Here is a 55554-nt window from a genome sequence, read left to right as displayed (position 1 = left end):
TGGATTTTCTTCTATGAGAACAGCCTCTTGACATATGTTCTGTATGACAGAACACTATAGGACAACAGCAGACAACCCAAGCACTTTGACCCAGATCCCTAAGGAGAAGCCATGCACAGTCCGATCCCCGTGGAAGAATTCGACGCCAGCTGCGGCGACGTCAACGAGGTCGTCTCCCTCCCGCCGGCAGCGTTCACCACGCAGGAGTTCTACGATTTCGAGGTCGATGCAGTGTTCGGCCATGAGTGGCTCTGCATCGGCCGGGCCACCGATATCCCCAAGAAGGGCGACTATTTCACTGTCGATGCCCTGGGCGAGCAACTGCTGGTGGTCCGCCAAGCCGATGGCTCGATCCGGGTGCAGTCCAACGTCTGCCGGCACCGGGCCATGCGCCTGGCCGACGGCACCGGAAACGCCCGCCGGTTCAAGTGCGACTACCACTCGTGGGTCTACGGCCTGGATGGCGAGCTGCAGTCGGCACCGGACCTCAATGACAACCCCTGCTTCGTGAAGTCCTCGGTCAAGCTGCCCGAGATCCGCTCGGAAATCTGGGAGAACTTCGTTTTCATCACCTTTGATGCGGATATTCCGCCCCTGTCCGAGAGGCTCGGCAGCCTCTCTTCCTACCTGACCAACTGGGGCCTGTCCGATCTCAAGTCCGCCTCCCCGCTGAGCTTCTTCCCGGTGAACTGCAACTGGAAGATCTTCGGCGACGAGTGCTACCACTGCGCCCACCTGCATTCGAAGAGCTGGTGCCCGATGTACGACACGGCGTCCGAGCGCATCGACTACGACTCGCTGGCCAACGAGCCGGAAAAGGGCATCATCGCCTACGACCTGGTCAGCCTGGAGAAGGACCTCTCGCCCACCCGCACCGGCAAGAACCTGCAGCCGGTGCTGCCGGGGCTGACCGACGACCAGCGCCGCCGGCTGGTCTATGTCACCGTGGCGCCGAACCTATTGCTGATCGCCATGCCGGACAAGGTCAAGTACTTCATGTGGCTGCCGACCAGCCCGACCACCTCCGTGTTCGCGGCCACCTGGCTCTACCCGGACTCGACGCTGGAAAAGCCGGACTTTGAGGCGCAATGGAAGATGGAGGTCGAAGACCTCAAGGACGTCATGGTCGAGGACGTCTATGCCTGGGAATCGGTGCAGAAGGGCATGTTCTCCCGCAACGCCCCGCGCGGACGTTATGCCCCCAGCGAGGTCGTGCTCGTCCGGCTGAACGAATGGCTCATCGGCAAATACCGGACTGCGGACGCGAAGGCCCGCGGCATCGAAGCCGTCGCCGCTGCAGCGCCCGCTGGCGTCTGATCCGCAGGACCCCAACCAGAAGGAGGATTTGATGACCCGCAAGAAAGTTGTGGTGACGGGCGGCTCCGGCCGCGTTGGCCGCTACGTGCTCGAGGAACTCGCCAAGGCGCACGAGGTGCGCAACGCGGACCTGGCCCCCGCGTCCGAAGGCCCCAACGGCCGGCCGCCGGCAGAGGTGGAGTACGTGCCCGTCGATGTCATGGACCTCGATTCGGTGCGCTCCGCGCTCAAGGGCGCGGACGCCGTCGTGCATCTGGCGGCCATCGACTATGACTGGAAGGCCGCGCCGGAAAAGTACATCCGCGTCAACACCCTCGGCACCTGGAACGTGCTCCAGGCGGCCGAGGAGAACGGCCTGTCAAAGGTGGTGCTCTGCTCGAGCATCTCCGCCTGCGGGCTGTCCGAGATGCGCCCGGACTGGACGCCGCAGTACCTGCAGGTGGACGAGGAGCACGAACTGCGCCCCGTACAGGCCTACAGCCTGAGCAAGCAGATCATGGAGAACATGGGCCAGGCCGTCGCGCGCGGTTCGGGCATGTCGGTGATCTGCCTCCGTCCGCTGGCGGTGGTGCTGCCCGAGACGCTGGGCGAATTCACCGAGTTCATCGACAACCCGGAACTGCGCTGGCTGTTCTACTACATCGAGGCCTCCGACCTGGCCCGGGCCTTCCGCGCCGCGGTCGAAGCCGAAGGCGTCGGCTTCGACACGTTCTTCATCAGCGCCGACGACAGCTGCCACCCCGAGCCCACGCTGCAGTGGTACCCGCGCGTGGTGGGCGGGGACGTGCCGGAGCACGACGGCGCGGTCTTCGCGGCCAATCCGCGGGCCTCGATCTTCTCCTCCGCCCGCGCCAAGCAGAAGCTCGGCTGGGCCCCGACCAGCAACTTCCTTCAGCTCCGCGCCGCCAACGGGCACCCGCTGCCCGAGCCCGCCGCCAACTGACCGCCCGCGAAGAGGACAAGACATGACCCAAACCAGCACCGTGACCCTTCCCCCCGTCGTCCGCCCGGGCGCCGTCGCCTGGACGGGGGACAACCCATTCATCTACCTCAAGACCGATCCGGACGGCCAGTGGAGCTCGCTGTCGGTCTACTTCCGGATCGCCGCGTCGAAGTACGGCCCGGGCCGGGCCGCCGTCGTCGTCGAAAACCCCTACGACGCCGCCGCCGGCGGCGCCCGCGTGGTGCTGACCGACAACGAGGAACTGGCCCGGTTCCTGGTCCGCGACTTCGTTGCCAAGTTCGTCCTCTTCCGCCCGTCGCCGGTGATGGAGGAACTGGAATATGTCGGCGGCGCCGGCTTCGAGACGGTCCTCGAGGGCGACGACTGGACCGAGCTGGCGACCGCCGGGGCACGCAGCGTCACGATGACCTGGCGCGGCCTCGGGACGCCCTTCGCCGTCGACGTTCCCGGCCCCGACTCCGGTACCGGCCTGCACGAGATGTTCGCGGTCTTCCGCATTGCCGACGGTGCCGAGGTGACCGTTGACGGCCGGCGCCTCCCCGGTGCCACGATCGAGCGGGACTTCCTCAACGGCCGCGGCCAGTCCGCCGGCATGGCCATCTCCGAAACCTGGGTGGAGGACCAGTGAGCGCCAATGCCAGGGCTGCGTCCCGGATTGCCTCGGCCGAGCCGGTCTGGACGGGCATGGCGCCGCTGGCCCAGGTGCTCGCCGCCCAGGGGCGCCCGGAGCGGACCCTGCTGCATGCCGGCCCGCCGTTCAGCAGCCGGAGCGCGGTGCCGCAACCGGTGCGCAACTCCGCGGTCCAGTCCATCCTCTTCGAAGGCTGGGCGGACAGTGCGGCAGCCGCTGCGGAACTCTTCGACTCGCCGGCGGTGAATTTCGAGCCGGCCCAGGACAATGACTGCCTGGTGCCGCTGGCCGGCATCATCTCCCCGTCCATGCAGCTGCACGTGGTCACGGATCCGGCCAGCGGAGGCGTGCATTACGCCGTGCTCAACGAGGGCATGCGGCACTGCCTGCGCGTCGGCGTCCTCGAACCGGGGCTGCTGGAACACCAGCGCTGGCTGCACGGGCCGTTCGCGGGCTGGGTGGCGGAACGGCTGGCCGCGCGCGGGCCGATCCACCTGCTGCCGCTGCTGGCGCGTTCCCTGGCTGACGGCGATGACGGGCACAACCGCACGATCGCCGGCAGCGCACTGATTGCCGCCGAACTGCTCCGCGATGATTTATCCGTCTTCGGCCCGGAGGCCGGGACGTTCCTGGCCGAATGCCCGCCGTTCGCCCTGAACCTGTGGATGGCGGCTGCGGCACTGTCCCTGCGGGCGGCCGAGGGAGTGGACGGATCCGACGCCGTGACGCGCGCGGGCGGCAACGGTATCGACTTCGGGTTCCAGACCGCCGCGGAGCCCGGACGCTGGCGGACCGCCGCCGGGACGCCGCCGCGCGGTCCGATCGCCGATGAGTACCGGGGGCTGCCGGTCCTCGGTGCCATCGGGGACAGCGCCGTGGTCGATTTCTTCGGCCTGGGCGGCGCAGCGCTGCGGCACGCGCCGCTGACCCTGAAGGGGCTCGGCGGCTTCGCGCCCGAGGGTGTGCTGGACCGGCCGGGCATGCTGATGGAGGTCGAGCATCCGCGGCTGCCGATCCGGACCGGGGTCTCGGCGACACGGATCACCGAGGCCGGGGTGGCCCCGGTGGTGCTGCTCGGCATGATCGAAGGCCAGGGCCTGGAAGGCCGGATCGGCGGAGGCGCCTTCGAGCCGTCACTGGCGGCCTTCGGATATTCCCTCAGCGAACAGGCTTCGTAGCCGGAGCGCGCTGCTGACCGGTGCGGAAAGTCGCTACATGACTTCCCGCACCGGTCCATTCCGCTTTTTGCGATGGGCAGGCGTTATGGTAGAGCGAACACTACCGAACAGTACGCCGGGGAGGGAACGTGGCGGAAGCCCAGCCGAAAACTGCCGAATCGCACACTGGAACGGCTCCGGATGCCGGCCCCCAGCCGGAAGGCCATGGCGACGTCGGAGCCCGGATCCGTGCGGCCCGCACCGAGCGGGGCCTGACCCTGCGGGAGCTGGCCCGCCGCCTGGGCGTCTCGGCAGGGCACATCTCCCAGGTTGAACGCGGGCTGGTCAAGCCGTCGATCTCGCTGGTGTATTCGATTGCCGACGTTCTTTCGCTGGGTGTCGGCGAGTTGTTCAGCAACAATGCCGGACCCGGCACCCCTGACGTGGGAATCGCCCGGACCCCGGGCGAGGACCGCTACGTGACCCGGGCGGCGGAGCGGCGCAGTATCGACGTGGAGAGCGGTGTCCGCTGGGAACTGCTCACACCCACCACTCGCGAACCCGTCGACTTCCGGGAGATCGTCTACGCAGCGGGCAGCGGTTCCACCCAGCCGGGCAGCTTCGTTCGCCACAGCGGCCGTGAATACGGGCTGGTCCTCTCCGGACGCCTGCGCGTGCAACTGGAGTTCGACGAATACGAGCTCGGTCCCGGGGATAGCATTGCGTTCGAATCGGCGGTGCCGCACCGCTTCTGGAACGACGGAACGGAAACCGTCAAGGCGGTTTGGTGCACCGTGACGGCGCCCGAGGACGCGGGCACACACTAACGGCGCCGGTATTTTCGGTGTCGAGACGCAGATGAAGGGCGCGCCGGACCGGCTGCAGCGGGCGATGAACCACACCCTGGAGCGGATCGGGATCGGCGAAACGGTCAGCCGGCCGGGCCGGGCCTGAGGCAGTCCGCCGGCCGGTGCGTGTCTGGAACACCCACCGGCCGCACGACCTTCTCGGGGAGGCGGCTATTCGCAGGCGACGCCGTCGCCGTCGCGGTCCAGCTTGCTGCTGTAGCCGGCTTGTCCCGCGTAGAGCGGAGCAGCGCCGGCCGCCCGGGCCTCCGAACAGTTGGAATACCACGCCGGTGCCTGTTGCTGTGCCTGCTGGGCGGCCTCCTGCTGCGCCTGCCGGGCGGCCTCCTGCGCGGCCTTCTCGGCGGCCCGCTGCGCCGCTTCTTCCTGGGCGGCCTGTTCCGCCGCCTGCCGCGCGGCCTCGGCCCGGGCCTTATTCTCCGCCGCGGCCTTCTTCTTGGCGGCTGCTTCGCGGGCCTTCTTTTCCGCTGCCTTCTTCTTGGCAGCTTCCTCCTTGGCCTGCTTTTCGGCCGCTGCCTTCTTGGCCGCTTCTTCCTCCGCCTGCGCTGCCGCTATGGCCTCACGCTCGGCGGTGATGTCCGCATGGGCGGCGAGGGTCATCCACACCAACAGGCCGGTGTCAGTGGCGGTGCAGACGTACACCCCGGACCGGAGCAGCTTGCGCTGGTCCTCGACGTCGCAGAAGGCCAGGACCGTGCCGCTGGCACTCGGACTCGGTGAGGCGGCGGGCGAAGAGGAGGCCGCGGCGGATTCCTGTCCCTCTTCGGCTGCCGGCGCGCCGCAGCCGGTGAGCACCAGCCCCAGAGCCAGGGCCGGCACGCCCCAGGCAGCCGTCTTCGCGGCCGTGCCACGGCCCGTCCCTGCCCGGAATCGGAGCCTGCGGGCCAAGGCCAACAGCCCCTGCAGAAAATGGGCAGGACGAAACGACAGGTTGTTACGCATGATTCCCCCAACTGAAACACAAACGGCGGAGCGGCGCTCCGCGCAGGAAGTCTACACCGGCTTAACCGTTCAATCCGGCAGGCTGGCGTTTCGGGCTGGAAACACCAATTGAATGACCGGCAACCGGTGCTTTTCGGTCCGGCGTCCTGCACAATCGCAATGTCGGGAACCACGGAGGAACGCCATGATCGCCCCTGTCTATCTGGGCAGCAACCAGCCGCCGGACCGCTTTTACCGGGGCGGCGAAAAGATCCGCGCGCTGCGGGGCACAGCGGCGCCGGGCGACCGGGTGCCGGAGGATTGGATCGCGTCCACGACGACGCTGTTCGGCGAGCCGGAAACCGGCCTGAGCCGTCTGCCGGACGGCCGCCGGCTGGTCGATGCGGTCACCGCGGACCCGGGTGCCTGGCTCGGCCCGGAGCACGTCGCCGTCTGGGGTGCCGACACCAAGCTTCTGGTCAAGCTGCTGGACGCCGGCCAGCGGCTGCCGGTCCATCTCCACCCCGCGCGGCCGTTCGTGCAGGAGTACCTGGAACGCCGCCACGGCAAGGCGGAAGCCTGGTACATCCTGGACGGGGGAGAGGTCCACCTCGGCTTCAAGCGGGACGTGGACCGGGCCGAACTGGACGCGTGGGTGGCCGGCCAGGACGTGGAGGCGATGCTCGGTGCCATGCACCGGCTCGAGGTCGCACCGGGGGACAGCGTCTTCGTGCCGCCCGGGCTGCCCCATGCAATCGGGGCCGGGGTATTCATCGTCGAGGTGCAGGAGCCCGAAGACCTGTCGATCCTCCTCGAGTGGAAAGGCTTTGCCATCGACGGCGAAGCCGAGGGCCACCTGGGACTGGGGTTCGGTACCGCGCTGGTAGCAGCGGACCTGCGTGGCTGGCCGGCCGACGGGATCCGGCAACTGGTCATCCGGCAGGGTCTGGGCGCCGGCACGCTGGCGGACCTGAGCCGGAAATACTTCCGCGCCGAGCGCCTGGATGTGTCCGGATCGACGACCCTGGACGCCGGGTTCAGCGTCCTCGTGGTCGTTGACGGCGCCGGCACGCTCGAACCGGCCAACGCACCGGCATCGCCCCTGGCCAAGGGGGACACACTGGCGGTCCCGTTTACGGCCGGGAGCCTGGCGGTCACCGGCCAGCTGTCGTTGGTCTGCTGCCGGCCGCCGCTGCCGTCCGAGGGCGCCTAACGGACTGCCCGGCAACTGCCGATAGGGTAATTGGGCAGGTCTGGCCACATTCGGGGGCGGGGCGGGTCTGGAAGGACCCGGGGCCACGGCCGGGACCGCGGCCCCGGCCAGCAGGACTGTCCCAGCCATCGCTCGTACCAGGAGAGGAACACCATGTCAGACCAGCAGCAGGGGTACCCGTCGCAGCAGCCGGGCTTCCCGGCCGGGGCGCCGCAGCAGGATCTGTACCAGGCACAGCGGCAGGACCCGTACCAGCAGCAGGTCCCGCCGCCCGGCTACGCCCAGCCGTACCCGGCCTACCAGCTGCCCTCGGTCCAGAAGTCCAAGCTGGCCGCCGGCCTGCTCGGCATCTTCCTGGGCGGCCTGGGCATCCACCGGTTCTACCTGGGCCACACCACCATCGGTGTCATCCAGCTGCTGCTGACCCTGGTCCTCGGCGCCTTCACCTTCGGTCTGGTCGGCCTGTGGGGCTTTGTCGAAGGCATCATGATCCTCTGCGGGGCGCAGATGTTCCGCGTCGATGCCAAGGGCATCCCGCTGCGGGATTGAGCCGGCACCGGGGGACCGGGTCCGGCGGGCCCGGGGCCGCCGCGCTTCCGCCGCTGCCTGACTGCCGTGCCCGACGGCGCCGTCCGGAGCCCGACCGGCTGGCCGCCGGCCGGGGCCGGGCGTATACCTACACGGTATGAGGATCCCGCGGTGGTTGCTGGTCATGGCGGGTGCCGCCGCCGTCATCGCCGTCGCCGCCGCCCTGTTCGTGCTGTGGCGGATGGCCGCGGATACGGCCCTCCCGCCGGCCGGAACCTCGCTCCCGGGGCTGAAGGCGGTGGGGTCGCCGGGGAAGGTGGCCCAGGACGAGATGCTGGCCCCCGGAGAGTGCACGGTGCGGAGGGTTGACGCGGCGCGCGGGCTCTACCTGCCCGATCCGCTCTGTACGCCCGGGTCCATTGATCCGGCCGTGACCCAGGCCAACATCGGCGCCACGATCTGCCGTCCCGGCTACACCAGGCGGGTCCGTCCCCCGGCCGGCGCGATCCGCGCCTTCAAGGCCGCCAGCCTGAAGGCCTACGGCCTGCGGTCCTCGGTATCGACCGAATACGACCATCTGGTCTCGCTGGAGCTCGGAGGGGCCAACGCGGTGTCCAACCTGTGGCCCGAGCCCAACCGGAAAGGGGCTTCGGGCACCAGCAATCCGAAGGATGCTCTGGAGGACCGGCTGAGGACGGCCGTCTGCGCCGGGAAGGTGCCGCTGGCCGCCGCACAGACGGCTATTGCCCGCAACTGGGTGACAGCCGAGCAGGATCTGGGGCTGAAGCCGGGCGCGGCCGGCCCCGGAATTCAGCGGATCCGGATGATCCAGTCCGCCCGTGCCGCGGAGGCTTCGATCAGCTCGGCGTTGCGCTGGTCGCTGCCCAGCGCCCAGCGGCGTGCCTCCGCGGCGGACTTGCCGTACCGTTCGTGCCGCTCGATCAGCCGTGCGTGGCGCAGCGGCTCGTCCGGCGCGATGAACCAGGCCTCGTCCAGGCAGGCGCGCACGCGCGGCCAGGCCCCGCTGTCCTGGAGCAGGTAGTTGCCCTCGGTGATGACCAGGGGAATGTGCCCGGGGACCGGCTGCGCGGAGCCGATGGGTTCCTCGAGGTCGCGCCGGAAGTGAGGGGCGTAGATGATTTCGACGGCGTCCGGACGCTGGGCGTGGAGCCGTTCCAGCAGGGACGCGAAGCCGGCGTCGTCGAAGGTGTCAACGGCGCCCTTGCGGTCCCGCCGGCCCAGGTCCTCCAGCACAGTGTTGGCCAGGTGGTAGCCGTCCATCGGCACGAGCACGGCGCGCTCGCTGCCCAGCGCCCGGACCAGCTGTTCGGCCAGCGTGGACTTGCCCGCCCCGGGCGCTCCGACGATGCCCAGGATGCGGCGCCTGCCGGGCACGGCGAGACAGGCCGCGCGGGCGATGGCCTCGTCCAGGCCCACCTCCACCGGTTCGGTTGTTGCCACTGTGTCCCTTCGGTTTGAGGGACCGGACATGCCGCCGGTCCCGGTTCCCGCAAGCCATTCAACCAGTTCCGCGGCCCGAACGGCGCGTCGGCGGAACCTGCGGACCATCGGTGAGAATGGAGGGATGCCGCGCAGCGACCGAATCCGACTCCAGCTTGCCGAAGCCATCGCCCGGGACGCCCGGCACGCGGGGTTCGAGCTCGGCGGGCCGCAGCTGGTGGTCCGGGACCGGATGCTGCAGCTGGGAGCGGAGCTGGTTGGCCGCCGGGCAGCGCCGCCCCGGAGCCTGTATGTCTGGGGAAAGGCCGGCCGGGGCAAGTCCTGGCTGCTGGATGCCTTCTTCCGCGCGCTGCCGGTCGAGCAGAAGCGCCGCGTCCACTTCCACGGTTTCTTCGAGGCCCTGCACCGGCGCATCCACGAACACCGCACGCGGCCCGACGCCGTGAACCGGGCCGTGGACGGACTGGTCGGCGGGGCGCGGGTGCTCTGCTTCGACGAATTCCACGTGCATGACCCGGCCGATGCCGCGCTGCTGGCCCGGCTGCTGCGCCGGCTGTTCGATTCCGGCGTGGTGCTGCTGGCCAGCTCGAACTACGCCCCGTCCGCGCTGCTGCCGGACCCGATGTGGCACCATCTGTTCGAGCCCGGGATCGAGTTGATCACCCGCAACATGGACGTGCTGGAGCTGGCCGGGGAGACCGACTACCGCACGGCGGCCGGCGGCGCGGAGACGGGGTTTGCCGGCGGTGCGTGGCTCGCCGCCGGCGACGAGGCAGACCTGCCGGACGGACCGTTCCGGCGTCCGGGGGCCACCGAGGCCCGGACCCTGGCCGTGGGTTCGCGGGATTTCGCCGTGTCCGCGGTCCGGGGCAGCGAGCTGTGGATCAGCTTCGGCCAGCTGTGCCAGGCCCCGACGTCCCGGGCCGAATACCTGGCCTGGGCCCGGCGGTTCAGCCGCTGGTTCATCACGGACGTGCCGGGCTTCGCGGACGTGGGCCGCGAGGCCCGGCAGCGGTTCATCGGCGTGCTGGACATCCTCTGCGACGCGGACATCCAGGTGTTCCTGTTCTCGGACCTGGACCGGCAGGCCTTCTGCGATTCGGCGGCGGATGGCCGCCCGGATGCCTTCCGGATGGTCAGCCGGCTTCGGCTGCTGCGCGAACCCGCGCGGCGGTAGCGTGGCTGTCGGACCCGGCACCTAGGCTTGCCCGGTGAAGCTTCTGGGAAAAACCACCGCCGGCCTGGCCGCTGCGGCGGTAATGGGAGCCGCGGCCTCCGCCGCCAATGCCGCGGCGGCGCCCCGGGGGCTGCTGGCCGGACTGGCGGCGGACGCGGGAGGGCAGTGGCTGCAGGCCGCCGCGGCGGCCAGCGTGGTGCTGAACGCCGGCTGCTGCTGGGCGGCAGCGGCGGTGCTGGCGGGCCGGTTCGCGGGCACGCGCTTCGCCGGGGCGGTGGCCGGGGTGCTGGCGCTCGCGGCGGCCACGGTGGCGTACTCCGGCATGGATGCGGTACTGCGCCAGACGGCATTCCTCGGGTTCTGGCATGAGCTGCGCTTCTGGTGGGCGCCCGGCATGGTCCTGGGGCTGCTGCTGGGGGCCGTCGGCAGCCGGATCGGGCGGCCCGGCCTGACCGGCCTGCTGGCCGGGCTCACCATCCCGATCGGCGCGGCCGTGGAAGCTGCCCTGTTGCCGCACTACCCGGCCGGTTCCGCCGCCGGCGCCGCACTGGACTGGGCACGGCAGGCCATGTGGGCGGCCGCCGGGACGGCCGCCGTCGTCGTCCTCATCCGCGCCGCCGTCGTCAGCCCGCGGCCGGCGGCGGCACCGCCGGCCGCGGCCCGGATCCCGGCCGCAGGCTCCCGGGGCCGGGATCCGGTAAGGGTACCGGGCCGGCGTCGGTAGCCAACGTCCGGCGGCTCAAATGTCCAGCACCAGCCGGCGACCCCTGCAGCGCGAGACGCAGATCATCATGGTGTCCCCGGCCGCACGTTCCTCGTCCGAGAGCAGGGCATCCCGGTGGTCGATCTCGCCGGAAATGACCGGCGTCTCGCAGGTGCCGCAGATGCCTTCGCGGCAGGAATTCAGCACCGGGACGCCGGCGTCCATCAGGGCCTGCAGGATGGTGGTGTCCGCGGGGACGGTGATCTCGGTGCCGTCGGCGGTTTCGACCACGAACTCGGTGTCCTCCTTCGCCGGCGCGCCAGCGGCCTCCGGGGCGGCGGTGAACCGCTCGAAGTGGTAGCGGCCGGACCAGTCCGCGGTCAGCGTGTCCAGGGCGTTGAGCAGCGGTGCCGGCCCGCAGGCGTAGACCTGGGCGGCCGGATCGAGCCCGGCCAGCAGCGGCTGGAGCGGAAAGATGCCGGATTCGTCGTCGGCGTGGAAGCGGACCCGGTCCCCGTACCCAACCAGCTCGTCCCGGAAGGCCATCGAGGTGCGGCTGCGGCCCAGGTAGAGCAGCGTCCAGTCCGCCCCGGCGGCCTCCGCCTGCCGGACCATCGGCAGGATCGGGGTAATTCCGATGCCGCCGGCGATGAACAGGTACCGGCCGGCCGGCTCCAGGGCGAAGTTGTTCCGCGGTCCGCGCACCTGCAGCTTGGTGCCCGGCCGCAGTTCATCGTGGATCCAGGCCGAGCCGCCGCGGCCGGCGGGCTCGCGCAGCACGCCCAGGCGCCAGAAGGAGTCCTCGGGCCGGGAACAGAGCGAATACTGGCGCAGCAGCCCATTCGGCAGCAGCACGTCCACGTGCGCGCCGGGCTGCCAGCCGGGCAGGGCATCGCCCTGGGGATGCTCGAGCCGCAGGGCCAGGACCGAGTCGGAGGCCGCCTCGATTTCGGTGACTTCGACGTCGAAGAAGTCGGCGTGTGGTGCGGTTGCCATGCTGGTGCTCCTCACTCTGTCCCGGCGGCGGCCGGGCGGCGGTCAAGGTCGGGGAAGGCCAGGCCGGGGACGGCGTCGACGGCGGCGAGCACCGCCGTCGACGCTTCGCGGCCCACGATCGTCACCCGGACGCCGTCGCCGGCGAAGGCCCGCACGGAGACCGAATGGGTCAGGCAGGCGGCTTCCAGGTCGAGGGCGAGCTCGCCGGCCGGAATCCACAGGAAGTTCCCGCCGCTGGGCGGCACCGGAATGCCCCGGTGGCGCAGCTCGCCGGCCAGCCGGTCCCGTTCGGCCACGATCCCGGCCACCATCCGGGCGGTCCGGGCGGGCTCGGCCCAGGCGGCCACGGCCGCGGCCTCGGTGACCAGGCTGAGCGGGAACGGCGGGGCGGCCCGCCGGAGCATGCCCGCGATGTCTGCGGAGGCGGCCAGGTAGCCGGCGCGGAGCCCGGCCAGCCCGTAGGCCTTGGAGAAGGTCCGCAGGATCACCAGGTTGGGATGATCGGCCAGCAGCGCCGCCGCGTCGTGTTCCGGCCGGGCGAACTCCCGGTAGGCCTCGTCCAGGATGACCAGCACGTGCGGGGGGACCTGCTGCAGGAACCGCAGCAGGTCATCGTGGCGGACCACGGTGCCGGTCGGGTTGTTCGGGCTGCACACAATCACCGCGCGGGCCGCGGGGGTCAGGGCGGCGGCCATGGCCGGCAGATCGTGCCGGGCGCCGGGGGCCAGTGGGATTTCGACGGCGGTGGCGCCGGCCACGCCGGTGAGGATCGGGTAGGCCTCGTAGCTGCGCCAGGCATAGACCACTTCGTCCCCCGGACCGGTGTAAACGGTGAGCAGCAGCTGCAGCAGGGCCAGCGAGCCGGCGCCGGCCACCACCTGCCCGGCGTCGAGGCCCAGCCGGGCCGCGACCGCGGCGACCAGCTGGTCGCCGGCCAGGCTCGGGTACCGGTTGGCGCCGGCCCCGGCCGCGGTGATGGCCGCCTGCACTGCCGGCGAGGGCGGTGCCGGGGTCTCGTTCGAGGACGCGATCCAGCGCACGCGCGACTTGGCGGCGGAGCGGGAGTAGCTGGGCAGCGCGGCGATGCCGGGGCGCGGCTGCGGGGCCGTGCCGCCGGGCGGGGCCAGTGCCGGGACGGGACTGGCAGCTGGTACGTTCATCAGCTTCCTTCCGGAGGTCAGGGGAGGACGGGCAGGAGGTCGGCGGGCAGCACCGGCCCGCCGGCGCCGGCGAGCAGCTGCGGGCCGCGGCGGCGCAGTTCGGCCACGCTGGCCACACCCAGCAGTGCCATGGTCCGCCGGAACTGGCCGGTCAGCAGTTCGGCCAGCCGGGCGACGCCGGGTTCGCCGGCGGCGGCCAGCGCCCAGAGATAGGGCCGGCCGACCATCGCCAGGTCCGCGCCCAGGGCGAGGGCGGCGGCAATGTCGGCGCCGTGCCGGATGCCGGAGTCCACGACGATGGCGAAGTCCGCGCCGGCGGCCTGCCGCACCGGGGCGATCAGGTCGGCCGGCGCCACCGTGCGGTCCAGCTGGCGGCCGCCGTGGTTGGACAGGTGCACGCCGTCCACGCCCAGGTCGCGGGCGCGCACGGCGTCGGACGGACCGACCGGACCTTTGAGCAGCAGCCGGCCGGGCCAGGCGGCCCGCAGCGCGGCCAGCTCGGACCAGGTCACCGCGGGGTCGAACTGGGCGCCGATATTCTCGATGGTATAGCCGGGGCCATCCGGGCTGTCGGCCAGGTTGGCGAACTCCAGGTCCGGGGCCCGCAGCAGGCGGGTCCAGTAGCCCGGCTTGGCCCCGATGTCCAGCAGGCTGCCGGCGGTCAGCCGCGGCGGGATGGTGAAGCCGTTGCGGACATCCCGCAGCCGGTTGCCGGGCACCGCGGTGTCCACGGCGAGCTCCAGCACACGGTAGCCGGCGTCGGCCGCGCGGCGGACCAGTTCGAAGGTTTTGGCCCGGTCCTTCCAGACATACAGCTGGAACCAGCGGTCGGCCGCCGGGCCCGCGGCCAGTTCCTCCAGCGACGCGGTGGCCATGGTGGAGAGCGCGTAGGGCAGGCCGGCCGCGGCGGCCGCGCGGGCCACCGCGGGTTCGCCGTCGGGGCTGATCATCCGGGTGTAGCCGGTGGGGGCGAAGCCCAGCGGTGCGGCAGCCGGCCGGCCCAGGATGGTGGTCCCGGTGTCCGGTGCGCTGACGTCGGCCAGCACCGACGGCGTGAACCGGTACCGGGCGAAGGCCGCGGTATTGTCGGCCAGGCTCTGCTCGGCGTCGGCCCCGCCGTCGATATAGTCCATGACCGACCGGGGCAGCCGGCGGGCGGCCAGCCGCCGCAGGTCATCGACGGTGTGGCAGCGGGCCAGGGCCTGGGCTGCGGACCGAGGCGCCGGGATCCGGAGCGAGACCATGGCCAGGGCGCGGGAGAGTTTCATGCCAGGACCTTTCCCGGGTTCAGGATGTGCTGCGGGTCCAGGGCCGCCTTGACCGCGGCCATGACCTGCACACCGGGGCCGTGTTCGGCGGCCAGGGCCGCGAGTTTGCCCATCCCGATGCCGTGTTCCCCGGTGCAGGTGCCGCCCATGGCCAGCGCGCGTGCCACCATGCGTTCGTTGACTCCGGCCGCCGCGGCATGCGCCTGCTCGTCGTCCGGGGCCAGCACGAAGGCCAGATGGAAGTTGCCGTCCCCGGCGTGCCCGGCGATCGGTGCGGTGACGCCGGAGGCGGCGATGTCGGCCTGGGTGGCGGTGATGCACTCGGCGAGCCGGGAGATCGGCACGCAGACGTCGGTGGACCAGGTGACGGAGCCCGCCAGCAGCGCCTGGCAGGAGGGCAGCACGTCGGTGCGTGCCTGCCAGAGCCGGTCCCGTTCCTGCGGCCCCACGGCGGCATCGAAGCCGGTGCCGCCGTGGGCCGCGGCGATCTCGCGCAGCTGCCCGGCCTGTTCCTGCACGGACCGGGGCGTGCCGTGGAACTCGAAGAACAGCGCCGCCGCTTCCGGCAGCCCGGTCGCCGAATACGCGTTGACCGCCGCCACCATGGCTTCATCGAGCAGTTCCACCCGGGCCACGGGGATCCCGGCCTGGACCGCCTCCTGCACCACCAGGGTGGCGTCCGCCAGCGTGGGGAAGCTGCAGACGGCCGCGGAGACGGCCTCGGGCTGTCCGTGCAGGCGCACCGTCACCTCGGTGATGATCCCGAGCGTGCCCTCGGCGCCCACGAACAGGCGGGTCAGGTCGTACCCGGCGGCGGACTTGCGGGCCCGGCCGCCGGTGCGGACGACCTGACCGCTGGCCAGCACGACGGTCAGGCCCAGCACGTTCTCGCGCAGGGTCCCGTAGCGCACCGCCATGGTGCCGCTGGCCGAGGTCGAGGCCATCCCGCCGAAGCTCGCGTCCACCCCGGGCCCGGCCGGGAACCACAGTCCCAGCGGTTCGAGGGCGGCGTTCAGCTGGCTTTTCAGCACGCCCGCCTGGACCGTGGCGTCCAGGTCCGCCGGGCCCAGGCGCAGGATCCGGTCCATCGGCGACAGATCGATGCTGACCCAGCCGGGGCGGGCGTTGGCGCCGCCTTCGAGCCCGGTGCCGGCGCCGATCGGCACCACCGGGACACCGTGGGCGGCGCAGATCCGCACCGCGGCGGCGACGTCCTCGGTCGATGCGCAGCGGACGACGGCGTCCGCCACCCCGTGCGGCAGGTGCGAGCGGTCCCGTGACCGGCTCGTCCGGGTCTGGAGGTCGACGGCGACCTTGGCACCCAGCGCCTGCTGCAGTGCCGTGACCGCGGGATTGCGCTCCGGCGCGCTGCCGCCGGAGCGCAGCACCGGGTCCGGGGCGGAGAGCGAGGGTACCGCGCTCATGCCAGCACCTTGGACAGGAAGGCCTGGGTGCGGGCCTCGCGGGGGTCTTCGAGCACCTGCCGGGGATCGCCGCTTTCGACCAGGCTGCCGTCGGCCATGAAGTGCACGACATCGCCGACTTCCTTGGCGAAGCCCATCTCGTGGGTGACCACGATCATGGTCATGCCCGAGGCGGCCAGTTGCACCATCACGTCCAGCACCTCGCCGACCAGCTCGGGGTCCAGCGCCGAGGTCGGTTCGTCGAAGAGCATCACCGAGGGTTTCAGGGCCAGCGCCCGGGCGATCGCCACCCGCTGCTGCTGGCCGCCGGAGAGCTGGCCGGGATAGTGGCTGTGCTTGTCCGCCAGCCCCACCCGCTCCAGCAGCGCCATGCCTTCGGCCCGGACCTCGGCTTTGGGCCGGCGCTGCACGATGAGCGGGCCTTCGATGACGTTCTCCAGCGCGGTGCGGTGCGGGAACAGGTTGAACTGCTGGAACACCATGCCCACCGAGGCACGCTGGCGCGAGGTCTCGTGTTCCTTCAGTTCGCGCAGCCTGCCGCCGGCACGCCGGTAGCCGATCCGTTCGCCGTGCACCCACAGCTGGCCGCCGTCGATCTTCTCCAGATGGTTGATGCAGCGCAGGAAGGTGCTCTTGCCGGAGCCGGAGGGGCCGAGCAGGCAGGCGACCTCGCCGGCGTGCACGTCCAGGCTGATGTCCTTGAGCACCTCGACATGGCCGAAGGACTTGCGCACGCCGCGGGCGCTGACGATCGGATCATTCATTTCAGTCTCTCCAGTTCGACGGCGGGGGAGGCGGCGGCCGCAGCGGGCACCGCCGGGGCGGGTCCCGACGGCCGGCCGGAATTCCTGCCGGCCCGGACCGGGCGCACCGGCGAGAAGCCCCGCTCGAAGTGGCGTTCGACGTAGTACTGGCCCACGGACAGCACCGCCGTGACGGCCAGGTACCAGATGGCGGCCACGATCAGCAGCGGGATGGTCTGGAAGGTGCGCGAGTAGATGATCGAGACCGAGGTCAGCAGCTCGCTGTAGCCGATCACGATCACCAGCGAGGTGTACTTGAGCATGCCGATGGTCTCGTTGCCCGTCGGCGGGATGATCACCCGCATGGCCTGGGGCAGCACCACCCGGCGCATGGTCTGGGCCCGGGACATGCCGATGGCCTTGGCGGCCTCGGTCTGTCCCTTGGAGATGGCCCGGATGCCCGAGCGGACGATCTCGCCCATGTACGCGCCTTCGTTCAGGCTCAGCCCGAGCAGCGCGGCGGTAAAGGGCGAGATCACCGCGTTGGTCTGGATCTCGAAGAAGCTGGGCCCGAACGGGATGCCCAGGACGATCTTCGGTACCAGGGCCGCCATGAAGAACCAGAACAGCAGCTGGACCATCAGCGGGGTGCCGCGGAAGAACCAGGAGTAGGCCCAGGCGGCGCAGGACAGGATCGGGTTGGCCGAGAGCCGGCAGACGGCGACGGCGATGCCCAGCACAATGCCGATGGCCATGGACACGGCGGTGAGCAGCAGGGTGTTCAGCAGCCCCGACAGCACCGGAGGGGCGAACAGGTACTGGCCCACCACGTCCCACTGGAAGCGCTCGTTGGTGAACATCGCGTACACGATCATCACGGCGGCACCGGCCACCACCACGGCCGCCACCCAGCGGCCGGTGTACCGGGCCGGCAGGACCGGCAGGTCCTCGTCCAGCCGGTCCGGGGCGGTCCGGGTCACTTCTTGACCCCGTTGACCGGGAAGTCCTTCATGGCATGGTCGGCCATGTCGTACTTGGCCAGGATCTTCTCATAGCTGCCGTCGGCCTTGAGCGCGCCCATCGCCTTCTGGACCGCTGCGGTGAGCTGGTCGCTGTCCTTGGGGAAGACGATGCCGAAGGCCAGGTCCTGGTAGCGCGGACCCTGGACCAGCTGGCCCTTGCTTTCCGCGGCGATCACCGAGCCGGAGGTCGAATCGACCAGGAAGGCATCCACGCGTCCGCTCTGCACCGCCAGTACGGCCTGGTTCTGGCCGGCGTAGATGGTGGTCTGCAGCGGGTCCTTGCCGGCGGTCTTGCACTTCTCGGACTGTTCGGCGGCGTCGGCATCCTCGGTGGTGCCCTTGACGATGCCCACCGACTTGCCGCACAGGTCGTCCAGGGTCTTGAGGCTGGCTGCGTTGGCGGTGGACGTCATGATGCCGCCGCCGGCGGAGAAGTAGTCGACGAAGTCCACCTGCTTCTGCCGCTCGACCGTGTCGGACATCGCGGACATGGCCATGTCGTAGCGGTCCGCGGCCAGGCCCGGGATGATCGCGTCGAAGGCGATGTTGTTGAACTCCAGCGTCACGCCCAGCTGCTTCTCCAGCTCGTCGGCGATGTCGCGGTCGATGCCGACGATCGTGGTGCCGTCGGTGTCGAAGGATTCGAACGGCGGGTACTCGACATTGCTGGCCACGTTGATCTTGCCGGCCTTCTGGATGTCCTCGGGCAGTTCGGCGAACAGGGGCGCCTTTGCCCCGGGTGCAGCTTCGGTGGCCGCCGCGGTGGACCCGCTGCCGGCGTCGGCGGTGCCGGCGCAGCCGGCCAGTGCCAGCGCTGCGGCCAGGGCCGCGGTGGCCAGGATGGGCTTGCGGGCGGTGAGAGCCGAAAGAGCCATTTTCCTACACTCCTGGATAATCATCTGATCTGCGGAAAGCTTGATGGCGGGTATTCGGAAAAAGTATTTACGTCCCGAATTGTCCCCAGCATAAGGATAAAGTGAGCCGTGCCACAACCCCGGATTATTTCATTCCAGTAACCATGTTTTTCAATCTTGAAATTCGCACTTGACCTGCGGTTATCTATGAAATCTGGGCGCGGCGAAGCGCCCGGGGGTAAGGCGGAAAAGCCTATTTCAAAGCCGTGCCCGGTAAATTGATGGATTATATTTTTGGGCGTGTAGCTCCGCGGGGAATTTCTTGAGGTTATTGATTTACCGGACGGCCGATGGGTTTTTCCGCCAGCCGCCCGGCAGGCTTTGTCCGCCTATTCCTGCGCGTCCAGCGCGCGCCCGGCGGCGTCGACGACGGCGCCGCTGTGCACCAGCTCCAGCGCCGTGCGCACCCGCGGATACAGCACCACGTCGCGGCGGATGTGGTCCACCGGCCGGCCGTCGGCGGACTTGGTGGATCGCACCATCTCCAGCACGGCCCGGCTGGCCGGCGCCAGCGTGGCCGAGGCGGTCTCCGGCCGGGCCAGCCGCAGCTCCAAGGCCTGGCAGGCCATCAGCAGCTCGATCCCGACGACCGTTTCGATATTGGCGACCACCTGCCGGGCGTGCCGTCCGGCGTTGTTGGCCATCGAGACATGGTCCTCCTGGTTGGCGCAGGTCGGGATCGAGTCCACGCTGTCCGGGTGCGACAGCGTCTTCGAGTCCGAGACCAGCGCCGCGGCCAGGTACTGCGGGAGCATATAGCCGCAGTCGATGCCGGTCTGGTCACTGTCGATGAGCATGTCCGGCAGGCCCCGGTTCAGCGTGCCGTCGTCGAGCCGGAACAGGCGCCGTTCGGTGATGTTGCCGATTTCGGTGACCACGATCGAAATGAAGTCCGCGACGAACGCCACATACTCGGCGTGGAAATTGCCGCCGGAGACGGCCTTGAGCCTCCGGCTGGCCGGCAGTGCGGGGAAGATCAGCGGGTTGTCGGTCGCGGCGTTGATCTCGTTGCCGATGATCCCGGCGGCGAAGTCGAGGGTGTCCTTGATCGGGCCGAAGACCTGCGGCACGCAGCGCAGCGAGTAGGCATCCTGCGGCGGCTGGCGGACCGGGTCGGTATCGGCGCTGCCGTCGACCAGGGTGCTGCCGGCCAGCAGTTGCCGGATCCGGGCGGCCACCTCGATCTGTCCCTTCTGGCCACGGGCCTCGTGCAGTTCGGCAATGAAGGCGTCACCGAAGCCCATCAGCGCCTCGATGGTCATGGCGGCGGTCACCTGCGCGCTCTCCAGCAGGTTCTGCGCATCGAAGAGCGCCAGGGCGGCCTGCGCGCAGGAGAAGGACGTGCCGTTGAGCAGGGCCAGCCCGTCCTTGGCACCCAGCGGCAGCCGGTCCAGCCCGGCGGCGGCCATGGCCGCCTTGCCGCTGACGACGGCGCCGTCCAGGAAGGCCTCGCCGGAATCCAGTTCCTCGTCCGCGCCGGTGTGCGAGCGGGTCATGACGATGGCCACGTGCGCCAGCGGAATCAGGTCCCCCGAGGCGCCCAGCGAGCCGTATTCGGGGATGGCAGGGTACACGCCCCGGTTGAGCATTCCGGCCAGGGTGTCCAGGATTTCGTGCCGGACGCCGGAATGGCCCTGGGCCAGGCTCACCATCCGGATGAACATCGTGGCCCGGACCACCTCCTCGTCCACGTACCGGCCGACGCCGGCGGCGTTGGAGAGCACCAGCCGGCGGGAGAGCTCGGCGGCATCGGAGGCTTGGTCGAACGCCTTGCGCCCGGCCAGCGACCCGAAGCCGGTGTTGATGCTGTAGATCGGCGCCGTCGGCTCGCCGGCCTCCATCTGGTCCACTATGGCGCCGAGCCAGGCCCGGCTGGGCTCCATCCGGGCCGGTACCTCCCCGGATACCTCCACCGGCCGGCGGAACCGGGCGACCTGGATCAGGTCCTCGAGCGTTGCGCGGCCGGCGCCGACGACAACGGGGGTTTCAGTGACGGTCTGGGTCTGCATCGGCAATCTCTCTGGTTGATTGGAAACTGGTCACGGATTCGAGCGACTCGGTGAGGTTCCGCGCGGCCTGTTCGAGCGCCTGGAAGGTCGAATTGAGCCAGGCCTTGGAGCCGCAGCGGCTTTCCGGTCCGGCTACGTTGAGCGAGCAGACCACCTCGCCGCGGCAGAACACCGGGACCGCCACGGAGACCGAGCCCGGATCCAGCTCGCCGCGCGAGACCACCCGGCCCGTGGCACGGATCTGCGGCAGGCCGGAGCGGACCTGGTCCGCCGCCGGCGTGTTGTCGGTGAAGCGCGGCAGCGGGCGGTCCAGCACCTGCCGGACGACGTCCGCCGGCGCCCAGGCCAGCAGGATCCGCTGTCCGGCCCCGGCCTGCAGCGGAAGCATCTCGTTGACGGCGAAGGTGTACTTCAGCGATTTCTCCGGCTCGGCCCGCCGCAGGCACATGGCCTGCGTGCCCACCCGGATGATCATCACCGCGGTCTCGCCCACGGCATCGACCACGTCCTTGAGCACCGCGGTGCCGACTTCGGCCAGGTAGGACTGCACATGGCGCCGGCCGGAGAGCTCCAGCAGGGCACGCCCGGGCCGGTAGCGGCCGCCGTCCTCCTGGACGAAGCCGCGCTCCTTGAGCGTCTTGAAGTACCGGTAGGTGGTGCTCTGCGGGATGCCGAGCTTGGCCGCGACCGCATCGACGGTGGCGTCACCGTCGGCCGCGACCTCGGCCAGGATGGCCAGCCCGCGTTCGAATGATGTCAACCCAACCTCCTCACGGTTCCTCCGGTCCTCGGCACTCCAGCGATGCTCCACCGAAGCGTGCCGTCCGGCAATCTGCATTCTCGCATTGTGAGAACGGCATTTAGGCCGGCTCCCGAACGCCGCTACGTTGAGGGAATTCCCCGCCGCTTCGAGAAGTGAGGCATCCGTGACCATCAATCTGCCTGTTGCAGCAGCCCCAGTTATTGACGAGGATCCGTATTCGGATGCCAGCCTGCTCGATCCGTACCCGCTGTTCGAACGCATGCGCGAAGCCGGTCCGGGCGTCTGGCTGGAAAAGTACGGCGTGCCGGCGTTCGCCCGCTTCGACGCCTGCAAGGACATCCTCGACGACTACGCCACGTTCATTTCCGGGGCCGGCGCGGGACCGAAGAACCTGCACCACGAACCGTCCTGGCGCCCGCAGGGCATCATGGAGTCCGACCCGCCGGTCCACACTGCCATGCGCCACGCCATGGCCGGGGTGATTTCGCCGAAGGGCACGCGCGCCCTGCGCGGCCAGTTCCAAGAGTTTGCCGACGAACTGGTGGAGAAAGTCCTGGACCTGCGCGAATTCGATGCCGTGTCCGATTTTGCCCAGGTGTTCCCGCTGCGGGTGTTCGGTGACGCCGTCGGCATCCCCCGCGAGGGCCGGGCCGAGAACCTGCTCGCGCTCGGGGCCATGAACTTCAGTACCTTCGGCCCCGACGACGAGCGGTCCAAGAAGTTCTTCCGCCGCGGAGCCGGTACCAACGAATGGGCCATGGCCAACACCGCCCGCGAGCGTCTGGCGCCGGGCAGCCTCGGCGCGCAGATCTGGGATTTCGCGGACCGCGGCGAGATCACCGAGGCCCAGGCCGCGCTGCTGGTGCGGGCCATGCTCTCGGCGGGGCTGGACACCACGATCTTCTCGATCGGCAACACCCTGCAGTGCCTGGCCCGCCACCCGGGGGAGTGGGCCAAGGTGCACGCCAACCCGAAGCTGGCCCGGTTCGCCATCGACGAGGCCTTCAGGTACGAGTCGCCCTTCCAGTCCTTTTACCGCACGACGAGCAAGCCGGTGTCCTTCCACGGCATCCAGCTGCCCGCCGAGGCCAAGGTGGCCGTCTTCGTGGGCGCGGCCAACCGGGACCCGCGCCACTGGGGTCCCGACGCCGGCAGCTACCGGATCGAGCGCCAGGCCGGTGGGCATCTGGGCTTCGGCATGGGCATCCACCAGTGCGTTGGCCAGCCGGTTTCCCGGCTGGAAATGGAGGTGCTGTTCAACACCCTGGCCCAGCGGGTGAAGGCCATCGAACTCACCGCGGAACCGGTGCCGTTCCTGCACAATACGCTGCGCGGCTGGGCATCCCTGCCGGTGCGTCTCACGCCGGCCTGACCACCACGCCGCGTCGGCAAGGATTGCAGCGTGATGGTTGACGTGGAATTGCTCTGGAACAGATCGACGGGCTGAAGGACGGGGACGGACATTTCGAGGTGACCGGTTCAAGCTCGGCAACCCGGGTCGGATACCGTCTGGACCCGCGCCGTCCGCAACTTCCCCACGCGCCAGAGTGATGTGAGCGGGCGGGGCGGGGCGAAACCATAAAGCAGAAGGGCGGGACGAACCGGGCACCCAGGCAGCCGCCGCCTGCGGAAACCGGCAGTTCCACTTTTCCCGGTCACGCACGAAACCGCATTTCGTGCGTGACCGTGAAGGAATACGGGGTTCCCGATCGAGTCGGCGGCCGGAAGCGCCAGGGTCCGGGCTGCGGTGGTAAAGTCGGAGGCACGTATGCCGACCCGCCGACGCGGCGGGACGGGCCGCCGGCCGCCGGAAGGCGATCCGGCCGCACCGCATAACACCGCTGGCCATCCGGCTGGGGGCATTGCCGCCCGCGGCCACGCCATAGAGAACGGATTGCATGACCAGGACCGCACGCCACGCCAAGCCCGCATCGACGAAGGCGAAGCCCCCGCAGCTTGCCAAGGGGGCCCTGCGCATCGTGCCGCTGGGCGGCCTCGGCGAGATCGGCCGCAACATGACCGTGTTCGAGTTCGGCGGCAAGCTGCTGATCGTCGACTGCGGCGTGCTGTTCCCCGAGGAGCACCACCCGGGTGTGGACCTCATCCTGCCGGACTTCTCCTACCTGCGTGACCGGCTGGACGACATCGTCGGCCTGGTCCTCACCCACGGGCACGAGGACCACATCGGCGGCGTTCCCTACCTGCTGAAGGAACGCGCGGACATCCCGCTGATCTCCGCGAAGCTGACGCTGGCCTTCGTCAAGACCAAGCTCCAGGAGCACCGGATCACCGCCAAGATGATCCAGGTCAAGGAGGGGGACCGGAAGAAGTTCGGCCCGTTCGACCTGGAGTTCCTGGCCGTGAACCACTCGATCCCGGACGGGCTGGCGGTGGCCATCCGCACCGGCGCCGGGCTGGCCCTGGCCACCGGCGACTTCAAGATGGACCAGTTCCCGCTGGACCGCCGGATCACCGACCTGGCCGGCTTCGCCCGGCTGGGCGAGGAAGGCGTGGACGTGTTCCTGCCGGACTCCACCAACGCGGAGGTCCCGGGCTTCATGGCCTCCGAGCAGGAGCTGGCGCCGGCGATCGACACGGTGATGCGCACCGCGCCGCGCCGGGTGATCGTCTCCAGCTTCGCCAGCCACGTGCACCGCATCCAGCAGATCATCGACGCCGCACACCAGTACGGGCGCAAGGTCGCCTTCGTGGGCCGTTCGATGGTGCGCAACATGACCACGGCCCGCGAGCTGGGCTACCTGAAGATACCGCGCGGCATCCTGGTGGACTTCAAGGACATCGACAAGATGCCGCCGACCAAGGCCGTCATCATCTGCACCGGCTCGCAGGGCGAACCGATGGCCGCGCTGGCGCGCATGGCCAGCGGCGACCATGAGATCGACCTGGTCGACGGGGACACCGTGCTGCTGGCGTCCTCGCTGGTGCCCGGCAACGAGTCGGCCATCTACCGGCTGATCAACGACCTGACCAAGCGCGGCGCCAACGTGGTGCACAAGGGCAACGCCAAGGTCCACGTCTCCGGGCACGCCAGCGCCGGCGAGCTCGTGTACTGCTACAACCTGGTCCGTCCGCGCAACGTGGTGCCGCTGCACGGCGAGTACCGCCACCTGAAGGCCAACGCGGAACTGGCGGTGCGCACCGGCGTCGACGAGTCGCGTGCGCTGATCATCGAGGACGGCACCGTCGTCGACCTCAAGGACGGGGTGGCCCAGGTGGTCGGCAGCGTCCCGGCGGACTACGTGTTCGTGGAGAACATGGTGGCCGGGGCCGCCACGGAGGAGTCCCTCCAGGACCGCCTCCGGCTGGCCGAGGACGGCGCCATCAGCGTGCTGGCGATCGTCAACCCGGACACCGGGAAGCTGGAGGAGGACCCGGAGTTCTTCCCCGTGGGCTTCGCCCCGGCCGACGGCGAGCTGAAGAAGGCCACCGGGATCGTGGAGAAGACCCTGGCCGGGTTCAAGGGCGACAAGACCGGCCCGGGGGCCGAACGCGCCATCGGCGAGGCCCTGGCGCGCTGGTCCGACCGGTCGCTGCGGCGCCGGCCGGTGGTCACGGTCATCATCGTCGAGGCCTGACCGCAGCCAAACACCAAAGCACGACGTCGGCACCCGGCCGGGTGCCGACGTCGTGCTTTTAATGGGTTACCGGCCCTGCGGGAGCTCCTGGACAATCAGGAACATGGCCCCGGTGGGGTCGGTCAGCGTGGCCACCCGGCCGAACGGGGTATCCTCGGCCGGCTGGACCACCTTGCCGCCGAGGGCCTGAGCCTTCACGATGGCGGCGTCGGCGTCCTCGACGGCGAAGTAGGCGCGCCAGTGGGCCGGGACGCCCTCGGGCAGGAACGCGCCGGCGTCCATGATGCCGGCCTTGGCGTTCTCGTTGGCGCCGAGGGTGGTGTAGCGGAAGTCGTCGGTATCGCCCATCACCGAGGTGTCCCAGCCGAAGACGTCCTGGTAGAACTTCACGGTGGCCGGGTAGTCGCGGGTGAACAGTTCGTGCCAGGCCGGTGAACCGGGCTCGGCGGCAACCTGGAAGCCGGTGTGGCCGCCGAACTGCCAGACGCCGACGGCGGCCCCGCCGGCGTCGCCGAGCATGGCCATCTTGCCCTGTTCGGGCACTTCCATGGGCTGCAGATAGACCTGCCCGCCGGCGTCGGCCGCGGCCTTGGCGGTGGCGTCGATGTCCTCGACGCGCAGGTAGGTGGTCCAGACGTCCGGGTAGCCGGACTGGCCGTCGTTCTTCATCATCCCGGCAACCGGCCGGTCGTCCTTGAACGCCATGATGTAGCCGCCGTACTTCTCCTCGTCACCGGTCTGGTAGGTCCAGCCGAAGAGTTCGGTGTAGAACTGCTTGGCCGCCTCCGGGTCCGAGGTCATCAGGTCGATCCAGCACGGTGCACCGGGGGTGATATCGGGCTTGGGCATGCCTGCTCCTGTCGAGTGGGTTCGATGGCAACAACGGCGAGTCTAGCGCGCCGCCGCAAGGCCGGCTCTAGCATAGGATCGCGGAGTCCGGACCCGGACCGTTTTTAACCTTGAGTTCTTTGACTTTTCACGTAGGGGAAGAGGCTGGATGGATCTGCAGTTGCGCGGCAAAAAGGCCCTGGTCACCGGGGCAACCCAGGGCATCGGGCGGGAGACCGCCGAGGTGCTGGCGGAGGAGGGCTGCGAGCTGCTGCTGGCCAGCCGCGATGCCGCGCGGCTGGCGGAGGCCGCGGAGGCGATCCGCGCCGAACACGGCGTGCCGGTGGCCACGCTGGCCGCGGACCTGTCCGTCGAGGCCGAACGGCTGCGGTTGGCCGCGGCGGTCGGGGAACTGGATGTGCTGGTGAACAATGCCGGCGCCATTCCGTCCGGCAACCTGCAGCAGATCGACCACGCGGCATGGCAGCGGGCGTGGGACCTGAAGGTGTTCGGCTACATCGACCTGTCCCGTTCCCTCTACGCAAAGCTGCAGGCCCGCCGCGGGGTCATCGTCAACATCATCGGCTCGGCCGGCGAGGGCTTTCCGCCGGACTACATTGCCGGGGCGGCCGGCAACGCCGCGCTGATGGCCTTCACCCGGGCGCTGGGGAAGGCCGCGGCCCGGGACGGGATGCGCGTGGTCGGGATCAACCCGGGGCCGGTGTCCACGCCGCGGCATGAGCGCCGGTCCCGTGCCCGGGCCGGACAGGAACTCGGCGACGCCGGGCGCTGGCAGGAATTCGACGCGGACCTGCCCTTCGGCCGCGCCGCGACGCCGCGGGAGATCGCCAGCGCCGCCGCGTTCCTTGCCTCGCCGCGCTCCGGCTATACGAACGGCACCATCCTGACCATCAACGGCGGCCCGGACAGCTGACCCCGGCGCGCCGGCGGCACTATTGGGCGGGTCGAGACCTACGGGTGTCGGATGCAGTCCCTAGACTGTGCCCATGCCTACTTTCACCGTCACCCGCAACGCCCTGATCCCGGCCCGCCCGGACGAGGTCTATCCCTTCGTCGTCGACTTCCACAAGTGGACCGCCTGGTCACCGTGGGAATCCCTCGATCCGGGCATGTCCCGCACCTTTTCCGGCAGCGAGGCCGGTGTCGGCGCCAAATATGCCTGGGCCGGCAGGAAGGCCGGCTCCGGCACCATGGAGATCCAGGAAGCGGAGGAGCCGAACAGCATCCGGATCCGCCTGGTCTTCACCAAGCCGATGAAGGCCGTCAACCCCACTGTCTTCACGTTTATGCCGGAGGACGGGGGCACCCGGGTGACCTGGACCATGACCGGGGAGACCAAGGGGATCGGCCGGCTCTTTGCGCTGTTCATGAACATGGACAAGATGGTCGGCAAGGACTTCGACAAGGGCCTGGCGGCGCTGGCCTCCGCCGTCGCCTCCGCCCGGGCGTAGCCGCGGGGGCGGTTCCCCGACGCCGCCGTCGTCCTGGAACCGTCCGGACCGGGTGCTACGCTCGGACCGTGACCCCGGACGAGCTGGCCAACCTTGCGCACCTGCGCCGGGCACGGGACCTGATGGACCGGGAGTATGCCCGGCCGCTGGACGTGCCGGCGATGGCCCGCCACGCCTTGATGTCCCCGGCCCACTTCTCCCGCCGGTTCCGTGCCGCCTACGGCGAGACGCCCTATGCCTACCTGATGACCCGGCGGATCGAGCGCGCCATGGCCCTGCTGCGCGCCGGCGCGAGTGTGACCGATGCCTGCATGGCGGTCGGCTGTACGTCGCTGGGCTCGTTCAGTTCGCGGTTCACCGAACTCGTGGGGGAGACCCCCAGCGCGTACCGCAGCCGGGAGCACCCCGCGGTGGCGGCGATGCCCCCGTGCGTGGCGATGCTGCAGACCCGGCCGGCCCGGAAGATACCGAGCAGGATCCAAGAAGCGGCCGCGGCCGCCGGCGCGTAGCGTGGGCGGCATGACTATCGCCCTGCAGTACTGCCACATCACCGTCAACGACCCCAACGAGTCGCTTCCCTTCTACCGGGACGGGCTCGGCCTCGAGGTCCGCAACGACGTCGCCTCCGGCGGTTTCCACTGGGTCACCCTGGGCAGTCCGGACCAGCCGGGCCTGGAGATCGTGCTGTCGGCACCCCATGCCGGGCGCTCGCAGGCCGACGGCGACATCCTGCAGGAGCTGCTCACCAAGGGCGTGCTGCCGAACATCGTCTTCCGCACCGACGACCTGGACGCCGCATTCGAGCAGCTGCTGGCCACCGGCGCCGAGGTACTGCAGGAGCCGATGGACCAGCCTTGGGGTCCGCGGGACTGCGCGTTCCGCGACCCGTCGGGCAACACCGTGCGCATCACCCAGGCCGCCTAAGCGGCGGCAGACCGGCAGCCGGCCTCCTGCCGGGAGCCGGCTTCGAGGCGCGCCGTGCTGCGGCGGCGCCGGCAAATTCCAGATGACAACCAGGTGAATTTCAGCGCCGGAATCCTATACTGCTGGTACCTCGCAGTTCGGTTCATTGCCCTGCTGAAAGGGCCTGGATGTCCATCGCGCCACGGTACAAGCTTCCGGCCGCCGCCGGCCTGCTGGCACTTGCCCTGGCGGCCGGCAGCATCCTGGCCCGGGAGGGCCCGGCCACCGTCGGCGGGCGCCACCGGACCGAAGCCGCGGCCGGCTCCTATACCGAACAGATCCTCGCCAAGGGCGGCGACGGGCGGTTCCGCAACTACCGAATCCCGGCGCTGGCGAACCTGGGCGGCGGTGTGCTTTTGGCCGCCTACAACGGCCGGCCCACCATGCAGGACGCGCCGGGACCGAACTCCATTCTGCTGCGCCGCTCGCTGGACGGCGGCCGGACCTGGACCGGCCAGACCGTGATTGCCCGGGGCCGCGAGGATCCGGAGGAGGAAGAGGACATCGGCTACTCGGACCCCAGCTTCGTGGTGGACGAGGAGACGGGCTGGGTCTACGTTTTCTACGTCTATTCCAAGGACACCGGCTTCTCGGACAGCGACTACGGCAATGACGACAGCGACCGTGACGTGATGAGCGCCGCGGTCGCCGTTTCCAAGGACCGGGGTCTGACGTGGGCACAGCGCCTGATCACCAAGGTGGTCAAGCCGGACGGCGTGCGGGGCACCTTTGCCACCAGCGGCCACGGCATCCAGCTCAGGTACGGCGCCTACGCCGGCCGGCTGCTGCAGCAGTATGCCGGCATCTTCCGCACGGCCACCGGCCGTACCCAGGTCAAGGCGTATTCCGTGTACAGCGATGACCATGGCGCCAGCTGGCAGATGGGCACCCCGGTGGGTACCCGGATGAACGAAAACAAGGCGGTGGAACTGTCCACCGGCGAGGTCATGCTCAATTCGCGGATGCAGAAGGCGGGCGGCGCGCGCTACGTCGCCATCTCGCAGGACGGCGGCCGGACGTACGGCGCTGTCGCCACGGATGCGGTCCTGATCGACCCGCGCAACAACGCCGCGCTGGTCCGCATGTACCCGGACGCACCGCAAGGCTCGGCGGACGCGAAGAAGCTGCTCTTCAGCAACGCGGCCAGCGCGGACAAACGCGTGAACGGCACCATCCGCTACTCCTGCGACGACGGACGGACCTGGCCCGTGGCGCGCGTCTTCCAGCCGGGCAGGACGTCCTATTCGGACATGGTGGCACTGGGCGGGAACCGTTTCGCCCTGTTTTATGAAGGACTGCACAACGAGCTGCGCTTTGCCATCTTCGACCGGGACTGGCTGGCGCCGCACTGCGCCGCCGTCAGCACGGCGGGGACCGTCATCGCCGCGGGCGACTCGGGAACGGTTGCCATCGCCGTGCGGAACGACGACGTCACCCGCCTCCCGGCGGGCACGGCCACGGTGTCCCTGGGCGGCGGGCTGGCCGCATCCACCGTGGATGTCCCGGACCTCGCCCCCGGCGCCAGCGCCACGGTGGATGTCGCCGTCACCGTCCCGTCGGATGCGGACGCCGGTACGTACCCGGGCGAGGTGCTCATCAGCGCCGGAAACGTCACCGTCCGCGGCCCGGTTACCGTCACCGTCCGCGCCGACGCCGGATGAGGCCAGGGAAGCGGACCCGGCGGATACGCCGGGGAACATTGTTCCGGCCGGGCGCAAGGTCCACCATGGGTGGTAAGGCTTCAGCCCGGCGGTTCCGGGGCGGCGCGGACCGAGGCAGGATGACTGTGCATCATGAGGGGTTCCCATGGCCGGATCCAGTTCCGCTTTCCCGGACCGCCGCACGCTGCTGAAGACGCTGGGCGCCGGGGCGGCGGGGACGGTTGTCCTGCCCCTGCTGGCCGGCGGCACTGCCGGCGCCGCTGTCCGCCCGGCGTCGGCAGCGGGGCCGTTGCTGCCCGCGCCGCCGCAGCAGGTCCCGCCGCTGCTGGACCGTGACAAGGTCGACGGCGCCTTGGCCCGGCTGGCCGGATCGGTCCACCACGCGATGGACACCACGGGCGTGCCGGGCATCGCGGCCGCCGTCGTCTACCAGGACGAGGTGCTGTACCTGCGGGGCTTCGGGGTGCGCGAGGTGGGCCGGCCCGGCACGGTGGACGCCGACACGGTGTTCCAGCTCGCCTCGGTCTCCAAGCCGCTGGCCTCGACGGTGGTGGCCGGGGTGGTGGGCCGGGGGAAGGCCCACTGGGCGGACCCGGTGATCCGGCACAACCCGAAGTTTGCCCTCAAGGACCCCTACGTGACCCGGAACGCCACGTTCGAGGACCTGATGTCCCACCGCAGCGGCCTGCACACCGGGGCCGGGGACCTGCTCGAGGACCTCGGCTTCGACCGCGCTTACATCCTGGCCCGCCTCGACCAGCAGCCGCTGGAACCGTTCCGCTCCACCTACCAGTACAGCAACTTCGGCTACACCGAGGGCGGCCAGGCGGCCGCGGATGCCATGGGCATGACCTGGGAGGACCTGGCCGAGGAGATCCTGTTCCGTCCGCTGGGCATGGGCAACTCGACCTACCGCCACGCGGACTATGAAAAGAGCGCGAACAAGGCGCTGATCCACGTGCCGGTGGGAAATAAGAAGTGGGAGGCCAAGTACGTCCGCGACGCCGACGCGGAGGCACCCGCCGGCGGGGCCAGCTCCTCGGTGCGGGACCTGGCCCGGTGGATCCGCCTGCAGCTGGCCAACGGCCGCTACGAGGGCCGGCAGGTAATCAATGAGGACGCCCTGCTGGCCACCCACGCACCGCAGATGATCATGGGGCCGCCGGCCACGCCGCTGGCCCGCGCCCACTTCTACGGCCTGGGCTGGAACGTCACCTATGATGACCAGGCCCGGGTCCAGCTGGGGCACTCCGGGGCCTTCGACCTCGGTGCCGCGACGTCGGTGCTGATGCTGCCGGGGGAGCAGCTGGGCATAGTGGTGCTGACCAACGGACGGCCGCAGGGCATCCCCGAGGCGATCGGCGCCGAGTTCTTCGACACCGCCCAGCACGGGGCGCCCACGGTGGACTGGCTGGCGTTCACCGCCGAGGTGTTCCGGCAGATCGACGAGGCGGACAAGCCGCCGGTCGACTACTCCAAGCGCCCGGCCCAGCCCCGGCCGGCGCGCGCGGACAGCGCCTACACCGGCACGTACGCCAACTCCTATTACGGCCCGCTCACCGTCGCCGCGGACAACGGCATGCTGGCCATGACCATGGGGCCGGACAACAAGCCCACCACCTTCTGCCTGGCCCATTTCGACGGCGACACCTTCAGCTTCGAAACCATCGGCGAGAACGCCAACGGCCTGGCCGGGGCGATCTTCACCGTCGGCGCCGCTGGCCGGGCCTCCAGCGTCCGGCTCGACTACTACGACCGGACCGGCCTGGGCACCTTCACACGCGGCTAAGGCCCGCCGTCCGGCCGGCGCCGCCACGGCACGGGGCCGGCCGGCTACGACTTTTGGATGACCCGGGCCCGGCCGATTTCCCCCTGCCGGACGATCCGCCCGGCGGGGTCCGGGAAATACGCTGGCAGAGCCTGCTGCCACGGGGCGTCGACGGCAGCACACCCGCACCCTTCCCGAGGAGTTTTCCCATGTCCGCTTTTCTCTACCGGCTCGGCAGGTTCTGTTTCCGCAAACGATGGTGGGTGGTCTCCACCTGGCTGGCCCTGGTCGCAATCGTCATCGGCTCGGTGGCCGCGTTCGGCGGACCGCTGGATGATTCCACCGACATTCCCGGCACGCAGTCCCAGGAACTGCTGGACAAGCTGGAGGACAAGATGCCCTCCGCCGACGAGGAATCCGGACGGATCGTCGTCGCCGCCGGCCCCGGCGGGACGATCAGCAATGCCCAGTTCGCGGTCATCGCGGACGAACTGGACCGGATCTCGGGGCTGGACGGGGTCCGGGGCGCCGCCGATCCGCTCTCCACGGGGGCAGTGTCGTCGGACGGGCGCATTGCCGTGATCAACGTGGTCTACGAATCCGGCAGCTATCCCTCCGCCACGACCCGGGCGGCCATCCGCGCCGCCGCGGATCCGCTCGCCGACGTCGGGCTCCAGACGCAGTTCAGCCCCTCGATCTCCGGCAGCCCGTCGGCCATCGGCAGCAGCGAGATCGTCGGCGTCGCCATCGCCGCCGTCGTCCTGGTCGTGGCCCTGGGCTCGCTGATCGCCGCCGGCCTGCCGCTGCTGACCGCCCTCTTCGGCGTCGCCGCCGGGCTCGGCACGGTGCTGGCCTTGACCAACGTCTTCCCGATCGGCCAGAACGCCGTCGTCCTCGCGCTCATGCTGGGCCTGGCCGTCGGCATCGACTACTGCCTGTTCATCGTCAACCGCCACCGGAACCAGGTGCTCCGGGGCATGCCGGTGGCGGAATCGGCCGCCCTGTCCGTGGGCACCTCGGGCAACGCGGTCCTGTTCGCCGGGCTGACCGTGGTCATCGCCCTGGCAGCCCTGAGCCTGCCGGGCATCCCGTTCCTGGCCGTGATGGGGCTGGCCGCCGCCGGCACCGTCGCCGTCTCGGTCCTGGTGGCGCTGACCCTGGCGCCGGCCCTGCTGGGTATCATCGGCGGCCGCATCGTGTCCCGGCGGGCCAGGAGCAAAGCCGAAAACCGGACCGGCGGAGCCGCGGCCGTACCGATGCAGGACAACCGCTGGGCGCGCTGGGTCACCGCCCATCCGGTGGCCGTTGCCGCCAGTACCGTGCTGCTGCTGGGGATTGTCTCGATCCCGGCCCTCGGCATGCGGCTGGGCCTGCCCGACGCCTCGGCCAACCTGCCCGAAAGCAGCAGCTACAAGGCCCACAAGCTCATCGAAGAGGGCTTTGGGGCCGGCGCCAACGGGCCGCTGCTGGTGACGGCAACCGTGCCCGGCGGCGCCAACCCCGAAGCGGTCGTGACGAAGCTGGCACAAAAACTGGCTGCGGCCGACCACGTGGCGGCCGCCAGCCCGGCGGGCATCAGCGCGGACGGCACGTTCGCGATCGTGCAGGTCATTCCGGCGGAGGGTCCCTCCAGCCAGAGCACCGAGCAGCTGGTGAAGTCCCTGCGCGCGGACGCCGCCGGCTACGGGCGCACCTCCGGCGCCGTCGACGTCGGGGTTACCGGGCAGACCGCGATGAACATCGATGTCTCGGCCAAGCTGGCCGCGGCCCTGCCGGTCTACCTGGCCGTGGTCATCGGTCTCTCGCTCGTGCTGCTGCTACTGGTTTTCCGCTCGATCCTGGTGCCGCTGCAGGCCACGGCGGGCTTCCTGCTCTCCCTGGCTGCCTCTTTCGGCGCCGTCGTGGCGGTCTTCCAGTGGGGATGGTTCAGCGAGCTGTTCCGCACCGGCGATCCGGCCCCGATCATGGCCTTCCTGCCCATCATCCTGATCGGCGTGCTCTTCGGCCTGGCCATGGACTACCAGATGTTCCTGGTCTCCGGCATGCGCGAAGCCTACGTCCACGGCGGCGATGCGCACCGGGCCGTCCGGGCCGGCTTCAGCCACGGCGCCCGGGTGGTTACCGCGGCGGCCGTGATCATGATCGCGGTCTTCGGCGGCTTCGTCTTCTCGGATGTGCCGGACATCCGGGCCATCGGCTTCGCCCTGGCCTTCGGCGTGTTCGTCGATGCGTTCCTCGTCCGGATGACGCTGGTGCCGGCGCTGATGCAGCTCTTCGGCCGCGCGGCCTGGTGGTGCCCGCGCTGGCTGGCGCGCCTGCTGCCGGATGTCGACGTCGAAGGGGACAAGCTGCGCCGGCCGCGGGCCGAGGCCGAACGCGAGCTGGCGGGCGTCTAGGCCCCATACCGGCCCGGATCCTGTTCCACCGTTCCTCCGGCGGGTGGCCGTCGTTACACTCAGGGTGTGACAGGCGACGTCAGCCGGGCCCTGGGTTTGCTGCAGGTCCCCTCCGGGTCCTTACGCCACCGGGCGGCGGCACGGCGCCGGCTTCGCCGGGCCGGGGCCGTGCCGGCCTCCCCGGGTGTCGGCCCCGTTCGGGGGATGAGGTAGCCGTGCAGCCCGGCCCCGACCCGGACAGCAACCCCGCGGAGAGCTCCGAAACCCTCGGCCAGGCCGGAGGGAACCCGGAGCTCGCGGCGGTCCGTGAGCCCGTGACCGGCAAGCGCGCCGGTGTGGAAGGCCGTGCCGGCCCCGCGGCCCTGCCCTTCCGTTCGGCCGTCCGGTTGTTCCTGAATGCCCCCGGAACGAGGATGCTGCTCCCGGTGGAACTGCTTTTTCTTTGTTTCCTGGCGGTGTCCGCTGTATCGCAGGCTTGGAGCGAAGCCGCCGTCCCGACCATGCTGGTCGTCGCGGCGCTGGTGCCCTCCGCGGTGGAAACGGCAATCCGTTCCCGGTTCCCGACCTGGCTGCACGGCTGCTATTTCGGGTTCCTGCTTGCAGGACCGCTGGTTGGCAGCCGGTTGGGGCTCTATGCCTTCTGGACCCAGTGGGACAAGCCCGTCCATACGTTCTCCGGTGTTCTGGTCGGTTGCGCCGTCACCTTCGCCCTGGGTGTCGCCGGCCGGCGGACGGGCGTTGCCCTTCCCCCGTTCCTGGTGGTGGCGGGGATAATCACCTCCGGCGGCTTCGCCGCCGCCGCGTGGGAAATCGCCGAATTCACCAGCGACTCCGTCCTGGGCACCCGTGCACAGCACGCGGGCCTGGAAGACACCATGACGGACATCATCTGTGGTGTTCTAGGGGCAATCATCGTGGCGGCCGCGGTGGGCATCCACCACCGGGGCCACCCGGTCCCCTGGGTCACCTCGCTGCTCCAAGACCGCGACTTCGTCCCTTCCGCACCGCCCCCGGAACGGCTCTAGCCCCTGCCCAGCTAACGGCCGTTTACCGGGACAAGGGCGGATTGCCGGCCTCCCAGCCGGCCCGTGATCGTGGACACATCCGCGGGTGAAGCCGATCCGGGACCCTATGATCATGGAGGCACGGCCTTCCACAGGCCTGCCCGCGCCGTTTTCCGATCGGGAACGGCTGCCAGCCGCCTGACCGGAGGACCAAGCCATGCAGCAGGAGCGCGGGACGGGGCAGCCCGGGGAGCTGCCCCACCAGCCGGGGCCGATCCGGAGGTTCCTGACCCGCCACCCGGTAGCGTTTGACGTGGCCATCACCGCGCTGTGCATGGCCCTGACCGCGATACCGGTGCTGCTGCTGTTTCCCCACATTTTCCAGCAGCCGGCCACAGCGGGCGCCCTCGCCGCCAGTTCCGGCCTGCCGCTGCTCGTCCGCCGCCGTTATCCGGTGGGGGTGCTCGTGGCGACGGCCGTGCTGACCGTGCTCGGCTATGCCGTCCACGGACTGTTCCTGCTGCTGCCGCTGTCCTTCGCGCTGTACGCGGTGGCGGTGTACCGGTCGGTGCGCGTGGCCTGGGCCGGCTTTGCCTGCGTGCTGCCGATCCTCGTGGCCGATGCCCTGATCAACGATCCGTCCGCAACCCCGTTTTCGCCGGATCCCGATCCTCCGGCGGAATCCGGAGCGACCGTTCCGGCCGGGATCTCGGTGCTGATCGCGGTCCTGATCGGCACGATTGTGAGCCGTCAGCGCCGTCACATCGAGGCGTTGGCCGAGCACGCCCGGCAGCTGGCGGTCGAGCGCGACCAGAGGGCCAAGCTGGCGGCCGCGCTGGAGCGCACCAGGATCGCCCGCGAAATGCACGACATCATCGCGCACAGCCTCTCGGTGATGGTGGCGCTGGCGGATGGCTCGGACGCGGTGCTGCACAAGTCGCCCGAGCGGGCCGGCACCGCCATCCGGGAGGTGGCCAAAACGGGGCGGAAGGCAATGGCCGACCTGCAGGGCGTCCTGGGCGTGCTGAAGGAGCCCCGCGGCCCGGCGCCGGACGGGCCGGAGGACATCCTGCCGCCGTCGGGCCCGGATTCGCTGCTGGCACTGGTGGAAACCTTCCGGGTCGCGGGCCTTCCGCTGACGTTCACCACCTCCGGGACCCCGCCGGAGGATCCGGCACTGCAGATGGTGGTGCACCGGATCGTCCAGGAAGCCCTGACCAACACCCTGCGCTACGCCCGCAGCGCCACCCGCGTCACCGCCGCCGTCAGCTACGGTCCGGCCCGGATCGAGGTCACCGTCCGGGACAACGGCCAGCAGCCGGTGGGCCAACCGTCCCAGGGATCGCGCCTGGGCATCCTGGGCCTGCAGGAACGGACCGCGATCTACGGCGGCACGCTGGAGGCCGGGCCGCACAGCGCGGGCGGCTGGAGCGTCCGGGCCACCATACCGATGACCAGCCAAGGGGAGAGCATGCAGGCAGGCGCTGGGAGCACCGCGTGAGCGCACAAGCAGAACCTGCCACCGCAGCGGCGCCGATCCGGGTGGTCCTGGTCGATGACCAGGCTCTGCTGCGGACGGGCTTCAGCATGGTGGTCGGGGCCGAGCCGGACATGGCCGTCGTCGGTGAAGCCGGCGACGGGCAGGCCGGGATCGACCTGGTTGCCGAGCGGAAACCGGATGTCGTGCTCATGGACGTGCGCATGCCCGGGATGGACGGGGTCGCGGCCACCCGCGAAATCGTCAGCGCCTGGCCCGGGTGCCGGGTGATCATCCTGACCACCTTCGACCTGGACGACTACGCCTTCGCCGCCATCCGGGCCGGAGCCAGCGGCTTCCTGCTGAAGAACGTCCAGCCGGCGGAGCTGCTGGCTGCCATCCGCGCGGTCTCCTCGGGGGATGCGAGCATGTCGCCGCGGGTCACCCGCCGCATGCTGGATCTGCTTGCCCCGGCCCTGCCGGCCCTGCAGCAGGACGCGCCACACCGGCACGCCGGGGTCCTGGCCACACTGACCGCCCGGGAACGCGAAGTGCTCGCGGCGCTGGCCGAGGGCCTGGCCAACCAGGAGATCGCCGAGCGGTTCTTCGTTGCCGAAACCACGGTCAAGACACATGTGGGCAGGATCCTGGCCAAGCTCCGGGTCCGGGACCGGGTGCAGGCGGTGGTCCTGGCTTTCGAATCGGGTCTGGTGCGGCCGCGGCTCTGAGCTGCCGTCACAGGGTTCCGGGCAGGGTCCGTATGGCCTAGATTCGGAGCATGCGCCGTGAAGACAATGACGGAATCCGGGTCCTGTTCGTGGAGCCGGACGGACCGGTGATTTCGACGTCGGAACAATCGTCCGATCTGATCGGCAACGCCTGGGTACAGGGCGTGGAGGTGCTGGCCCTTCCGGTGGCGCGGCTGGATCCGGAGTTCTTCCGGCTGCGGTCGCGGTTCGCGGGCGAACTGACCCAGAAGATCGTCAACTACCAAGTCAAGCTGGCCGTGATCGGCGACGTGGGCGAGTGGACCGGGCAGAGCGGGGCCTTCCGCGATTTCGTTGCGGAGGCGAATCGGGGCGGGCACATCTGGTTCCTGCCGGACGCCGCAGCGCTCGCGGCGAAACTGGCGCCCCGGAGCCTGCAGCCGGTGCGGTCCGAGGGGTAGCCTCGGGCACCTGGGGCGGGTGGCGCCGGCGGTTATTCCTCGACGGCGCCGCCGACGGCCCGCAGGTGGCTGCGGAAGGTGAGGGACGGGTCCTCCCGGCGCCGGGCCAGGTAGGTGCCGAACTGCACCTGGCTGCGCAGCGATTCTCCGGTCCGGATCCGCTCGGCCTGCTGCCGCTCCGTGTGGTGGATGGCGTCGGCCAGTGTGAAGAGCTTGCCGGCGGCGTCGGCGGGAATGAACAGCACGCCGTCGTCATCGCCGAGCACCAGGTCGCCGCTGCCGACCGTCCAGCTGCCGACGGCGGCGGCGTCCAAGGCGTCCGGGGGCCCGGCCGTGGCCTGGAGCGGGCCGGTGGGGATGGCGCCGAGGCTGAAGACCGGCAGCCCGATCGCGCGGATCTCGGCGGTGTCCCGGTGCAGTCCCCAGACCACGACGCCGGCCAGGCGCGCGGCACGGGCCTCCAGGACGATCAGGTCACCGACGCAGGCCTCGTCGAGCCGCCCGCCGTTGTCCACCACCAGCACCCCGCCCGGCGCGGCACCCTCGAAGGCTTCGAGGAACACATCGACGCTGCCCGTATGCCGGGCCGGGACCACCCGGCCGGCCAGCCGGCTGCCGGGGAGGACGGCTTGCATCCGCGCCGGGGCACAGCGGACCGGGACCCCGGCGCGGATGCAGGCATCGGCCAGATGGGCGGTGGTCAGCGACGCAAACCGGCGCCGCAGTTCGTTCTGGTCCATGCCTGTTTCCTCCCGCAGGGTCCACCGGGTCCTGCACGCCAGACTAGCGCGTCCGGCGGGAGCCGCGGAGGTCCGGTCAGGATAAAGTGTTGCCAGCCGGCGCCGTCCGGCTGCGGAATCGAAGCCGGACGGGAGTGCGATGAGAATACTGATTGCAGGGGCGGGGGCCACGGGCGGCTATTTCGGCGGCCGGCTGGCGCAGGCCGGACGGGATGTGACGTTCCTGGTCCGCCCGCGCCGGGCCGCCGAACTGCGCGGGGGCCTGCGGATCTCCGGGCCCGTGAAGGACGAGACGATCCCGGTGCAGACCGTCACGGCGGAGGAGCTGGACACCCCTTACGACGTGGTGGTGGTCGCAGTCAAGGCCGGTGCCCTGGACGCCGTCGTGCAGCAGCTCGCCCCCGCCGTCGGCCCCGGCACGATGATCCTTCCGTTCCTCAACGGCATGTCCCACCTGGACGTGCTCACCGCGCGCTTCGGGCCGGAGCACGTGCTCGGCGGGCTGGTGAAGGTGGTGGCGACGGTGGCCGGGGACGGCCACATCCAGCAGATGCACCCGCTGGCCACGATGGCCATCGGGGAGCAGTCGGGCGAGCGCAGCCGGCGCATCGAGGAGCTCTACCGGGAGCTGTCCGTGCCCGGTTTCGAACTGTCGCTGTCCCCGGACATCGTCGCGGCGATGTGGCACAAGTGGGTGTTCATCACGGCCGCGGGCGTGGTCACCTGCCTGATGCGCGGTCCGGTGGGCGACATCGTCGCCTGTCCCGGCGGGGAGGACTTCGCTCTGGCCGTCATTGCCGAGACCGAGGCGGTGGCCGCCGCAGCCGGCCATCCGGTGCCCGACGGCGAGCATGCGCTGAGCGTGGGACTGCTGACCGAACCCGGCTCCGGATTCACCTCCTCGCTCTACCGGGATGTCACGGCCGGGCTGCCGCACGAAGGCGAACACATCCTGGGCCGGTTCGTGGAGCGCGCGGCCGGGCTCGGCGCCGCGGCGCCGCTGACCGGGCTGGCCCTGCTGCAGCTGCGCGTCCACGACCGGCAGGCTGCCGGGCCAGGCCCCCGCGCTACACCGTGACGACGAGCTTGCCGCGGGCCTGGCCGGCGCGCAGGCGGCGGATGGCGTCGGCGGCCTCGACGAGCGGGTAGGTTCGGTCGATCACCGGCGTGAGCTGGCCTGCCTCGATGAGTCCGCGCAGGTCGCGCAGGTCTTCCTGGCGTTCCGCGGAGACGAAGGTGCGCAGTTTTTGGCGGGTGAACGGTGAGAGCAGGCTGGCCCGCAGCTGCCGGTCGATGCCGCCGAAGACGCGGCCGCCGCCTTCGCCGCCGGCAATGACGAGGGTGCCGCCGGGTGCCAGGGCGCGCCGGAGCCGGGTCAGCGGGTTGTTGCCGGCGATGTCGAGGATCAGGTCGTAGCGGCGGGCGCCGTCGGCAAAGTCCTCCCGGGCGTAGTCGATGACGTGGTCCGCGCCGATCGAACGCACCAGGTCCGCCTTCGCGGCGCTGCACACCCCGGTGACCGTGGCCCCGAATGCCTTGGCGAGCTGGACCGCGAACGTGCCGACCCCGCCGCCGGCGCCGAGGATGAGCACCGCCTGCCCCTGCTGCAGCCGGCCGGCGTCGCGCAGGCCGTGCAGGGCGGCGCAGGCGGAGACGGGCACCGCCGCGGCCTGCTCGAAGCTGAGGTTGGCCGGCTTCGGTTCCAGCCGGTTTTCCCGGGTGCAGGCGTACTCGGCGTAGCTGCCCGCCGGCGCGGTGCCGAACACCTCGTCGCCGGGCCGGAACCTGGTCACGTTGCGCCCGACGGCGCTGACGATCCCGGCCACGTCCCGTCCCCGGACCCGCACCTTGGGGCCGCGCAGCCCGAAACCGAGGCGCAGCAGGTAGGGCTGCCCGGCCATCAGGTGCCAGACTCCGGCGTCGACGCCCGCCGCCCGCATCTGGACGAGCACGTCGTCGTCGCCGGGTTCGGGGGTGTCGATGTCCGCCAGGCGCAGGACGTCGGGGGAGCCGTACACATCTTGCACAATCGCTTTCATGGAACTTCTCCTTCTTCGGCGGGGTAACGGAAGACTTCGTCCAGCGGCACCCCGAACACCCGGGCGATCTGGAAGGCCAGTTCGAGCGAGGGCGAGTAGCGGCCCTGCTCGATGGCGATGACGGTCTGGCGGGTCACGCCCAGGCGCGCGGCCAGCTCGGCCTGGGTCATCTCGCCGTGCGCGAACCGCAGCCGGCGGATGTCGTTGGTGACCCTGGTCGGCTTCACCATGCCGGCAGGCCCCGGCGGTAGGCGACGAGCTTGGCGACGGACCCGAGGACCGCGGACAGCACGAACGCGAGGTAGATGGTGTTGGCGATCCAGAAATGGGGGACTTCGGCCATGGCCATGACCAGTGCGGCGACGCCGCCGATGACCAGGAACGCCTGGCCGGTATACTCGCCGAACCGGTAGATCTCCCGGTCCCGCTGGTCCTTTTTTCCGGCACCGTCGCGCAGCACGATGCCGGCCAGGATGTTCAGCACGATCGAAACGAGGATCGCCCCGCCGATCGTCCACAGCATGGCCGCCACGTACGGCACTTCGGCCAGCGGGGTGCCGGCTGCCTGTCCGAGCACGACGGCGAGGTAGGTTGCGTAGCCGCCGACGGCGACCGCCAGCATGATCCAGGTGCTTCGTTCTTCGGCTCCCACAGTTGCTCCCCACAGCGTTGGTCCTTGGCAGAATTAGTGTCAAGAATATTTGACTTTGTGTCAAGTATCAATGACTTCATTCCGGATCGCCCGGCGTCCTGCCGCAGGCATATGGGTGGGCTGAAGGTGGGCCGGGTCATAAAGTAATGTTTTCAACACTCTGGCTGCAGCGATCGAACACAATTTCCGCTCCAACGGGAGGGAGGCGCCGTGAGTGAAGACACCCGGCAGGGCACTACCAGCGGCGCCACGGGCGCGGCCCGGCCCAGCGCGATGAGCGCCGCGGCACTCGCCGAGGCCTACGCCGCGGGCCGGTTGAATCCCAGCGAAGTGGCCGAGGACGTGATCGCCCGGATCACCGAACGCGAGCGGGTGCTGAACGCCTTCTATGTGTTCGACGCCGGAGCGGTGCGCGCCGCTGCGGCCGCCTCCTCCGTCCGCTGGGCCGCGGGAGCGCCGCGCTCGCCGCTGGACGGCGTGCCGGTGACGGTCAAGGAGAACATTCCGCGCCGCGGCGTGCCGGTGCCGGCCGGCACCGCCCTGCCCAATCCGCCGGTCGCGCAGGAGAACTCACCGATCGTGGACCGGTTGGAGGAAGCGGGCCTGGTGATCCTCGGGTCCACCACGATGCCCGACTACGGGATGCTCTCCTCCGGCGTCTCCAGCCGGCACGGCATCACCCGGAACGCCTGGGATCCTGCGCTGACATCCGGCGGCTCCAGCGCCGGGGCCGGCACGGCGGCTGCGGCGGGCTACGGACCCCTGCATGTGGGGACGGATATCGGCGGGTCGGTGCGGCTGCCGGCGACCTGGGCCGGGCTGGCCGCCCTGAAGCCGAGTCCCGGCCTGGTCCCGCTGCACGAGCCCTATACCGGCCGGGCTGCGGGCCCGATCACGCGCAGCGTCGATGACGCGGCGCTGCTCATGACCGTGATCGGCCGGCCGGACCGGCGCGATTATTCGTCCCGGCCCTATCCGGCGATGGACTGGTTCGGCGGCGCGGCCGACCCGGCCGGCCTGCGCATCGGCCTGCAGCTTGATGCCGGGTCGGGAATCGAACCGGATCCCGAGGTGCTCGATGCGGTCAGCGGCGCCGCCGGGCTGTTCGCCGCCGCCGGGGCCCGGGTCGAGGTATTGCCGCCGTTTATGGCACCGGAGCAGCTCAAGGGCGTGGACGACTTCTGGCGGACGAAGTTCTACGCCCAGTACTCGCGCCTGTGCCCGCAGGAGCAGGAACTGATCCTGCCGTACGTCGCCGAGTGGTGCCGCCGGGGCGCACGCTGCGGCGGCGTCGAGACGGTGGCCAATTTCCACCGCATGGCCGAGATCCAGCAGGCCGCGGCCCGGGCCACCGGAGGCTTCGACCTGATGCTCTCGCCGGTGGCGCCGATGGCCGCCTTCCCGGCCGAATGGCCGATGCCGCAGCGGGACCCGGCCCTGCCGATGGGCCACATCTCCTTCACCCTGCCGTACAACATGTCCGGCCAGCCGGCCGCGTCGGTCAACTGCGGGTTCACCGCGGACGGCCGCACCATCGGGCTGCAGATCGCCGGCCAGGTGGCCGGCGACGACCGCGTGCTGGCGGCGGCCCGCTGGTACGAGAAGCACCGCCCGCCGTCGGCCGTCCCGGACTGGGGTGCGGTGGCCTGAACAGCGCGGCCGGAGGCGGCCGGAAACCCGTTGACCGCTTCCTAGGGCGCTTCCATACTGGGAGCTGTCGGCGTCCAACGTCATGATCGAAGGAGATCCTCATGGCACGCATGATCCGCAAGAGCCTGGACGAACCCGAGGAGACCCGGCCGTTCGAGGACGGCAAGGGCCGGCTCGACCTGGTCCATCTGGAGGCGGGCGGCGTCGGCAGGGCCGTCTTCGAGCCCGGCTGGCAGTGGTCCAAGCACGTCAAGCCGATCGCCCAGACGGACAGCTGCCAGGCGTCGCACGCCGGCTATGTGCTGTCCGGGAAGATCAAGATCGTGATGGACGACGGCGAGGAGAACGAATTCGGGGCCGGGGACTACATGTCCGTGCCGCCGGGCCACGACGCCTGGGTGGTCGGCGACGAGCAGTGCGTGGTCCTCGACTGGCAGGGGTACGTCGACTACGCCAAGCGCCAGGATTGACGGTTCCTGACCGGCTCCGTTCGGGCGCCTCCGGCGACGGCGCAGCTTTGAACGGGCTGCCCGGCATGCTGCAGGCCGCGGTGGACCGCGGAGCGCTGCCCGGGGCAGTGGCCCTGGTCGCGAGGGGACACCGGGTGGAGGTGGCCGCGGCCGGCTCGGCTGGCACCGGGGGCGTTCCGATGACCCGGAAGTCCATCTTCCGCGTCGCGTCGATCACCAAGCCCATCACCGCCGCAGCGGTGATGATGCTGGTTGCGGACGGTCGGCTGGCGCTGGAGGAGCCGGTCCGGCGGTGGCTGCCGGAACTGGAATCCCCGATGGTAGTCCGCACTCCGGCAGCACCGGTGGAGGACGTGGTCCCGGCGGCCCGGCCGATCACCGTGGCCGACCTGCTCACCTCCCGTGCCGGGTACGGTTTTCCGTCCGACTTCTCGCTGCCGGCCGTCGGACTGCTGTTCAGCGAGCTGAAGCAGGGGCCGCCGCAGCCGCAGGCGGTGGCGGCCCCGGACGACTGGATGGCGGCACTGGCCCGGATTCCGCTGCTGTACCAGCCGGGGGAGGCATGGCTGTACAACACCTGTTCCGACATCCAAGGCGTGCTGGTGGCCCGGGCAGCGGGCCGGCCGCTCCCCGAATTCCTGGCCGAGCGGATCTTCGAGCCGCTGGGTATGGTAGATACCGGCTTCGCGGTCCCCGCCGGCAAGCTGGACAGGTTCACTAGCTACTACCGGACGGATCCGGCTGGCGGACTTGAGCTGGTGGACGGCCCCGGCGGGCAGTGGAGCAGCCCGCCGGCGTTCCCGTCCGGTGCAGGCGGGCTGGTCTCGACCCTCGATGACTGGTACGCCTTCGCCCGGATGCTGCTCGCCGGCGGAACCACGGACAGAACTGCCGGCCGGGAGCTGCTCCCGCCCGGCGCGGTGCGGCAGATGATGACGGACCAACTGACCCGGGCCCAGCGCGAGTCCGGCCGGCTGTTCCTGGAGGGCCAGGGCTGGGGCTTCGGCGGATCGGTCGACGTCGAGACGATCGATCCGTGGAACGTGCCTGGACGCTACGGCTGGGTCGGCGGGACCGGGACCGCGGCGCACGTGACGCCCTCCACCGGAGACGTCAGTATCCTGCTCAGCCAGATGGAAATGTCCGGGCCGACCCCGCCCCGGACGATGCGTGACTTCTGGCGGTACGCCGCCGGGACCTGAAGGGGGCCCGGCCTCACCGCGGTCCGACCGGCAGCAGCGTGCGCTTGAAGGTGAAGTTGGCCACGACGGCGAAGGAGGCGTACCAGGCCAGCAGCGCCGTGACGATCCCGAGCCAGCCGCCGAGCCGGGTCATGGCCGCCACCGCGCTGAAGGCGCCGATGGACAGGGCGAAGAACGTCAGCGTCAGGACAACGAAAACGGCGAAAACGGCCGTATTGGTGTGCCAGGCGGCAACGGTCATGTAGAGGGTGAAGATGCCCCAGGCGAGCAGGAACAGGCCCACCCCCTTTTCCGCGTCCGCTCCGGCGCCGCTCAGGTCGGTGAACCGGGCCAGGAAGGCAAACGCCATCCAGAATCCGCCGTACGAGCAGAACGCGGTGGCGCCGAAGGTGTTTCCCTTGGCGAATTCCCACAGGCCTGCGGCAAACTGCACCAGGCCGCCGTAGAAGAGCGCGAGCCCGAAGACCACGCCCTCGGCGGTGCGGGGGATCAGGCCGGCATTGAAGAAACTGAGCACAAAGGTCGTCAGGGCGAAGGCGGCCAGGCCCAGGGCGGCTGGATCGGCAAAGCCCGCGCCGGCCGCAACCGGTGCCGGGTTGCCGGCTAGGCGGGCGGATCCCGCCGGAGAATCCGACTCGATGCTCATGGTCCGACTCCTTAAAACGCTGCATTCCAGAAGGCGCCCCATATCAGGCTAGCACCGAAAATGCAAATCAATGCGGGCCCGGCGGCTGCGGAGCCGCCCGTTCCTGCGGAGCCCCGTAGACAGTGCCGCATGCCGGGTGCTAAAGATCATTCAGTGCCGGCCCGGACGCGCGCTGGACGGTGCCGGCGACCCACTACGGAAGGCGCAGAGCCATGGATATCGAGACCGCCACCGCCTCCGGGATCTACCGCGGCCTACTGGATATGCAGGACCGCCTGCTGGAGCTTGCGGCCGAGGACCGGCTCAGCCTGGAGCCGAACGCGCTGCCGGCCCACGGGACGGTCCGCGGTGCCGTCGACGAGGTCAACGCCCATTTGGAGCAGGCCCGGCAGATCCTGGCCTGGCTGGAAACCCGGGACGGCGAGGACGCGGGGCAGGCCTGACGGACGGACCGCCGTCGTCGGCCCGAACGTGCCCTGGCCCCGGCGGCCGCACTGGCAGCCTCATCGGCGGCGTGGCAGTGTTGGAAGCAGCCGCATAGTTGGAATAGCCGCATCCTGCGGCCGCCTGCCGGAAAAGATCTAGGAGATAGCCCCATGGTCGATATGGTTCCTTCGGAAGAGCGCGCCGTCGAAGTCCGCGCGGACCTCGACGACGTGGAGACGGTGCAGGAGGAAGCCAGCGAGGCGCCGGTCCCGGAGATTACCTTCGACGAACAGTTCTACCCGGCCCGGCCCCGGGCGCTGCGGCCGAAGGCCCGCCGCCGGCACTTCCAGCCCGGCCGGCCGCCGTTCGAGCCTGATGCCCGCAACAGCGTCTATGTCGAGTGGCTGCGGAACCAGTCCATGCTCGGGGATGCGAAGGTGCTCGCCCGCCAGCTGTCCGGGCAGGCGAGCATGTGGCAGAACCCGTATGCCTACCCGAATCCGCGGGCGGCGGTGGATCGGGCCTCGGTATGGTTCACCGCCTACCCGCTGTCCCTGATCACCAAGCCCGGCCAGTCCTTCCTGGCCGCCTTGGGCGATCCCGAACTGTGGGGGGCCTTCCAGCAGATCGGCATCAAGGCCATCCACATCGGTCCGGTGAAACTGGCCGGCGGGCTGACCGGCTGGGAGCACACCCCGAGCATCGACGGGCACTTCGACCGCATCAGCATGGCCATCGACCCGCTCTTCGGCAGCGAGGACGAGTTCCGGAAAATGTGCGAGGTGGCCACCGGGCACGGCGGCACCATCGTGGATGACATCGTGCCCGGCCACACCGGCAAGGGCGCCGATTTCCGGCTGGCGGAGATGAACTTCCGGGACTATCCGGGGATCTACCACATGATCGACATTCCGGAGTCGGACTGGACCCTGCTGCCGGACGTGCCCGAGGGCGAGGATTCGGTCAATATCGACGTGGCGACCGAAAAGGCCCTGCAGGACGCCGGCTATATCATCGGCGAACTGCAGCGGGTCATCTTCTACGAGCCCGGGGTGAAGGAAACCAACTGGAGTGCCACCCCGCCGGTCATGGACACCAACGGCAAGCTGCACCGCTGGGTCTACTTGCACTATTTCAAGGCCGGGCAGCCCTCGATCAACTGGCTGGACCCGACCTTCTCCGGCATGCGGCTGGTGATGGGGGACGCGCTGCACTCGCTGGTGGACCTGGGCACCGGCGCGCTCCGGCTCGACGCCAACGGCTTCCTGGGCGTGGAGAAGAGCGCCGAGGAGCGGCCGGGCTGGTCCGAAGGCCATCCGCTCTCGGCCGCAGCCAACCAGATCATCGGCAGCATGGTGCGGAAGGTGGGCGGCTTCACCTTCCAGGAACTGAACCTGAGCATGGACGACATCAAGGCCACGTCCGAAACCGGCCCGGACCTGTCCTACGACTTCGTGACCCGGCCGGGCTACCACCATGCCCTGGTGACCGCTGACACCGAGTTCCTCCGCCTGACCCTGCGCCAGGCGATGGAGATCGGCATCGACCAGGCCTCCCTGGTGCACGCGCTCCAGAATCATGACGAACTGACCTACGAACTGGTGCACTTCATCACCCAGCACAAGGACGATGTCTTCGAGCTCGACGGCGGGGAGGTGACCGGCGCGGAGCTGGCCCAGACCATCCAGCAGACGCTCCGCGACGGGCTGACCGGCGAGGCCGGCCCGTACAACCTGGTCTTCACCACCAACGGGATCGCCTGTACGACGGCGAGCGTGATCACCGCGGTGCTGGGCGTCACCGACCTGGCCTCGGTCACGCCGGAGCAGACCGCCCAGGTCCGGCAGGTGCATCTGCTGCTGGCCATGTACAACGCGCTGCAGCCGGGGGTCTTCGCGCTCTCCGGCTGGGACCTGTGCGGCATGCTGACCGTGGACCGGTCCCAGGTGGCCCGGCTGATGGCCCGCGGCGACACCCGGTGGATCAACCGCGGTGCGCACGACCTGATGGGTTTCAACCCGTCCGCCGAGGCGTCCACCTCGGGCATGCCCCGGGCGGTGTCCCTGTACGGCACGCTGCCCGCACAGCTGGCGGACGAGTCCTCCTTCGCCCGGCAGCTGGCACGGATCCTGGCCGTCCGCGAGGAGCACGGCATCGCCAAGAGCTCCCTGCTCGACGTTCCCGACGTCTCGCACCGGAGCATGCTCGTCATGGTGCACCGGCTGGAATCGGGCGACCTCGAAGTCACCGTGCTGAACTTCTCCGGCCAGGACATTGCCGGCACCGTCCGGTCCGAGCACCTCGGGCTCGGGGCCGAGGTCACGGATGTGTTCAGCGGCGAGCCGGTGGGCGTGGTGGACGACCTGCACAGCTTCTACATCCAGCTGGGGGCCTTCCAGGGCACCGCGCTGCTGGTGACCCCGCCCGCCGAGGAGGCCGTAGAGGACGCCGCCGTCGGGAATGCGGCCGGGAACGGCGGCGGTTCGGCCGCGGGCGGAAGCACGACGGCGGCCGGCTGAGCGCCGCCGCCCCGGCCCGGGGATGTGCAGTGGTCGCGGCGGTTCAAGGACAACCAGGAGCGGCTGCGCACCGGGGACATTTTCGTGATCGCCGGCCTGGTCCGGACCTCACGCGCCGGCTGCGGGCCAAGGGCACCATGTCGCATGCCGAGAAGGACATGTTCCAGTACGCGCGCCGGCCGCCGTCACCCAGATCGCCCTTTCCCAGGGCGTGGCCCTGGCCGAGGCGGCGGCCCGGGACCGGACCGGGGAGTCCGCGGGCACCTGGACTGAGTTCCGCCGACCTCTTGCAACACCGGGAGGAAGCGGCATAATTGTCCAACCCGGTGTTAGGAGGGACCCATGCTATTCCTCTCCGCGACCGAAGCCATGCTCTGGCCGCAGCTGCTCAAGCTTGCCCCGGGGCAGAGCATGGTCCTGGCTGCCGGTGTCTTCCTGGGCCGGTCCGAGGACGGCAGGCCGTTCCTGGCCGGGACGTTCGGCTCGCTGCGCACGGGGCCGGCCGGCGATCCCTGCGGACCCTGGTGCCGGTACGGCCGCCTGGACCAAGCGGCCGGCTGACGGACCGGACGGGGAGGGGCCCGGACATCGCCGGAAACAGCGAAAGCACGACGCCGGCACCCAGTGGGGTGCCGGCGTCGTGCCTGTCCGTGGGAAGGGTCAGTTGGCAGGCAGGACGAAGGCTGCGTCCACGTCGATGGTGACTTTGTCGCCGACCAGCACCCCGCCGGCCTCGAGGGCGGCGTTCCAGGTGATGCCGAAGGCCTTGCGGGAGATCTGGGTGGTGGCGGAGAACCCGGCGCGGGTGGTGCCGAACGGGTCCACGGCCATGCCGCCGAACTCGACGTCGAAGGTCACCGGCAGGGTGGTGTCCTTGATGGTCAGGTCCCCGGCCAGCTTGAACTGCTCCGGGCTGCCGGACACGCCGGTGGCGGTAAAGCTCATGTTCGGGAACTGCTCGACGTCGAAGAACTCGGCGCTCTTGACGTGGGCGTCGCGGTTGTCGTCGTTGGAGTCGAAGGAGGCGGTCTTCACAGTCGCCTGGACCGAGGAGCCGGCCAGGCTCTCGCCCACGGTCAGGGTCGCGTCGGCCTCGGTGAACTGGCCGCGGACCTTGCTGATGCCGGCGTGGCGGACCACGAAGCCGATCTCGGTGTGGGCCAGATCCAGGTTCCAGGTACCGGGGGTGAGTTCGATGCTCATGCGTGTCTCCTTCAACAACGACGCCGGACCCTCCGGCGTTACATGCTTATGCATGTAACTATGACGGTTATTTGTTGAAGTGTCAACTGTTTCGTGGCATGTCCGGCGGCTACTTGGTGGAATCGGGGTCCTGGTCGCCGATGTGCCCGGGCGCGTTGGCGTCCAGGACGCGCTGGACGAAGGCGCAGTACTCGTCCATGTAGTGGCGCAGGAACCTTTCGGTGCCCTCGTCCCGGACCTCGCCGTCGTCGCCGAAGGTCTCCGGGCTGAACTTGACGTAGGCCTCGGGGGAGTTCAGCTGCGGGGCGTCGAGGAAGCTGAGCACGGCGCGCATGGAGGACTGCATCACGGCGGTGCCGATGTTGCCCGGGGAGGCGCCGATGATGCCGGTGGGCTTGCGGGCGAAGGAGTTGGTGCCCCAGGGCCGGGAGCCCCAGTCGATGGCGTTCTTCAGGGCGCCGGGGATGGAGCGGTTGTATTCGGGGGAGATGAACAGCAGGCCGTCGGCGGCCTCGATCGCTTCCTTCAGCGCACGTCCCGCGGCCGGGTAGTCGGCGTCGTAGTCATAGCTGTACAGCGGCAGGTCCCTGATCGGGATCTCGGTAAACTCCAGGCTGTCGGGGGCCAGCTTGATCAGCGCCTTGGACAGGGTGCGGTTGATGGAACCGCTGGCCAGACTCCCGACGAAATAGCCGATCCGGTGAGTGGGCATGGGGGTGTTCCTTCCCGGTAGCCGTGCTGGGCCACCAGTTCAGCACACGGCGCGGCGCCGGTCCAGAGCCGCTGCGATTCGTGGAGACCGCCGGACAGGCTGCCGGTTACCATGGATCCGAGCGGAAGGCGGTGTCACGGCATGACTGAAGAACCTCCGCCGCCAAACATCCCGCTCCTCGACGATGAGCTTGCTTTTCCGGACGAGGAGCGGCCGACCTGGCGGGGCTGGATCCATGCCGCCACCTTTCCGGTGGCGGTCGTCCTGGGCATTGTGCTCGTGGCCTCCGCCGACGGTGCTGCCGCCAAGATCTCCACGGCCATCTACGCGGCGACGTCGCTGCTGCTGTTCGGCATCAGTGCCCTGTACCACCGGTTCAGCTGGAGTCCCCGCGTCAAGGCGGTCTTCCGCCGCGCCGACCACGCCAACATCTTCCTGCTGATTGCCGGGACCTACACGCCGCTGGCGATCCTGTGCCTGGCGCCGGAACGGGCAGCCTGGCTGCTGTCCCTCGTGTGGGGAGGGGCGCTGCTGGGCATCGGCTTCCGGGTCTTCTGGATCGGTGCACCGCGCTGGCTGTATGTGCCGCTCTACCTGCTGCTGGGCTGGGCTGCGGTGCTGTACCTTGGCGACTTCTTTGCTGCCAACAGCGCCGCCACGCTGCTCATCGTGGCCGGTGGCGCCTGCTACACTGCCGGCGCGCTGTGCTACGGACTGAAGAAACCCAATCCCTTCCGCGGCGTCTTCGGGTTCCACGAGGTCTTCCACCTGCTGACGCTGCTTGCCTTCCTCTGCCACTGGACGGGCATCCTGCTGGTTGCCTCGGATCCTCCCGTGCTGACTTGATGCATTACCAGCGCTCCGGGGCGGGTCCCAAGGCGAACCTGCGGCCAGTGATCTTCTGCGGGGCGATCTCCACGAAGACGTATTTGAGCGTCGGAATCCATGAATGCATTGGAAGCTGGGCGGCCGCCTCGATCTCGGTGCCGGACTCGAGCGTCCTGGCGGTGCCGTGGACGATGACGCTCCACGCGTACTCGTCCGTGTAGCCGTCGATTTCCAGGGCCACCCGGCGGTTGATAGTCAGGTTCACGAGTTTGCTGCCCTGGGCCGTGCAGAAAAGCACGACGCCGTCGTGGGCGAGGTAATTGATGGGGAAGATTTCGGGCTGGTCTCCCACGCTGACGGCCAGCCGGCCCAGATCCGACCCGGCCAGCAGGTCCCAGGATTCGGTTTGGTCGAGATCGGTGACAGGATTCTCTTGGTCGGGCAACATGGCATTCTCTTCTCCGGGCCGGACGAGTCCAGGTCCAAGGTGGATACCGCGGTGTGGCCGGATGGACATCGATCCGGTGGATGCATAAGCAGAATACCGCCCGGATGCAGCGGATTGTCAGCTCGCTGGGGCCGGAGGCAGGGGCGGGCAAACAGCCGGCTGGCTGTTTCGCGGCCCCGGGCGGACACGCCCAGGCCAGTACGCCTAGGCGATGAGGTCATCGGCGACGCGGTTCAGGTCCGCCGCCCACTCTGCGGACCGTCCGGCGGTCCCGGTCCCGGCCTCAAAATTGCGCAGTGCGTCCGCAATGAGGTTCAGGGCCTCCGATATGTTGGTCCTGACCTCGTCGTATCCCTGATCGGACCGGGGGTCCGTCGAAGCGCCGAGCAGGAGCTGCGCCCCCGCCCGGATAACTAGGGATGCCTGGTATTCATCCATTCTGGTTCCCCCGCTATCTCCGCCGGTGAGACGATGATACGCCCGGCGAGTACCGGTCGAATTGTGTTCGAAGCCGCCGGACCTCTTGTTCCGGCGCGGCCGGGAACGTAGCGTTACCCATGGACGGCGGGAACGGGGCACCGGGATGGGGCCCGCAAGGCCATCCGGCATGAAAGAGCATGATATGGCAACAGGCACGGTCAAATGGTTCAACTCCGAAAAGGGCTTCGGTTTCATCGCACCCGATGACGGCGGCCCGGACGTTTTCGCGCATTTCTCGGCGATCACCGGCGGGGGTTACCGTTCCCTCGAAGAGAACCAGAAGGTCGAGTTCGAGATCACCCAGGGCCAGAAGGGCCCGCAGGCGTCGGATATCCGGCCCCTGTAGTAAAGGCGGAGCGCGGCGCAGGCGTTAGTTCGCCAGACGTCCGTCCGTAGACAAGGCACGACGCCGGTACCAGGCAGGCACCGGCGTCGTACGTCTTTGCCCGGAACCGGCCGGGGAGGCTTCGGCCTCCCCGGCCGGCTGCCGTGTCCGGCTCCGGCTAGGCGGCCGCGGGTTCCGGCGCGGCTTCGGCCCGGACGGCCAGCTTGCCGCCGTCGACCGTGACCGCGACCAGGCCGCCCTCGGCCAGGCCGCCGGCCACCAGCAGGTCCGCGACCGCATCGTCCAGCTCGCGCTGGATGACCCTGCGCAGCGGCCGGGCGCCGTACTCGGGCTCGTAGCCGCGCTCGGCGATCCAGTCCACCGCGGCCTCGTCCACCACCAGGCCGATGCCCTGCGCCTGCAGCCGGGCCTCGGTGCGGGCCAGCTGGAGCCGGACGATGGACCGCAGCTGCTGCCGGTCCAGCTTGCGGAACAGCACGATCTCGTCGATCCGGTTCAGGAATTCCGGCCGCATCGATTCGCGCAGCCGACCCATCACCCGGTCCCGCAGCGCCTGCTCGGAGCCGAAGCCGTCGCCGCCATTGGGGGTGAAGCCCAGGGCGCCGCCCTTGCTGGCCAGGAACTCCGAGCCCAGGTTGCTGGTCATGATCACCACGGTGTTGCGGAAGTCCACCGTGCGGCCCTGGCCGTCGGTCAGGCGTCCGTCGTCGAGCACCTGCAGCAGCAGGTTGAACACATCCGGGTGCGCCTTCTCGATCTCGTCCAGCAGCACCACCGAATACGGCTGGCGCCGTACACGCTCGGTCAGCTGGCCGGCCTCGTCGTAGCCGACGTAGCCCGGAGGGGCACCGACCAGCCGGGACACCGTGTGCCGTTCACCGAACTCGCTCATGTCGAAGCGGGCCATGGCGTTCTCGTCGCCGAACAGCGACCGGGCCAGGGCCTTGGCTAGCTCGGTCTTGCCCACGCCGGTGGGACCGAGGAACAGGAAGCTGCCCACCGGCCGGCCGGCGTCGCCCAGGCCGGTACGGCTGCGCCGCACGGACTTGGCGATGGCGGCCACGGCGTCGTCCTGACCGACGACCCGGGCGTGCAGCTCCTGCTCAAGCCGGGCCAGGCGTCCGCGGTCGCCCTCGGTCAGCCGGGCAGCCGGGATGCCGGTGGAGCGGGCGATGAGCTGGGCGATTTCGGCCCCGCCGACGACACCGGGCTGTGCCGGCCCGCCGGGTCCGCCCGCCGCGGCGGCGAGCCGGGCGTTCAGCGCCTCGATCTCGTCACGGATCCGCGAGGCTTCCTCATAGTGTTCCCGGGCGACCGCGGCGTTCTTGGCCGACTCCAGCTCGGCGACCTTTCCACGCAGCGCGTCCACGTCCTCGCGCGGACCGCGCTGCAGGCTCAGCCGCGCCCCGGCCTGGTCGATCAGGTCGATCGCCTTGTCCGGCAGGAACCGGTCGGTGATGTAGCGGGCGGACATTTCGACGGCGGCACGCAGCGCCTCGTCCGTGTACCGCACGCCGTGGTGCTCCTCGTAGCGGTCCTTCAGCCCGGCCAGGATCTGCACCGCGTCCTCGATGGACGGCTCGCCGACGGTCACCGGCTGGAACCGGCGCTCCAGGGCCGGGTCCTTCTCGATCTTCCGGTACTCCTTCAGCGTGGTGGCCCCGACCAGGTGCAGTTCGCCGCGGGCCAGCCGGGGCTTGAGGATGTTGCCGGCGTCCATGCCTTCGCCGCCGGCGCCGACTACGGTGTGCAGTTCGTCGAGGAACACGATGATGCCGTCCTGCTGCGCGCTGATCTCGTCCATTGTCTTGGTCAGCCGTTCCTCGAAGTCGCCGCGGTAGCGGGTACCGGCCAGCATGGCCGGCAGGTCCAGCGAGACCACGCGCTTGCCGCGCAGCTGGGCCGGGACCTCGCCGGCGGCGATGGCCTGCGCGAGCCCCTCCACCACGGCGGTCTTGCCCACGCCGGCCTCGCCGATCAGCACCGGGTTGTTCTTGGTGCGCCGGGCGAGGATCTCCACGGCCTGCTCGATTTCGTCCTGGCGGCCGATCACCGGATCCAGCTTTCCGCCGCGGGCGCGCGCGGTCAGGTCGATGCCGAACTGGTCCAGCATCGGGGTCCCGGAGTCCGGCGCGGACTGGCCGGCAGCGGCCGGCGCCGGTTCCCGCGTGCCGGCCTGCTGCAGGGACTGCGGCGTAATGCCGGCCGCGGCCAGCAGCTGACCGGCGGGTGCCTCCTGGTTGAGCACGAACGCGAAGAACAGGTGCTCGGGATCGATGTAGGTGGAGCCGAAGGCGCGGGCCACCTGGTAGGCGTCGAGCAGTGCCCGCTGGGCCGACGGCGTCAGCGACGGTGCGGCCTCCACCTGCTGGCCGGACTTGCCGGGCAGGCGCTGCTCGGCGGCGCGGACGATCGCGGCCGGATCGGCTCCGGCCTGCTTCAGGTGTGCCGCGGTGGGGTCCTGCCCGACCATGACGCGCAGGATGTGCAGGGCGTCGACCTCGGTGTGGCCGAGCTCGACGGCGAACTGGGCGGCCCGGGCCAGCAGCTCGTGCGAGCGGCGGCTGAGCAGCCGGGTGATGTCGATGGGGCGCCCGGCGCCGGCCGCGTGCTGGCCCTGCAGGTACCGGGCGAGGAATTCGTCGAAAGAACCGCTGCCGGAAGCCGCGGGTCCGAAGAACAGGGGCATGAGTCCTCCTTACAGACTTGAGTGCCTTCGACTCAACTTAACGCAGACGATGGAATTTTATTCCACGGCCGCCCGAATGCAACCGCGGTCCCCGGTACTGGCGGCCTGAAGAATCACGATTTGGTAACGGCGCTATGATCGAGACAGAACGGTCTGTCGGTCTCCGGTTTGCCGTGTTGTATTGGCTATGCGCGAAGCGCCATCCTGCCGGCCAGCCTCCCCAGGCCGTGACTCCCACCGCCAGGATGCCTCCGCCTCCCGGCTGGCCCCCAAGCAGCCCGGAGGCAGGTGCGGCCTCCGGTGGCCACCCCCAAGAGCCATCGGGGGCCGCACTCCCAGCCCGGTCCGCCCGTTCCGGCCCCTCCCGTGGCGCGCCTTCGTGACGGCGCCGTGCCGGCCGTTTTGACGCCCGCCGGCTGCCGGGCAATGATCAGGGCATGGAAGCACTGAGCAGCCGGGTCCTTCTCCGGCCTTCCGATCCGATCAAGAGCCAGGTGTTCTACCGGGACGTCCTGGGGCTGGCCGTGTACCGCGAATTCGGCGACCCGCGCAGCCCGGGCCTGGTCTTCTTCCTCGGCAACGGCCTGCTGGAGGTTTCGGGGGAGCGGGAGGCCCAAGGCCCGGGCCGCCTCGAGCTCTGGATCCAGGTCCGGGACGTCCAGGCCGAACACCGGAAGCTGCAGGACGCGGGGGTCAGCATCATCCGCCCGCCGGTGCAGGAGCCGTGGGGCCTGGTGGAGATGTGGATCGAGGATCCCGACGGCGTGCGGCTCGTGCTGGTGGAGATTCCCGAGGACCACCCGCTGCGCCGCGACCGGCGCAATCCTGCGGACCTGTAGCGGCGCCAGCGGGTCCCGTTGGAGGTCCGGGGTGCCGCCGTTCCCAGCTTCGACGCTTCGCTCCCTTCTTTAGCTGTCAAGCAATGCCCTGACCT

General features: G+C 70.0%; 55 protein-coding genes. 33 read left to right on the top strand and 22 right to left on the bottom strand.

From position 1 onward, the window contains the following. Positions 1-111 precede the first annotated feature (111 nt). From LVY72_RS11310 to LVY72_RS24670, 5 genes are all read left to right on the top strand, one after another. On the top strand, positions 112-1317 hold the full coding sequence (locus tag LVY72_RS11310) for an aromatic ring-hydroxylating oxygenase subunit alpha (RefSeq protein WP_237820871.1): 1206 nt from the start codon (positions 112-114) through the stop codon (positions 1315-1317). Between the two features lie 31 nt (positions 1318-1348). Then, positions 1349-2260 (top strand): NAD-dependent epimerase/dehydratase family protein, encoded by a 912-nt coding sequence (locus LVY72_RS11305; RefSeq protein ID WP_237820869.1) that lies wholly within the window; start codon positions 1349-1351, stop codon positions 2258-2260. Between the two features lie 22 nt (positions 2261-2282). Continuing rightward, positions 2283-2909: a hypothetical protein gene (locus tag LVY72_RS11300; RefSeq protein ID WP_237820867.1), complete on the top strand. Its 627-nt coding sequence runs from the start codon at positions 2283-2285 to the stop codon at positions 2907-2909. Further along, the gene (locus LVY72_RS11295; RefSeq protein WP_237820865.1) at positions 2906-4090 is read left to right on the top strand and encodes an oxamate carbamoyltransferase subunit AllG family protein; all 1185 of its coding nucleotides are present in this window, start codon (positions 2906-2908) and stop codon (positions 4088-4090) included. The genes LVY72_RS11300 and LVY72_RS11295 overlap by 4 nt, the downstream gene beginning before the upstream one ends. 128 nt (positions 4091-4218) lie before the next feature. Further along, a complete protein-coding gene (locus tag LVY72_RS24670; protein WP_237820863.1) occupies positions 4219-4896 on the top strand; it encodes a helix-turn-helix domain-containing protein in 678 nt (225 codons plus the stop codon). Positions 4897-5088: 192 nt separating this feature from the next. Here the strand turns inward: LVY72_RS24670 and LVY72_RS11285 are convergent, their stop codons facing one another. Then, positions 5089-5754 (bottom strand): excalibur calcium-binding domain-containing protein, encoded by a 666-nt coding sequence (locus tag LVY72_RS11285; protein WP_237820861.1) that lies wholly within the window; start codon positions 5752-5754, stop codon positions 5089-5091. A 307-nt stretch (positions 5755-6061) separates the two neighbouring features. On the opposite strand from LVY72_RS11285, the gene LVY72_RS11280 reads away from it, so the two are divergent. Together LVY72_RS11280 and LVY72_RS11275 are read left to right on the top strand one after the other, a co-directional pair. Next, entirely contained in the window at positions 6062-7069 is a 1008-nt protein-coding gene (locus LVY72_RS11280) for a class I mannose-6-phosphate isomerase (RefSeq protein ID WP_237820859.1), read from the top strand. A gap of 153 nt (positions 7070-7222) precedes the next feature. Continuing rightward, on the top strand, positions 7223-7618 hold the full coding sequence (locus LVY72_RS11275; RefSeq protein WP_237820857.1) for a TM2 domain-containing protein: 396 nt from the start codon (positions 7223-7225) through the stop codon (positions 7616-7618). 789 nt (positions 7619-8407) lie between these two features. Here the strand turns inward: LVY72_RS11275 and LVY72_RS11270 are convergent. Next, positions 8408-9058: a nucleoside/nucleotide kinase family protein gene (locus LVY72_RS11270; protein WP_237820855.1), complete on the bottom strand. Its 651-nt coding sequence runs from the start codon at positions 9056-9058 to the stop codon at positions 8408-8410. A 124-nt stretch (positions 9059-9182) separates the two neighbouring features. Between LVY72_RS11270 and zapE the strand changes: the two genes are divergently transcribed. Together zapE and LVY72_RS24310 are read left to right on the top strand one after the other, a co-directional pair. After that, positions 9183-10235 carry a cell division protein ZapE gene (gene zapE / locus LVY72_RS11265; RefSeq protein WP_237820853.1) on the top strand — a complete coding sequence of 351 codons (1053 nt, stop codon included), beginning with the start codon at positions 9183-9185 and terminating at the stop codon, positions 10233-10235. Positions 10236-10269: 34 nt separating this feature from the next. Further along, positions 10270-10959 carry a hypothetical protein gene (locus LVY72_RS24310; RefSeq protein ID WP_269092422.1) on the top strand — a complete coding sequence of 230 codons (690 nt, stop codon included), beginning with the start codon at positions 10270-10272 and terminating at the stop codon, positions 10957-10959. Positions 10960-10974: 15 nt separating this feature from the next. Here LVY72_RS24310 and LVY72_RS11250 read toward each other — a convergent pair whose 3' ends face one another. From LVY72_RS11250 to LVY72_RS11210, 9 genes are all read right to left on the bottom strand, one after another. Continuing rightward, positions 10975-11934: a PDR/VanB family oxidoreductase gene (locus tag LVY72_RS11250; RefSeq protein ID WP_237820849.1), complete on the bottom strand. Its 960-nt coding sequence runs from the start codon at positions 11932-11934 to the stop codon at positions 10975-10977. An 11-nt stretch (positions 11935-11945) separates the two neighbouring features. Beyond that, complete coding sequence (locus LVY72_RS11245; RefSeq protein ID WP_237820847.1) at positions 11946-13094, bottom strand: histidinol-phosphate transaminase; 1149 nt, start codon at positions 13092-13094, stop codon at positions 11946-11948. A 17-nt stretch (positions 13095-13111) separates the two neighbouring features. Beyond that, positions 13112-14362: an alpha-hydroxy acid oxidase gene (locus tag LVY72_RS11240; RefSeq protein ID WP_237820845.1), complete on the bottom strand. Its 1251-nt coding sequence runs from the start codon at positions 14360-14362 to the stop codon at positions 13112-13114. Next, positions 14359-15786 (bottom strand): FAD-binding oxidoreductase, encoded by a 1428-nt coding sequence (locus LVY72_RS11235; RefSeq protein WP_237820843.1) that lies wholly within the window; start codon positions 15784-15786, stop codon positions 14359-14361. The genes LVY72_RS11240 and LVY72_RS11235 overlap by 4 nt, the downstream gene beginning before the upstream one ends. Continuing rightward, positions 15783-16550 (bottom strand): amino acid ABC transporter ATP-binding protein, encoded by a 768-nt coding sequence (locus LVY72_RS11230; RefSeq protein WP_237820841.1) that lies wholly within the window; start codon positions 16548-16550, stop codon positions 15783-15785. The genes LVY72_RS11235 and LVY72_RS11230 overlap by 4 nt, the downstream gene beginning before the upstream one ends. Beyond that, positions 16547-17509 (bottom strand): amino acid ABC transporter permease, encoded by a 963-nt coding sequence (locus LVY72_RS11225; protein ID WP_237820839.1) that lies wholly within the window; start codon positions 17507-17509, stop codon positions 16547-16549. The genes LVY72_RS11230 and LVY72_RS11225 overlap by 4 nt, the downstream gene beginning before the upstream one ends. Further along, on the bottom strand, positions 17506-18426 hold the full coding sequence (locus LVY72_RS11220) for an ABC transporter substrate-binding protein (RefSeq protein ID WP_237820837.1): 921 nt from the start codon (positions 18424-18426) through the stop codon (positions 17506-17508). The genes LVY72_RS11225 and LVY72_RS11220 overlap by 4 nt, the downstream gene beginning before the upstream one ends. 368 nt (positions 18427-18794) lie before the next feature. Next, a complete protein-coding gene (locus LVY72_RS11215) occupies positions 18795-20474 on the bottom strand; it encodes an HAL/PAL/TAL family ammonia-lyase (RefSeq protein ID WP_237820835.1) in 1680 nt (559 codons plus the stop codon). After that, complete coding sequence (locus tag LVY72_RS11210) at positions 20452-21234, bottom strand: IclR family transcriptional regulator (protein ID WP_237820833.1); 783 nt, start codon at positions 21232-21234, stop codon at positions 20452-20454. Before LVY72_RS11210 ends, LVY72_RS11215 begins: the two co-directional genes overlap by 23 nt. Before the next feature lie 166 nt (positions 21235-21400). Between LVY72_RS11210 and LVY72_RS11205 the strand changes: the two genes are divergently transcribed. Both LVY72_RS11205 and LVY72_RS11200 read left to right on the top strand, forming a co-directional pair. Then, entirely contained in the window at positions 21401-22609 is a 1209-nt protein-coding gene (locus LVY72_RS11205; RefSeq protein ID WP_237820831.1) for a cytochrome P450, read from the top strand. A 526-nt stretch (positions 22610-23135) separates the two neighbouring features. Beyond that, positions 23136-24833 (top strand): ribonuclease J, encoded by a 1698-nt coding sequence (locus LVY72_RS11200; RefSeq protein ID WP_237820829.1) that lies wholly within the window; start codon positions 23136-23138, stop codon positions 24831-24833. Positions 24834-24899: 66 nt separating this feature from the next. On the opposite strand, the gene LVY72_RS11195 is transcribed toward LVY72_RS11200, so the two are convergent. Then, positions 24900-25682 carry a VOC family protein gene (locus LVY72_RS11195; RefSeq protein ID WP_237820827.1) on the bottom strand — a complete coding sequence of 261 codons (783 nt, stop codon included), beginning with the start codon at positions 25680-25682 and terminating at the stop codon, positions 24900-24902. A gap of 148 nt (positions 25683-25830) precedes the next feature. Between LVY72_RS11195 and LVY72_RS11190 the strand changes: the two genes are divergently transcribed. The 11 genes from LVY72_RS11190 to LVY72_RS11140 all read left to right on the top strand — a co-directional run bounded on the left by LVY72_RS11190 (position 25831) and on the right by LVY72_RS11140 (position 37570). Further along, on the top strand, positions 25831-26595 hold the full coding sequence (locus LVY72_RS11190; RefSeq protein WP_237820825.1) for a short-chain dehydrogenase/reductase: 765 nt from the start codon (positions 25831-25833) through the stop codon (positions 26593-26595). 73 nt (positions 26596-26668) lie between these two features. Then, positions 26669-27133: an SRPBCC family protein gene (locus LVY72_RS11185; protein WP_237820823.1), complete on the top strand. Its 465-nt coding sequence runs from the start codon at positions 26669-26671 to the stop codon at positions 27131-27133. Between the two features lie 68 nt (positions 27134-27201). Beyond that, positions 27202-27642, top strand: a complete 441-nt coding sequence (locus LVY72_RS11180) for a helix-turn-helix transcriptional regulator (RefSeq protein ID WP_237820821.1) — start codon at positions 27202-27204, stop codon at positions 27640-27642. A gap of 10 nt (positions 27643-27652) precedes the next feature. Beyond that, positions 27653-28057 carry a VOC family protein gene (locus LVY72_RS11175; protein WP_237820819.1) on the top strand — a complete coding sequence of 135 codons (405 nt, stop codon included), beginning with the start codon at positions 27653-27655 and terminating at the stop codon, positions 28055-28057. Between the two features lie 167 nt (positions 28058-28224). Further along, on the top strand, positions 28225-29757 hold the full coding sequence (locus LVY72_RS11170) for an exo-alpha-sialidase (RefSeq protein ID WP_237820817.1): 1533 nt from the start codon (positions 28225-28227) through the stop codon (positions 29755-29757). A gap of 145 nt (positions 29758-29902) precedes the next feature. Then, positions 29903-31546 carry a serine hydrolase gene (locus LVY72_RS11165; RefSeq protein ID WP_237820815.1) on the top strand — a complete coding sequence of 548 codons (1644 nt, stop codon included), beginning with the start codon at positions 29903-29905 and terminating at the stop codon, positions 31544-31546. Positions 31547-31734: 188 nt separating this feature from the next. Next, entirely contained in the window at positions 31735-33921 is a 2187-nt protein-coding gene (locus LVY72_RS11160) for an MMPL family transporter (protein ID WP_237820813.1), read from the top strand. A gap of 215 nt (positions 33922-34136) precedes the next feature. Continuing rightward, positions 34137-34946: a DUF2238 domain-containing protein gene (locus LVY72_RS11155; protein ID WP_237820811.1), complete on the top strand. Its 810-nt coding sequence runs from the start codon at positions 34137-34139 to the stop codon at positions 34944-34946. A gap of 196 nt (positions 34947-35142) precedes the next feature. Next, a complete protein-coding gene (locus LVY72_RS11150) occupies positions 35143-36426 on the top strand; it encodes a sensor histidine kinase (protein WP_237820809.1) in 1284 nt (427 codons plus the stop codon). Beyond that, entirely contained in the window at positions 36423-37130 is a 708-nt protein-coding gene (locus tag LVY72_RS11145; RefSeq protein WP_308190766.1) for a response regulator, read from the top strand. Before LVY72_RS11150 ends, LVY72_RS11145 begins: the two co-directional genes overlap by 4 nt. Positions 37131-37180: 50 nt before the next feature. Beyond that, positions 37181-37570, top strand: a complete 390-nt coding sequence (locus LVY72_RS11140) for a DUF4180 domain-containing protein (protein ID WP_237820807.1) — start codon at positions 37181-37183, stop codon at positions 37568-37570. Positions 37571-37602: 32 nt separating this feature from the next. On the opposite strand, the gene LVY72_RS11135 is transcribed toward LVY72_RS11140, so the two are convergent. After that, positions 37603-38310, bottom strand: coding sequence for an RraA family protein (locus tag LVY72_RS11135; protein WP_237820805.1), 708 nt, complete (start codon positions 38308-38310; stop codon positions 37603-37605). Between the two features lie 139 nt (positions 38311-38449). On the opposite strand from LVY72_RS11135, the gene LVY72_RS11130 reads away from it, so the two are divergent. Beyond that, the gene (locus LVY72_RS11130) at positions 38450-39388 is read left to right on the top strand and encodes a 2-dehydropantoate 2-reductase (protein WP_237820803.1); all 939 of its coding nucleotides are present in this window, start codon (positions 38450-38452) and stop codon (positions 39386-39388) included. Here the strand turns inward: LVY72_RS11130 and LVY72_RS11125 are convergent. From LVY72_RS11125 to LVY72_RS11115, 3 genes are read right to left on the bottom strand one after another with little or no spacing between them, the layout of a single operon-like run. Further along, on the bottom strand, positions 39378-40349 hold the full coding sequence (locus LVY72_RS11125) for an NAD(P)-dependent alcohol dehydrogenase (RefSeq protein ID WP_237820801.1): 972 nt from the start codon (positions 40347-40349) through the stop codon (positions 39378-39380). The genes LVY72_RS11130 and LVY72_RS11125 overlap by 11 nt on opposite strands. Then, the gene (locus LVY72_RS11120) at positions 40346-40579 is read right to left on the bottom strand and encodes a helix-turn-helix transcriptional regulator (protein WP_237820799.1); all 234 of its coding nucleotides are present in this window, start codon (positions 40577-40579) and stop codon (positions 40346-40348) included. The genes LVY72_RS11125 and LVY72_RS11120 overlap by 4 nt, the downstream gene beginning before the upstream one ends. Next, the gene (locus tag LVY72_RS11115) at positions 40573-41001 is read right to left on the bottom strand and encodes a hypothetical protein (protein ID WP_237820797.1); all 429 of its coding nucleotides are present in this window, start codon (positions 40999-41001) and stop codon (positions 40573-40575) included. The genes LVY72_RS11120 and LVY72_RS11115 overlap by 7 nt, the downstream gene beginning before the upstream one ends. A gap of 210 nt (positions 41002-41211) precedes the next feature. On the opposite strand from LVY72_RS11115, the gene LVY72_RS11110 reads away from it, so the two are divergent. The 3 genes from LVY72_RS11110 (at position 41212) to LVY72_RS11100 (ending at position 44323) form a co-directional block, all read left to right on the top strand. Next, positions 41212-42651: an amidase gene (locus LVY72_RS11110; protein ID WP_308190765.1), complete on the top strand. Its 1440-nt coding sequence runs from the start codon at positions 41212-41214 to the stop codon at positions 42649-42651. Positions 42652-42752: 101 nt separating this feature from the next. After that, positions 42753-43121, top strand: a complete 369-nt coding sequence (locus LVY72_RS11105; protein ID WP_237820795.1) for a cupin domain-containing protein — start codon at positions 42753-42755, stop codon at positions 43119-43121. Further along, entirely contained in the window at positions 43118-44323 is a 1206-nt protein-coding gene (locus tag LVY72_RS11100) for a serine hydrolase domain-containing protein (RefSeq protein ID WP_237820793.1), read from the top strand. The genes LVY72_RS11105 and LVY72_RS11100 overlap by 4 nt, the downstream gene beginning before the upstream one ends. Positions 44324-44336: 13 nt before the next feature. Here LVY72_RS11100 and LVY72_RS11095 read toward each other — a convergent pair whose 3' ends face one another. After that, positions 44337-44969 carry an acetate uptake transporter gene (locus tag LVY72_RS11095; RefSeq protein WP_237820791.1) on the bottom strand — a complete coding sequence of 211 codons (633 nt, stop codon included), beginning with the start codon at positions 44967-44969 and terminating at the stop codon, positions 44337-44339. Between the two features lie 212 nt (positions 44970-45181). Between LVY72_RS11095 and LVY72_RS11090 the strand changes: the two genes are divergently transcribed. The 4 genes from LVY72_RS11090 to LVY72_RS11080 all read left to right on the top strand — a co-directional run bounded on the left by LVY72_RS11090 (position 45182) and on the right by LVY72_RS11080 (position 48475). Continuing rightward, positions 45182-45412: a hypothetical protein gene (locus tag LVY72_RS11090; protein WP_237820789.1), complete on the top strand. Its 231-nt coding sequence runs from the start codon at positions 45182-45184 to the stop codon at positions 45410-45412. Positions 45413-45574: 162 nt separating this feature from the next. Beyond that, positions 45575-47914 carry a maltose alpha-D-glucosyltransferase gene (gene treS / locus LVY72_RS11085; protein ID WP_372463702.1) on the top strand — a complete coding sequence of 780 codons (2340 nt, stop codon included), beginning with the start codon at positions 45575-45577 and terminating at the stop codon, positions 47912-47914. Positions 47915-47938: 24 nt separating this feature from the next. Continuing rightward, a complete protein-coding gene (locus LVY72_RS24885) occupies positions 47939-48187 on the top strand; it encodes a hypothetical protein (RefSeq protein WP_372463699.1) in 249 nt (82 codons plus the stop codon). Positions 48188-48256: 69 nt separating this feature from the next. Continuing rightward, positions 48257-48475: a hypothetical protein gene (locus LVY72_RS11080; RefSeq protein WP_237820785.1), complete on the top strand. Its 219-nt coding sequence runs from the start codon at positions 48257-48259 to the stop codon at positions 48473-48475. A 99-nt stretch (positions 48476-48574) separates the two neighbouring features. Here LVY72_RS11080 and LVY72_RS11075 read toward each other — a convergent pair whose 3' ends face one another. Both LVY72_RS11075 and LVY72_RS11070 read right to left on the bottom strand, forming a co-directional pair. Beyond that, on the bottom strand, positions 48575-49117 hold the full coding sequence (locus LVY72_RS11075; protein ID WP_237820783.1) for a YceI family protein: 543 nt from the start codon (positions 49115-49117) through the stop codon (positions 48575-48577). Between the two features lie 109 nt (positions 49118-49226). After that, complete coding sequence (locus LVY72_RS11070; RefSeq protein WP_237820781.1) at positions 49227-49829, bottom strand: NADPH-dependent FMN reductase; 603 nt, start codon at positions 49827-49829, stop codon at positions 49227-49229. A gap of 141 nt (positions 49830-49970) precedes the next feature. Between LVY72_RS11070 and trhA the strand changes: the two genes are divergently transcribed. Beyond that, positions 49971-50675 carry a PAQR family membrane homeostasis protein TrhA gene (trhA, locus tag LVY72_RS11065; RefSeq protein ID WP_237820779.1) on the top strand — a complete coding sequence of 235 codons (705 nt, stop codon included), beginning with the start codon at positions 49971-49973 and terminating at the stop codon, positions 50673-50675. 4 nt (positions 50676-50679) lie between these two features. Here the strand turns inward: trhA and LVY72_RS11060 are convergent, their stop codons facing one another. Then, positions 50680-51105 carry a pyridoxamine 5'-phosphate oxidase family protein gene (locus LVY72_RS11060; RefSeq protein WP_237820777.1) on the bottom strand — a complete coding sequence of 142 codons (426 nt, stop codon included), beginning with the start codon at positions 51103-51105 and terminating at the stop codon, positions 50680-50682. A 204-nt stretch (positions 51106-51309) separates the two neighbouring features. Next, a complete protein-coding gene (locus LVY72_RS11055) occupies positions 51310-51543 on the bottom strand; it encodes a hypothetical protein (RefSeq protein WP_237820775.1) in 234 nt (77 codons plus the stop codon). A 184-nt stretch (positions 51544-51727) separates the two neighbouring features. Here LVY72_RS11055 and LVY72_RS11050 point away from each other — a divergent pair, with 184 nt between their 5' ends. Further along, positions 51728-51931, top strand: coding sequence for a cold-shock protein (locus LVY72_RS11050; RefSeq protein WP_237820773.1), 204 nt, complete (start codon positions 51728-51730; stop codon positions 51929-51931). 157 nt (positions 51932-52088) lie between these two features. Here LVY72_RS11050 and LVY72_RS11045 read toward each other — a convergent pair whose 3' ends face one another. Then, complete coding sequence (locus LVY72_RS11045; protein ID WP_237820771.1) at positions 52089-54620, bottom strand: ATP-dependent Clp protease ATP-binding subunit; 2532 nt, start codon at positions 54618-54620, stop codon at positions 52089-52091. Between the two features lie 437 nt (positions 54621-55057). Between LVY72_RS11045 and LVY72_RS11040 the strand changes: the two genes are divergently transcribed. Beyond that, positions 55058-55459, top strand: coding sequence for a VOC family protein (locus LVY72_RS11040; protein ID WP_237820769.1), 402 nt, complete (start codon positions 55058-55060; stop codon positions 55457-55459). The last annotated feature ends 95 nt before the right edge of the window (positions 55460-55554 follow it).

Source organism: Arthrobacter hankyongi, from assembly GCF_022012395.1.
Classification (GTDB): Bacteria; Actinomycetota; Actinomycetes; order Actinomycetales; family Micrococcaceae; genus Crystallibacter; species Crystallibacter hankyongi.
The sequence above is the reverse complement of the archived record's forward strand: the minus strand, read 5'-3'. Positions and strand labels throughout refer to the sequence as shown.

Excerpts from the sequence above, each read along its gene's own strand:
- LVY72_RS11080 (WP_237820785.1), top strand. The coding sequence starts at position 48,257 with ATGCTATTCCTCTCCGCGACCGAAGCCATGCTCTGGCCGCAGCTGCTC.
- LVY72_RS11060 (WP_237820777.1), bottom strand. The coding sequence starts at position 51,105 with ATGTTGCCCGACCAAGAGAATCCTGTCACCGATCTCGACCAAACCGAA.
- LVY72_RS11190 (WP_237820825.1), top strand. The coding sequence starts at position 25,831 with ATGGATCTGCAGTTGCGCGGCAAAAAGGCCCTGGTCACCGGGGCAACC.
- LVY72_RS11195 (WP_237820827.1), bottom strand. The coding sequence starts at position 25,682 with ATGCCCAAGCCCGATATCACCCCCGGTGCACCGTGCTGGATCGACCTG.
- LVY72_RS11135 (WP_237820805.1), bottom strand. The coding sequence starts at position 38,310 with ATGGACCAGAACGAACTGCGGCGCCGGTTTGCGTCGCTGACCACCGCC.
- LVY72_RS11300 (WP_237820867.1), top strand. The coding sequence starts at position 2,283 with ATGACCCAAACCAGCACCGTGACCCTTCCCCCCGTCGTCCGCCCGGGC.
- LVY72_RS11075 (WP_237820783.1), bottom strand. The coding sequence starts at position 49,117 with ATGAGCATCGAACTCACCCCCGGTACCTGGAACCTGGATCTGGCCCAC.
- LVY72_RS11245 (WP_237820847.1), bottom strand. The coding sequence starts at position 13,094 with ATGAACGTACCAGCTGCCAGTCCCGTCCCGGCACTGGCCCCGCCCGGC.
- LVY72_RS11120 (WP_237820799.1), bottom strand. The coding sequence starts at position 40,579 with ATGGTGAAGCCGACCAGGGTCACCAACGACATCCGCCGGCTGCGGTTC.
- LVY72_RS11175 (WP_237820819.1), top strand. The coding sequence starts at position 27,653 with ATGACTATCGCCCTGCAGTACTGCCACATCACCGTCAACGACCCCAAC.
- LVY72_RS11220 (WP_237820837.1), bottom strand. The coding sequence starts at position 18,426 with ATGGCTCTTTCGGCTCTCACCGCCCGCAAGCCCATCCTGGCCACCGCG.
- treS (WP_372463702.1), top strand. The coding sequence starts at position 45,575 with ATGGTTCCTTCGGAAGAGCGCGCCGTCGAAGTCCGCGCGGACCTCGAC.
- LVY72_RS11310 (WP_237820871.1), top strand. The coding sequence starts at position 112 with ATGCACAGTCCGATCCCCGTGGAAGAATTCGACGCCAGCTGCGGCGAC.
- LVY72_RS11160 (WP_237820813.1), top strand. The coding sequence starts at position 31,735 with ATGTCCGCTTTTCTCTACCGGCTCGGCAGGTTCTGTTTCCGCAAACGA.
- LVY72_RS11095 (WP_237820791.1), bottom strand. The coding sequence starts at position 44,969 with ATGAGCATCGAGTCGGATTCTCCGGCGGGATCCGCCCGCCTAGCCGGC.
- LVY72_RS11250 (WP_237820849.1), bottom strand. The coding sequence starts at position 11,934 with ATGGCAACCGCACCACACGCCGACTTCTTCGACGTCGAAGTCACCGAA.
- LVY72_RS11150 (WP_237820809.1), top strand. The coding sequence starts at position 35,143 with ATGCAGCAGGAGCGCGGGACGGGGCAGCCCGGGGAGCTGCCCCACCAG.
- LVY72_RS11125 (WP_237820801.1), bottom strand. The coding sequence starts at position 40,349 with ATGAAAGCGATTGTGCAAGATGTGTACGGCTCCCCCGACGTCCTGCGC.
- LVY72_RS11050 (WP_237820773.1), top strand. The coding sequence starts at position 51,728 with ATGGCAACAGGCACGGTCAAATGGTTCAACTCCGAAAAGGGCTTCGGT.
- LVY72_RS11105 (WP_237820795.1), top strand. The coding sequence starts at position 42,753 with ATGGCACGCATGATCCGCAAGAGCCTGGACGAACCCGAGGAGACCCGG.
- LVY72_RS11230 (WP_237820841.1), bottom strand. The coding sequence starts at position 16,550 with ATGAATGATCCGATCGTCAGCGCCCGCGGCGTGCGCAAGTCCTTCGGC.
- LVY72_RS11215 (WP_237820835.1), bottom strand. The coding sequence starts at position 20,474 with ATGCAGACCCAGACCGTCACTGAAACCCCCGTTGTCGTCGGCGCCGGC.
- zapE (WP_237820853.1), top strand. The coding sequence starts at position 9,183 with ATGCCGCGCAGCGACCGAATCCGACTCCAGCTTGCCGAAGCCATCGCC.
- LVY72_RS11090 (WP_237820789.1), top strand. The coding sequence starts at position 45,182 with ATGGATATCGAGACCGCCACCGCCTCCGGGATCTACCGCGGCCTACTG.
- trhA (WP_237820779.1), top strand. The coding sequence starts at position 49,971 with ATGACTGAAGAACCTCCGCCGCCAAACATCCCGCTCCTCGACGATGAG.
- LVY72_RS11055 (WP_237820775.1), bottom strand. The coding sequence starts at position 51,543 with ATGGATGAATACCAGGCATCCCTAGTTATCCGGGCGGGGGCGCAGCTC.
- LVY72_RS11240 (WP_237820845.1), bottom strand. The coding sequence starts at position 14,362 with ATGAAACTCTCCCGCGCCCTGGCCATGGTCTCGCTCCGGATCCCGGCG.
- LVY72_RS11140 (WP_237820807.1), top strand. The coding sequence starts at position 37,181 with ATGCGCCGTGAAGACAATGACGGAATCCGGGTCCTGTTCGTGGAGCCG.
- LVY72_RS11200 (WP_237820829.1), top strand. The coding sequence starts at position 23,136 with ATGACCAGGACCGCACGCCACGCCAAGCCCGCATCGACGAAGGCGAAG.
- LVY72_RS11070 (WP_237820781.1), bottom strand. The coding sequence starts at position 49,829 with ATGCCCACTCACCGGATCGGCTATTTCGTCGGGAGTCTGGCCAGCGGT.
- LVY72_RS11130 (WP_237820803.1), top strand. The coding sequence starts at position 38,450 with ATGAGAATACTGATTGCAGGGGCGGGGGCCACGGGCGGCTATTTCGGC.
- LVY72_RS11165 (WP_237820815.1), top strand. The coding sequence starts at position 29,903 with ATGGCCGGATCCAGTTCCGCTTTCCCGGACCGCCGCACGCTGCTGAAG.
- LVY72_RS11275 (WP_237820857.1), top strand. The coding sequence starts at position 7,223 with ATGTCAGACCAGCAGCAGGGGTACCCGTCGCAGCAGCCGGGCTTCCCG.
- LVY72_RS11235 (WP_237820843.1), bottom strand. The coding sequence starts at position 15,786 with ATGAGCGCGGTACCCTCGCTCTCCGCCCCGGACCCGGTGCTGCGCTCC.
- LVY72_RS11280 (WP_237820859.1), top strand. The coding sequence starts at position 6,062 with ATGATCGCCCCTGTCTATCTGGGCAGCAACCAGCCGCCGGACCGCTTT.
- LVY72_RS11040 (WP_237820769.1), top strand. The coding sequence starts at position 55,058 with ATGGAAGCACTGAGCAGCCGGGTCCTTCTCCGGCCTTCCGATCCGATC.
- LVY72_RS11305 (WP_237820869.1), top strand. The coding sequence starts at position 1,349 with ATGACCCGCAAGAAAGTTGTGGTGACGGGCGGCTCCGGCCGCGTTGGC.
- LVY72_RS11185 (WP_237820823.1), top strand. The coding sequence starts at position 26,669 with ATGCCTACTTTCACCGTCACCCGCAACGCCCTGATCCCGGCCCGCCCG.
- LVY72_RS11170 (WP_237820817.1), top strand. The coding sequence starts at position 28,225 with ATGTCCATCGCGCCACGGTACAAGCTTCCGGCCGCCGCCGGCCTGCTG.
- LVY72_RS11045 (WP_237820771.1), bottom strand. The coding sequence starts at position 54,620 with ATGCCCCTGTTCTTCGGACCCGCGGCTTCCGGCAGCGGTTCTTTCGAC.